This window comes from Vibrio galatheae (assembly GCF_000967545.1).
Classification (GTDB): domain Bacteria; phylum Pseudomonadota; class Gammaproteobacteria; order Enterobacterales; family Vibrionaceae; genus Vibrio; species Vibrio galatheae.
In genome coordinates, this window is the sequence record NZ_JXXV01000007.1 from 115344 (window position 1) to 171883 (window position 56540).

The window sequence follows — 56540 nt, forward strand, 5'->3', positions numbered from 1 at the left end:
TCAACCTCGAATCGGCAGGCCTACTACTGATTTCAGGGATCGCGATGGGCAGCGGTTATGCGCTATGGAACTACGCCATTATCGGCGGCAATATGGTGCTACTTGCCACCTTGTCTTATTTCACCCCAGTGCTTTCGACGGTGATTTCATCCGTCATTCTTGGTTTAGTATTGAGTCAAAGCTTTTTACAAGGTGTGATCATGGTAACGCTGGGATCTTTATTGTGCTGGTGGGTAACAAGAGAGCACGGCAACAGTTAGCTGTCTAATATTACAAAACTATTACTACCAAACTATGTCAATTGGGGTACCTGGTGAAACAAGTTTAAGCAGTTCATCCATCTCGCGATTGCTAATTGCAATACAACCATTCGTCCAGTCAAAGCTTTGTACATAACTGGCTGGGCGCGTTTCTCCGTTCTTTAGACCGTGAATTTTAATGTCTCCCCCAGGGTCCAAATTAAGTGAACGAGAATAGGCAATATCTCTGGCGTTTGGATAGCTGATATGAATTGAGCGGTAAAACTCAGAATCTTCTATTACAAAGTCTAGATAGTATCGCCCTTCCGGTGTACGTTGGTCACCCTCATAGAGCTTATGTCCTTTAGGTCGCTTACCAAGTGCGATGCGGAACTCCTTGATAATGCTGTCATTCTCAATCAAGTACATGCGCCGTTTGGACTTATCCACTTTTATTACGTCGACATCAGCCCAAGCAGGAAAACACAACACTGCAGCAAGCAAGTACAAGCCTTTCATTAAGGTTACTCTTCCTAGTTCGTTTCTATAGAAGTGTACTGTATTCAACCCAGACAGGGAGTATTATTACGTCAAACTATTTTGTGAAATTTGAACTGCAACAATAATGAAATTAATGGAAACAAGGTCATGGAAAAAATGCAGTAGGTATCATATATGGACACATTGTTTTAGTCTGTTTGCGAGTCACTTAACAACCGTTTGCGAATCTCATTGCTTGCCAATTGATAGCTGATTACGTTTTAAGCCGTATAGCGATAATTTTTATGGTTTAGGCTAGGCGTATGCTTTCACGAGTACTTCTTAAGGATATTCTTTCCGCCAGAAATCAGCGATTTTTGGCTAATGCTCTATTTCAGTATCTTGATGAATTAGCCGAGCCTGAAAACATGGCGGTGTTTGTAGAAATCAAACGAGGACAAGTCGGGGAGTTCTTGTTCCAGCATGGCAGTCCTGCCGCGATTTCTTTGTATCCTGAAACTTTCTGGACTTGGGTGTCTCAGTTTGACACTTCTGATGGTTTAATTCCTTTAGCCATCAATACTTGTCAGTGGCAATACACGCAGGTTATGGGGACAGACAGCTATGTTTTTATGCTGGACAATCATCCTGATGTTCGCACCTATCTGATTATTGAAAATTTCCAGCTAGACAAGCTTGAGCAAACAAATCAGACCCATTATTTAGATACTCTTCAAGTGATTGCTGCTCGTTGGCAATGTGTGCGAGCAGAAACCGAAGCCGCCAAAGAGTTTAAACAGCGAGATATTAAAGAAGCCAAATATCTGGATGTGATTAAACAGCGCGAACTGTTTATCGATAATATGAAGTTGGTGCAAGAGGTGGCGGTCGAGATATCTAACCCTACTAGTCTTGATGAACTGTATCGTATCGTTGTTGAAGTTATTCGTGACAAATTGGGTTTCGACCGCGCGACATTCATGCTGCTCGATATCAAAAAACGTTGTTTTAATGGTACTTATGGTACCAATCAACAAGGCCAGACAGTCAGCGAGCACCACACCCAGTATGACCTTCATCAACTAGAAGAAACCTACATTAACGCGCTGTTTGAAGGTAAAGAAAACCTGGTCATCGTTGAAGAAGCGCCACTTTATATGGCGGGCAAAGTGATCGGTCAGGGTTGGAATGGCATGCTGATCTTACGCGACGACAATGAAATTATCGGTTGGATTGCGATGGACAACTACATAAATCGCACCCCAATCACCTCTTATCAGCGCCAAATGTTGGAATCCTTTGGTTCACTTTTATCTCAGATCTATATTCGTAAGCGGCAAGAGCAAAACGTGCGTATGCTTCATGCGAGCATGGTTGAACTATCGCGCTGTATGACAGTCAGTGAGGTATGTAAATCTGCGGTCACATTTGCGATTAATCGCTTAGGGATTGACCGTTTTGCCGTATTCCTGACAGATAAAGATTGTACCCATATGCAAGGCACTTGGGGAACCGACATCCAAGGCAATGTCGTGGATGAGTCTTACTATCGCTCAGACACTGTCGATCGTGCCATTGTTCAGGCAGCGCAAACCAACCCTAATGACGTTGTATTTGAAGAATCCGTCCCAATTTATCACGACTTTCATATTGTTGGTTTTGGCTGGACGGCAATGACCATGCTGGTTAGCAACAGTGGCGAGCCGATCGCGTTTATCGCCGCCGACAATCTCATCAAACGCTCACCACTGACGCACCAACTGCGCGAAGTCATTCGTATGTTTGCATCGAATCTGACCGAAGTGCTATTGCGAACTCGTGCTCAGCAGGCAATCCATGAACTGAATGACAACCTAGAGAAAGAGGTAAAAGCACGTACCCGAGAGCTACAAAAAGCCAATGAGCAATTGGAAACCATGGCTAAGCTTGACCCTCTTACTCGCTTGGGTAACCGGAGAATGCTCGAATCACTTCTCGAACAGCTCTGTTTTGAAGGGGACGATAGCCCAAATTGTTACGGTTTAATCCTGGTGGATATTGACCACTTTGGCTTATACAACAATTGTTACGGTCATATGCAAGGGGATATCGCGTTGATGAGAATTGGCAGTATCTTGCAAAAATATACTCAAGCCGAGCGAGAAGTGTTTTGCCGTATTGGCGGAGAAGAGTTTGCACTTTTGGTTTCAAGCCAAAATGCTGAGCAAGTCGCTAGCTTGGCTGAAAGCATTCGTGAAAGGATCGAAAAAGAAAATATCCTCCACGAAGAGAACAGCATCCACAACTCACTGACTGTATCGGTCGGCTTTTCGGTGATGGAACTGAACCAAAGTCAATTCAGCTTTGATAAGCTCTATAGATCCGCCGACAAGTCTCTCTATAAAGCCAAAAATAAAGGTCGTAACCAAGTCATCGGCACCGTCTCTTTGCTTGAAGGGGTGTGATGAGGTGCTGACCTAGCTTTTCCTGCAGACCATTTTACGCTCAGAGAAATAGCTCAACTTAACAATTGACGCTCTAAGTACAGCATATAGTGTGTACTTAACGCTATGAACAGACATAATATTTCCTTTCGTTTACACCACTCTATTTACGTGGTGTAATGTTATTTATCAGTGTTTGCCAGTCAACGATTTGAGATAAACCACAATGACGGGCGCAACTTTATGCTCGTGGGCAAATCTGTAGCGCCCGCGCCCACGAGAATTTTTTAGTTCGTTATACTATTAGATAGAAGCTATGCGTTAATTCGATAGGAAGTAAGTAATGGCATTTGAAGAAAAAGCCGCACTAACAGCGGTTAAACCATTGACTGGTTTTGTTGAAGCTGCGTTTGGTCCTCGGATAAGAAAAGTCACTCAATGGGCAGAAAAAAAGGCACTTAAAGAGCAGTTAGAACCAGAAAAATTGGCTTCTACACTTGCTAATTATCTAGAAAGGTTGTCTGACAGAGTCTCAAAAATGTCCTGCATTTGTTTTCCTCAGGCTCAATTAGAAATTGCTCAAGCTTATGAACCATTGTTCCTACAAAATAATGTACAGAGAAATAATGATGTAAAGACAATTGAAGAGGTTATTCAAAACCTAGAGCAGTCATTTCTAATTATTGATAATGCGGGAATGGGGAAGAGTACATTTTCGAAGTATTTGGTACATAGAGTATTAGAGTCTACAGAATATATTCCGATTTTATTTGAATTGAGACGCTCTAAATCTGATATTGATTTGATTGAATGTATTGCTCAGGAATTGGATTTGCTTGGAAAAAATTTTTCTCGCGAACTGTTTTATGAGCTTATAAATGATGGCAAGTTCATACTAGTTTTGGACGGATTTGATGAGGTGGAAATTGACCGTCAAGAAGAAATCGCTGATCAAATAAAAACGATATCCGAAAAAGGGAAAGGAAATACGTTAGTCTTAACTTCAAGAAAGCAGGAGCTTATTCCTGAGGTTTTTGATTCGGATTCGTACCAATTTTCAAGTTTTACTGTCGAGCAGGCTAAAAGTTTGATTAACAGACTTGATGATTATTCTGGTGCAGATATAGGTACTCGTCTAATTAAAGAGTTTGATAGTGTTCCTAGTAAATTTTTAGAAAATCCACTGCTTGTTTCTTTACTATATACGACGTTTGGTGCGAACAATTCGATCGCAGATAGAATTAGTACGTTCTATAGAGAAGTATATGATGCCTTATTTAAAGGGCATGATTTAAAGAATAAAAACGGATTCAAGCGAGAGAAACTATCAAAGTTAGATATTGAACAGTTCAAAACACTACTTCGAGCATTGTGCTTTCAGATGGTAGCTAAAAGGAGAATGACGTTTTCATCAAGTAGTGATGCTATCGAACTTATTAACAAGGCAATAAGTATCTCTGGTACAATGCCTGAATCACCTAATGCATTTTTGCAAGATTTGCAAAACGCAGTTCCACTGTTATTGAAAGAGGGACACGAATATAAATTTCTTCATGCGACTATAGTTGAATTTTTTGCTGCTGAATATATTGTTTATGACAGTAATAATAGAGATCTCTTGCTAGAAAAAATGTTTGTAGGTCAAATGTCTCAATCATTTTCTAAGGTTTTTGAATTTGTTCATGATATATCACCTTCTTTATACGATAAGGTGATTACAAAGTCTTATGCCGATAAACTAGATTCAGAATCTATAGATTTATCTAGTACTGAGAGAGCGGTTATCTCTACCATAAGTCATCTGTATCATTTCAACTTTCTCCTATTGCCATTAAAAGAGTACTCTGTGGATGGTAAGACTCCAGATGGAGCTCGTATAGGAAATAAATTTCCAGAGTTTTACGAAGACGTATATATGTTCACGTGGAGAAAATTTGAATATGAAGGAGATGTTTATTTTCTTGTTCTTCTATCTGATAACTCGGCGTACAACATTCATCAATGTGCTTTGGAAAAATTATCAGTTGACTCTCCACACCATGGACTGCCTAAAGATTTCCAACAGATGGAATTCTCCAGCATTGTTGAATCTTTTGGTGAAGAGGTTTGGTACAAAGTAGATGAGACGACTTTAGATTCTATATGTAAGTTTCCTACTCTTATCGATTTTCTATCAGAACAGTGTCCAAGAGTTAACTATTCGAATCGAATTTTTTCAAGCAATAAAATTAAACTGTTCTTGGAAACATTAAAAACACAGTCAGAACTGGATAGTGAGTTGGAAGATTTATTTTAGAATGTAAAAAGGAGCCAGTTGACTCCTTAGTTTGTTTAGATTTTAAAGATTCTTATAGCAATTTGGAGCTATATCCTTGACGATTTTTCGCATCTTTAAGTTTTGACCTTCAATGGTTTTAATTGCAGCGCCATTTAACTCTGTGAGTTCTTCTTTAGAGAGCGAGTTGAGAAATTCTAATTGAAACATTGGAATTTTGTCTTTTGGGGGTGTAAGAGACGTGTTTGCATACAATTGAATTAGTTGCGCTGTAGCCAATTTGACTTCCACTAAGTGAGCATCAACATAGTCGATGTACAGTTGATTTGCGAAGGTTTGGTCTTGTTCAATTTTAACTATGGTTGTTTTGTGCTTTTTAGCCATTTTCGGGCTTAGCATATTCGTTGTATCTATTAAACAATCCATAAACTCAATTCGGCTCGCCGGCTTGGCGTTTTCAGAACTATTTAGGTCTGAATTTGCATATGCTTGGGTGCTGAAAACTGTGCAAGTTAAAAGAGCAATAATATGTTTTCTTAAAGTTATGTTAGTCATTCTCCAATATTCCTATCCGACCTCATAAAGCAGCATTGTACAATGATTTTGACTGCAACTTATTGTTTTACAGGTTTTCATTGTGTGAGTTATGTGGGAATAGCTGTGTAAATACTTACCGAAGCGTATTCAAATTGCCATGCCAAGAAAAGAAGGGCAGGTGTTGCCTTTTATTTTGATGAAAAGGGCCTAGCTTTTGGCTAGGCCCTTTCTTTATGGAAGAATTGCTCCCACCCTAACTTGCGGATTTGAAATCAATCGTTGTCAGAATACGCCATTTTCATTTTCGATGTCTCCACCACTAATCAGAGAGTACACGCGCATTGAAAAATCGAGGGCTTGAATTGAATCCCAGTGCTCGACGATTCGACCATCTTCGATACGCCACGTGTCAATAATGTTCATCCCTTTTTGATCGTTCCCTCGGTCTTCCTTGTTTAACGTGGCGTGAGAATGAAAGATGACAAAATTACCATCCGCGTATATATGCTTCACATCATAGGTGTAGTCTGGGTATTCCTCGACGAACTCGGCTAGAAAACCCACTAAGCCAGTGATCTTGTCTGGCAGATTGCGATTGTGTTGCACGTAAGCACTGTCGTTGTAGTTTTCGAGTACATAGCTAAAGTTATGATTGTTCATCAAGTTTTGTACAAAATCTGTAATCAATTTTGCGTTAGCTAGTTCTTGTTCCGTCCAAGTTGGTTTTTGCAAGCTTTGGAGATCAATGATCAACTTGTCTGATGCGTTTGCATGCATTGTGGTACTAAATAGCAAAAGAAATAATGAAACCATTGCTTTTAACATAGGGTGCTCCTGTTAATGGTATCTAGGTTAGGTATACGTTGTGCATTATAGTAATTAATAGTAACCTACATAACAAGAAGGTACTAAAAGGTGAGGAAGGCACTTTTAGGTAACCTATGAGCATTTATCATCGGAATAGTGGAGGGGAAGATGACCGACAACGTTCAATCACAACGCAGGGTGTTCTACAACAATGAGGAATGCGCGGTTCGCAATGTGGTTGCCCAAATTGGCGATAAATGGTCGCTACTTATTCTGTTTGCCCTTGTTGATGGAACAGAGCGATTTAACGCGCTGAAATCAAGAATCGAAGGGATATCGCAGCGAATGTTGACTCAGACACTGAGAGATCTGGAGCGCGAAGGTTACGTCACGAGAACCGTTTATCCTGAAGTGCCAGTAAAGGTGGAGTACTGTCTTACCGAGATGGGGCAAGATCTCGTAGAACCTTTGTATCAATTAGTTTGCTGGGCAGACGCTCATAGAGCGCAGATTGAACAGGCGCGTAAAACCTACGACGAGAAAAGCTGAGATAGTAGATACAAAGATAAATATTTATGTCACAAGTAGCCTAGCTATTTTAGCTAGGCTCTTTCGTACCTGTGAAGGCAAATTCTTATAGATGAGCGAGATCTTCGGCTTTTTGCTTGCGAGAGGAGTGCTGTTTTACTCCCTGTTTGACGAGTGAGATCAGCTCCTTCGCCTGCCAACTATTTACATCAGTCGAATACTGGCTCTGATTCATGCTAAATGCTTGCTCAGCTATCTTTTGTTTAAGTTGTTCATCTAGGTCTGGATTTTCATTAAGCCATGTTGTAAGCAAAAAGTTGGCTCTGACCTTATCATCCGCTTTCAATGCTGCTATTAACTGCTCGGTTGTTGAGTTGGCTAACTCGGGCTGAAGTAGTTGAGGTGTCAGTTTTCTACCTTTCAACCATAGCGTTAGTGTGACTAGCCAAAGCGTGGCGAACAGAGCGGTAAGGTAAGGCCAGAAACCCGCTTGATACTCAACGACGGTCTGAATGCTTTGCGCAGAAGAAACCGCTGGCTGGAGAGGTTCATTACTGAGCCCCGAAGCTGGTGCAACATCGAGCTGAAAACCTTGTAAATGTGCGGTTTGGGCAGATTTATTGTCGCTGTCCCACCAGTTAAGGTTAACCTCAGTGAGGTGTATGGTGCCTGGCCGCTGAGCAATGAGTACTTGTTTGATGGTCATGCGTGTTTTGCCATCGCCTAGGTCTTCAAATTGTGGCTTTTCTTGATACACGCGCAGTGACTCTGGGTAGTCAATTTTCAGCTCAGGAAAGCGCTCGCTTGCCAGACCTTGGATGTCCAAATTGATCTCACGCGTAATCGACTCACCAACTTGAGTTTTGTACGTGTTAGACGCAGTAATGTCATCGCCGCTCGAATCCGTCCATTGTTGGGTGAGATTGAGTGACGCGGCAGGAAGCCAGGCTCCTTGGTAATTATCTGGGATTGCCTCAACTACAATCTGGAATGTCTCCGCTGGTGTATCGGCAGACACCAACTTAGTTGTGCTGGTGCGGTTATCGCCATAAACCACGCTGCCTTTAAAGCCAATGCCATTTAATGTGAATTCACCAGCCGTATCTGCTGTGACTCGGTAACTTTGGTCAACCACTGTCACCTCTACACCTTCAAGCACACTTTGATACTGCTTAGGCTCGCCTAATGGAGTCAGAGAAACGCCATTGGCTTTCGGTGGGATAATGTTCGGGTTTTGTAATCTCCTTGGATCGGCTTTAACAATCAGTCGAGTGCTGAGAATTGCGCTCTCATTAGGGTAGAGTTGGGTTTTACTGAGCTTGCTTTGCACCTCAATTAAATCAGAGGCCTTGGGCTCATTGGTATCCATCGCAACTTGAATCGCAATTGGCTGAGAAGATGCGCCGTCAATGCTAAACACAGGGATCGTCGCAACTCCCAAGCGTTGCGCGGCAAGTGTGATGTTCCATTCGCTGCGAGTTGAACGATCGCCATTGATGATATTGATTGAACTACCAAAACTTGGTCGACCGACGTAAAAATCGCTGTCGAGAACGCTAAGATCGAGCGCATCGGATGACACTTTCTTATCGACCACAATACGCAGTTGGAAGACTTCATTTTTGACCACTTTATTTTTACTCACGGTCGCCATCACGCTAGTGGCGAAGGCAAAGGGGCTGGTCAGTGTTAACAATAGGGCCAATAGGCTCGCAATATACACAGGGTATTGTTTTTTCATCACCATTTCTTACCTGTATCTTGTGGCGGTTGCTTTTGCTGTGCTTGAAGAATCATTTGCGCCCTCAATAAGCGGCTAGGATCGCGTGCACTTTCTACCTGTTGTAGTTTGCGCAGCTCAGGTTCAATGTTTTGTTGATTGTTTGACTCGTTGAGCTGACCGTCAGACAAGGGTGCTGATTCGGACCGCTGCTGTGCGACCTCAGAGTTAGATGCGTTGTCTGGCTGTGTTTGGTCGTTTTCAGAAGCAGGTTGTTGCGTATCTTTTTCTCTGGGCTGACTTTGTTGTTGCCCCGTTTGAGGCTGATCTTGCTGTTGGTTTGCTGATGATTGCTCTTCATCGCCTTGCTTGTTGTTTGGTGACTCTTGCCCTTGTTCAGATCCATTTTGTGATTGACTCTGATCTGCCCCAGAATCATCCTGTTGCTGTTGCTGTTGCTGTTGCTGTTGCTGTTGCTGTTGCTGTTGCTGTTGCTGCTGAGCTTGGCGCACAACGTCAAGGTTATGTCGTGCATCCTGATGATCGGGTTGTTGCTTGAGTATCGACTGGTATAGCTGAGCGGCTTGATCCAGTTGGCCATTTTGTGCGTAGGCATTGGCAAGGTTGTAGCGCCCATCGAGTGTTTGAATTTCTTTTAATGACTCAATCGCGCTGCTAAAGTCCTGATCGTGATATTGCGCCAGTCCTTTCCACTGCTTATCGGTAAACAGCTGCGCCGCTTTATCATACTCTTGGCTTTCGAAATACCTCATTGCTTGTTGATCTTCGGTTAGCCAAGGGCTCGCTTGAGCGGGGTGATTTAGTGACAGGGGAATCATTACTAACATCGCACTAAAAAACAGTCCACGACGGAACATCAATAGTGCAGGGACCAGCAACAGAGGTAGCAGCCAATAACCTTGGTTAATCTGCTCAGTGATGGACTGACCGTTGTTAAGTTTCTCTGCTGAATCAAGCTGAGAAGTGAGCTGGCTAATGCGCTCAACATCACTGCTTGTGACTTGAATAGGTACAAAGTAACCGCCGACTGACGAGGCGAGTTCTTTCATATTGTCGAAGTTTGATTTAGCGATGACGGGTTGCCTATTATCTTTGGTCATCAGCGAGCCGTCACTGAGTTGGATCGGCGCACCTGAGCGCGAGCCAAGACCTAAGATGCTTAGCCGCCAAGATGTGCCACTTAACTCGTTTTCGATATCATGGCGTTCACTGTCGTCTATGTCATCGGCAATTAGGACAATATCACCTTTGGCAAGACCAATGTTGGTCATCATTTCTATCGCCAGTTTTACCCCAGCAGCTGCATTAGCGCCCGGATAAGGCATCAGCTCAGGCGATAAGTTCGGTACTAGATTTGCGATGGTTTGTGAGTCCGACGTCATTGGGCTAATTCGATAGGCATCACCCGCGTATGCGACTAATCCTGTCGTACCGTCTTGCCAGTTGGCGAGCAAATCTGCAACCTTATATTTGGCTTGGGTAAGTCGATTGGGTTTCACGTCAGTGGCATACATCGACATCGACATATCCATCACCACAACACGTGCGCTGGCATTTGAAAAGCTTGGGACGTCTTGTTTGCTAAAGCTCGGCCCGGCTAGTGCCGTAATAGAAACCAAGCCACTGATTGCAATCACACTCAATGCTTTCCTACTTAGTTGTGTCGCTTGAATGCCCATCGCTTGAGCTAAATGTGGTGCGATCAGCGTTTGGCGACGATCACGCCGTGAAAGCCAATAGATAAGTCCAGCCCAAGGCACAAGCGCGAGTAACCACATCGGGTAGAGGAAAAGAAAGCTAGACATGATTCCTCCTTAAAATAAGTAGCAAGATAAAAGCCAGCAAAGCGATAGTAAGCGGCAGTCCGAACCATTCGCTCTGAGGTCGCCAAGTCTGTGTGGCATTGGATACCGGCTCTAAACTGTTGATGGTGTCGTAGATGGTGGCGAGTTCGTTGGCATTGCGGGCACGAAAGTACTGACCTCCTGTGACGCTAGCGATCTCCATCAGCGTCTTCTCATCGAGATCTTGAGCGGTATTGACTTTACGCGTCATAAAGAACTCTTTGACCATCATTTCTCCGGCTCCGACACCAATGGTGTAGATGGTCGCGTGGTATTTTTTTGCGATGTTGGCCGCTTCGATCGGATCAAGTACACCCGAGTTATTACTGCCATCGCTGAGTAGTACCATGACGCGTTGAGGTGCGTCGCTGTCGATAAAGGTTTTGGTCGCCAAGCCTATGCCTTCACCCAGTGCGGTTTTGTCACCAATCAGCTTTAAAACCAAAGAATTAACTTGCTCAGAAATGGTGTTTCTATCAAGGGTCAATGGTGTTTGTAGATAGGCGTGATCGGCAAATAGCACCAGCCCAAGACGGTCGCCTTGTCGCCGCTGAGCAAAATCACTCACTACCTTTTTGACTGCAGTTAGGCGGTCAACATAGCCTTGTTGCTCATCGTTCATATCCTCTTGACTCATCGAGTAAGACAGATCGAGCACGAGCATCAAGTCGCGATGTTTCGGCGAGCTTGTCACCGGTTCACCATACCAAACTGGTCTAGCGACAGCGGTAACAAGAGCCAGCCATATAAAGGTACAAAGTAGCTTAGCAAGGGTATTGCTGGGAGCTTTACTGCCTTGAGATTCAGGCAAGTAAGGTAAGTGAATTGCTGCCGCCGATTTCTTCGGCGGCGCAAAAAAGTAGATCAACAGCGAGATGGGCAACAGGAACACTGCCCACCACCAAACGAAGCTAATATTAGCCACGTGTTTTGCTCCTTCTTTTTTTCGGTGGCAATGCTTGATTTATCCATTCGCTACAGTCTTGGATCAGGGCCTGTGCATTAGGTATTGGCTGTTTGCTGTACAAAGCTTGTTGCCAAAGTTCATAGTTTTCACTAAAGCGAGGGCTGGATAGCTGACTATCCAAAAATACATACCACTCTTTACCCGTCAGTTGGGCGATTTGTTCGCGCGGGAAATAACACAGCGCCGCTTGTCTGACGAGCTCGATCGCCTCGGAGGGTTTTTGATCGAGAGCGAGTAAGCGCAGAGCGGTTTTTTTCGGCGCTAATCTTTTTTTGTTCCAGCGTAAAAGGAGCCAAGTGGTGAGCAAAAGTGCTAGTAAGCCGCCAATCAGTGCCCACCAACCCCAAGCGAGCGGTAACCACGCTGGTGGCTCAGGTAAATGCATTGGGTTCAAAGGTAAAAGTGAAGTTTGAGTCTCTGAGCTCATAATGAAAATCCATGTAATTGTTGAGTCAAGGCAGCGCCGCTAGAGAGCGATGAAAAACTAACCCCCATCCTTAAGGCCATGTTTTGAAGTTGAGTTTGCTGCTGCTTGAACGCCTGTTCAATACCAAGACGCGTTTTATTAGAAGAAAAATCCAGCCAACGGGTTTGCTGATGGTTGGTGACTTGCTCTGTTCCGCGAAAGGCGGTGTGTCCCTGCTCTAGAGGGTCGCTGATTTGAATCATTCGAACTCGATTGTGCTGACTAAGGCGACTGAGTTTAGACTCATGAGCGCTGGAGAAGCGAGAAAAATCGCTCAGGAGAATAATGTCACTCCCTTTTGGACAAACGCGAGCCAGCGCTTGCAATGCATGATTTACGTCATAACTAAGTTCAGATTGCGAAGAGAGCTGTTGTTTGTGCAGATTAACCAAAGATTGAAGTAACGCCAGTGCCCCTTTATTACGTGATGTTGGTTTGAGCTCAATCAGTTGATTCCCAGTATCGATAACAGCACCGATCCGGTCTTGCTGCGCGACACTTAGCCAAGCGAGCAAGCTCGCCATGTGCGCCATTTGCACCGACTTTAGCATTAACGTAGAACCAAACAGCATCGATTGCGAGAGATCGAGATAGAGCACGATCGGCTTTTCTCGTTCTTCACTGAATAACTTAGTGTGTGGCTTGCCAGTGCGAGCTGTGACGCGCCAGTCAATTGAGCGAATATCATCGCCTGCCTGATACTGGCGAACCTCGCTAAAATCCATACCTCGACCAAGTTGACGGCTTTGATGCTGGCCCAGCATCTGTGACCATAAACTCTTGGCAGGGGGTAACCATTTTATGCATTGCTGTTTGTAATCGAGCAGTTCCTCAAGGGTTAGGTTGACTCCGTCACTGTATGGAGGCAATGTGTTTTCCATCCCTTTTTACCTAGGCACTGCCGACTAAAGATAACAGTTTGCTGATCACTTGATTTGGATGAATGCCTTCCGCTTGCGCTTGATAGCTGAGCAGAAGGCGGTGACGCAATACCGGGAACACCATCGCTTGAACATCTTCAGGTGAGACGAAATCGCGACCATTTAACCAAGCATGAGCACGAGCACAGCGATCAAGCGCTATGGTTGCACGCGGGCTGACCCCCATCTCTAGCCATTGCTGGAGCGTATCGTCGTATTTCGCTGGCTCACGGGTCGCCATCACTAAACGAATAATGTACTGCTCGATAGATTCAGCCATATGAATGTCTAACACTGACTGACGTGCAGCAAAAATATCAGCTTGCGACAAAGTCGGTGGTGTGAAGCCGTTCTCTCCCTTGGCTTCGCCTCTATTTAAGCGCAGAATTTCAAGTTCACTCGTGGCGTCAGGATATTTCACATCTAGGTGAATCAAAAAGCGATCCAGTTGCGCTTCAGGTAAAGGGTAAGTGCCTTCTTGCTCGATGGGGTTCTGCGTTGCCATCACGAGAAACAATTCGGGTAATTTGTAGGTGTTTCGCCCTGCGGTGATTTGTTTTTCAGCCATTGCTTCTAACATGGCAGCTTGTACTTTGGCCGGGGCACGGTTAATTTCGTCGGCTAAGATAAGTGAGTTAAAAATCGGCCCAGCCTGAAAAGTAAACTCTCCGGTTTCAGGACGAAAAATGTCGGTGCCCGTTAAATCTGCGGGTAGCAAATCTGGTGTAAATTGGATGCGGTGAAAATCACCTTCAATACAATCAGCCAATGATTTGACTGCGCGAGTTTTAGCAAGCCCTGGTGGACCTTCGACCAAAATATGTCCGTCGGCAAGGAGTGCAACGAGCAGCTGATTCACCAGTTCGCTCTGACCAATGATTTGGCTGTTTAGATATTCGCGCAGTTGTTGTAGAGCGTGTGAATTCATGATCTTATTTCTCCCATTTTTCACTTAGTAGCTCGCAAACGAAAAAAGTTCCACTCACAATAAAAGAGCAACTTAGAGTGATGAAATTATCACCACTTTGACATTTGGCGGGTGCTGAACAAGTGCAACTATTTCAGGTAGTTAAAATATGGGGACTAAAATCGCAAATCCAACTTGGTAAATTTGAATTCTTGCGGCAAAAGGTCTTTGTTTATAGAGGTAACTTAGAAGATATTTATCTGATGATTGATTAGTAAAGAAAATTGTCATTAAGTCGATATATTAGTCTGATTGTATGTGTCGACACCTAAACTGGCACACTAAAACTATTCCATGTGTCAGGGATCAAACATATAAACATTAATCGCTTCTTAAGGCTGGTAAAATGAAATTAAACTCAATAAGCATAAAACAGAAAGTGGTCGCGGGGATCACCTTTGCTGTTTTAGCCTCAACGATTATCGTCGGAGTCATGGCACAGCGCCAAGCAAGAGTGGTGCTGGAACATAGGTTGATTGATATCGAGCTTCCTTCGATGCTCGAACAGATCAGTAGCCAAATTGATACCGAAGTTAGCCAGTTATTGCTCGCAGCAGAGCAACTTGCCAACAATGAATTTGTTAAACAAGCTATCAATACAACCAGTATTTCTCCTGATGTCGAAGCAAAATTAGTAAAGCAACTGAACAATTTACGCTCGCAATATAAGCTTAATGATGCTTCTGTAGCTAACCGAGATACCGCTTACTATTGGAACCAGAATGGTTTTTTGCGTCAATTAAACCAACAGCAAGATGGCTGGTTCTTTGGCTTTAAGCAATCAGGACATGCAAAGTCAGTCAGCATCTTCCAAGAAGCCACCGGTGAAGTGAAAATGTTTACTAACTACCAGGTGCTTGATGGTATGTCGATGTCTGGTTTATCTAAATCGATGGATGACATGGTCGCGCTGCTGAATGGATTTAAAATTGAAGACACTGGCTTTGTTTTTCTTGCCGATTCGGCAGGTAAGGTGCAAATTCATCGCGATAGCAGTAAAGCGAAATCAACTATAAGCCAACTGTTTGGTGGCGACTCCTCTTCATTGTTAGATAAATCTGGCTTCAATCTAATTGAAACGGAATATCAAGGTGAGCACGTGTTTGTTGCCAGTACTTATGTGGCTGCGATGGACTGGTTTGTTGTTGGTGTGGTACCTGTCGCTGAAGTATTTGCCGACCTAAATGCCGTTGCCCATCAAATGATGTTAACCACAATCGTGGTTGCTGGTCTGTTTATCTTCATGGGCATATTCCTTGCCAACAGTATTGCGCGTCCGATTCGTGAAATATCAGCCCGCTTTGCCGATCTAGGTAAGGGCGATGGCGATCTCTCTCAGCGCATTGAAATTAAAGGCAGCGATGAAATAGGTCAGCTATCGGAAGGTTTCAACGGCTTTATTGAGAAAATCCACGACTCGATGAAAGAAGTGGCTTCTACCAGCCATGCGTTGCAATCCGCTGCTGATGGGGTATCCAGTAAAGCCAATACGACTCACGACAACAGCCAGATTCAACGCGATCAAACTATTCAAGTGGTGACGGCAATCAATCAGATGGGAGCCACCATCAGTGAAATAGCCAGTAATGCGGCGACGGCGGCGGAGACGGCGAATCAGGCGTCAGATAATACCGAAGTTGGGCAAAACGTTGTCAATCAGGCCAAAGATGCGATTAGCCGTTTGGCGCTCGATATTGAGAATACAGGGCAAGTGGTCGAGCAACTGGCTTCTACCACCCAAGAAATTGGTTCAATTCTCGATGTGATCCGTGATATTTCAGAGCAAACGAATTTACTGGCGTTAAACGCGGCAATAGAAGCGGCTCGTGCGGGTGAGCAAGGCCGTGGTTTTGCTGTCGTGGCAGACGAAGTGCGCAATTTAGCAAGTCGCACTGCAGACTCGACAGAAGAGATCCAGAAGATGATTAATCAACTTCAAAGTGATGCTAAAGATGCGGTTTCAGCAATGGAAGCGGGCAAGAGTGTGACAGGTGAAGGGGTGTCAGCATCGGACGAAGCGGTAGATGTGTTGGTCAGTATTTCTGAGCGAATTCATGACATTTCAGACCGCAATACCCAAGTTGCCACAGCGACAGAAGAACAGTCGACCGTGGTTCACACCATCAACCAGAATATTGAAGAGATCAATGCGATAAATGAGGTGACCACAAGTACAGCAGAAGAGCTCGCCGCAGCAAGTGCTGAGCTTAAGGAGCTGTCTGCTCGTTTGGACACTATGGTAGGTAGCTTCAAGCTGTAAAGTCTTTACGATACTGGAATAACTGGGTCTAAGTGGGTAAACTTAGACTCAGTTTTTATTTATGGGGTAAGTGAGATCATGAGTGATTTCGAAAAAGATCTAGAGCAGATGTCGCAAGAGATGAGCAATGAGCCAGAAGTGGCACTGCCGTCAATTGAAGAGCAAAAAGCCATCGCTGCCGAGTTGAAACAGTTAGAAGCAGAAGGCAAACTAACGCCAGAAGTGCTTGAGCAGTATTTTGGTAAGTTCTACGCCAAATCGGATGCACCTGTTCATTAAGGTTCAACAGACCCAAAGTGTTTAAGCCGCAGTATGCGGCTTTTTTAATGCCCACTCATATAGGAATAGCCATGTTTATTCTCTATCGATTAATTAAACTCGCGATTATCTGCGTTGTGTTTTTCACCCTCTATGACTTGATCGCGTTTGGTGAAATTGCTTGGCTAGGACGATTAATAACTTCGCTTGGTTTATAGCAACGCGGCAGAAATGAATCGTTATGACGGCGTGTAACGTTCGGGCTTTAGTAGAAGAATTAGTCGTTATTCTAAGAAAACGCAATTAAGCACTATAAACCATTATGTATCTGAAAATAAGGCAATAAAAATAGTCTTTTACTCATGTTGAACAATGTAAATTAATTGTTTAATACATGAGCGGAGTGATGTGTTGATCAGTGTTTGAATTGCATAATTATTCTGTGTATTGTCGTTTTAATTGAGGTTTATTGGCTAGTTAATCAATAAATAGTGGTTTTTTATTCCCTAATGAGGTATAAGAAATCTTTAACAAACGATAAAGGAATATCTATGAAAAAGTTGCTTTGCGCTGCTGCATTGTCTGTCGCTGTCTCTACTCCTGCTCTTGCGGACCCAATTTTAGATGACATCAAAAACAGCGGTGAGCTAAAAGTTTGTTTTGATTCTGGCTACATGCCTTTTGAAATGACGGCAAAAAATGGTCAATACATAGGTTTTGATATTGATCTCGGCAAGCAAATGGCACGCGCGATTGGCGTGAAGTATGTGCCAGTTAATACAGCATGGGATGGCATTATTCCTACACTGCTAACAGGCAAGTGTCATATGATCATGGGCGGTATGACTATTACCCCAATGCGTAATATTCAAGTTAACTTCGCTGACCCGTACGTCATCATTGGTCAGTCTATTCTGCTTAACCCTAAACATGACGGTAAGGTTCAAAACTACCGTGATCTCAATAGTGAAGAGTTCGTTGTCGCAACGAAATTGGGCACAACAGGTGAGCAAGCAATTAAGCGTTACCTGCCAAAAGCGAAAGTTAATCTATACGAAACACAGTCTGAAGCGGTGCTTGAAGTCGCTAACGGTAAAGTGGACGCGTTTATCTATGATTTACCTTTCAACGCTATTTACAACGCCGAGAACAAAGGTCAGCTCGTTCACCTTGCTGAACCATTCACTTATGAGCCATTAGGTTGGGCGGTTCCGCAAGGTAACCCAGATACACTTAACTTCCTCAATGGTTATCTGCGTCAGATCAAGGGTGACGGCACTTATGATCGCATCTACGACAAGTGGTTCAACGACGACAAATGGTTAACGCAAGTTAAATAATCGTCCCCACCATTTAGGCTAATGTGAACGGGTTTCAGGCGATATGCTGAAACCCGTTATGTGACGCCTCATTTTGCGTTTCGTACTAAATCTCACCCAATTATACCCTCGGAATAACATGCAAAATAATCTTAAATCCCTGTTTTGGAACGCAGTTTTTGTTCTTGTATTGGTTTCAATTGGCGGTCTGGTTTATCTATCAGGCAAGCGAATCGATTACAACTGGAACTGGGAACGTGTCGTTCCGTATATTGCCTCCAACGCGGCTGCTTCTATTACAGCCCCTGAAGATGGCAATATCGTTTTGACCAAAAACAATCACCTTGCTTTAGAAAACCTAAGCGGAGAAGTGATTGTAGACTTGAGCGGTTATGACACGATTCAAGTGTATCAAGGAGACCTGATCTTCGAAGGCGATACATTGGCTTACCAGGAAGAGTGGCGAATCGGCCCTATCTTAGAGGGGGTCATTGTTACTATCAAAATTTCGCTTTGGTCGCTGATGATTGCTCTTGCTCTAGGGCTTATTATCGGTTTAATGCGGATATCGAGTAATCCGGCGTTAAAGAAGTTGTCGATTGTTTACATTGAGATCATCCGTGGCACGCCGTTACTGGTTCAAATTTTCATCGTTTACTTCTTCATTGGCACTGTATTGGACTTAGAACGTTTTACTGCAGGTGTGATTGCGCTGTCGGTATTTACCGCGGCTTACGTGGCAGAAATCGTCCGATCTGGCATTCAATCGATTCCAAAAGGCCAAATGGAAGCGGCGCGTTCTTTGGGTATGAGTTACCCTAAAGCAATGATTTACGTTATTTTACCGCAAGCATTTAAGCAAACGTTGCCACCGCTTGCAGGTCAGTTTATCAACTTAATTAAAGACTCTTCACTGGTTTCGGTTATCTCGATTACGGATTTGACCAAAGCAGGTAGAGAAGTCGTGAGTGGTAGTTTTGCGCCATTTGAAGTGTGGTTTACCGTTGCAGCACTCTACTTGATTTTGACCAGTGGACTCTCTTGGGCAATCCAGACCTTAGAAAAGAAACTTGCAGCCAGTGATTAAGTAGGAAGAGATCATGGAACATATTATTCAGGCCGAAAAGGTCAATAAAATCTACCCAAATGGCTGTCACGCGTTGAAAGACGTTACTGTCAATGTCGATAAAGGAGAGGTGATCGTGATTGTTGGGCCTTCTGGCTCAGGTAAGTCGACCTTTCTGCGCACCATCAATCAGTTAGAAACAATCAACAGTGGTTCTATCATTGTTGATGGCATCGACATGTACGCCAAGTCAACCGACATAAATAAATTGCGCGCCGATGTGGGCATGGTATTCCAAGGCTTTAACCTATTTCCGCATAAAACGGCGCTGGGCAATGTGATGTTGGCACCGCTCAAAGTATCAAAACGTGACACTAAGGAAATTGAACTGGAAGCCAAAGACTTACTCTACAAAGTGGGTCTGGCGGAAAGAATGGACAATTACCCGAATCATCTTTCCGGCGGTCAGCAGCAGCGCGTGGCGATTGCGCGTGCGTTAGCCATGAAACCTAACATTATGCTGTTCGATGAGCCGACGTCAGCACTCGATCCAGAAATGGTGGGAGAGGTGCTGGATGTAATGAAAGATCTTGCCAAAGAAGGCATGACGATGGTTGTGGTGACACATGAGATGGGTTTTGCCAAAGAAGTGGCGGATCGCGTTTTGTTTATGGAAGATGGTGAGTTGCTCGTATCGGACACGCCAGAGCGATTTTTTGACAATCCTACCAATCCAAGATTAAAGCAGTTCTTATCCAAAGTTCTGTAACTTAAGGGTAGGCTTGGCTCGAAACTGCCAACCAATATAAAATACAAAACCCCGCCAGCGGCTAACGTTGGCGGGGTTTTTGTTTATTAGCTCAGTTTATTTTACTTCACTGTCCACTGAATCTCTTCACCCGCACGGATTGGTACAACAACGTCACCACCAAAAGGCATGGTTTCCGCGACTGGCCATGATGACTTGGTCAAAGTGACCGTGTCTTGGTTACGTGGGATACCATAAAAGTCTGGGCCGTTGTGGCTAGCAAAGGCTTCAAGATTCTCTAGCTTACCTTCTTGTTCAAACACTTCAGCATACAATTCTAGCGCTGCGTGTGCTGTGTACGAACCCGCGCAGCCGCAAGCGGCTTCTTTCATGCCTTTGGCATGTGGTGCTGAGTCTGTACCTAAGAAGAACTTCTTACTACCGCTTGTCGCCGCTTCAATTAGCGCTTGCTGGTGGGTGCTGCGCTTTAAGATTGGTAGGCAGTAGAAATGTGGTTTAATGCCACCAACTAGCATGTGGTTGCGGTTGTAGAGCAAGTGGTGGGCAGTAATCGTCGCAGCCACGTTGTCGTTGGCATTGCTAACGAAAGAGGCGGCATCAGCAGTCGTGATGTGCTCAAGTACAATTTTCAAATTCGGGAAATCGTTGACAATCGGCGCTAAGACTGTGTCTAAAAACTCTTTCTCACGGTCAAAAATATCGACAGCATGATGCGTCACTTCGCCGTGAACCAGCAGCAACATGCCCACTTCCTGCATGGTTTCAAGAACGTGATAAATGTTCTTTGCCGAGGTGACACCAGAATCTGAGTTGGTGGTTGCTCCTGCAGGGTAAAGCTTAGCTGCAACCACTGCGCCTGACTCTTTAGCTTTGCGAATCTCTTCAGAAGTCGTGTTGTCAGTGAGGTAAAGCGCCATTAGTGGTTCAAACTGCTCACTCGGCTTTTGAGCCATAATGCGTTCGCGGTAGGCCAGCGCCATTTCTGTGTTGGTAATCGGTGGGACAGTGTTCGGCATAATTAGCGCGCGTCCGTTGTAGCGGCTAATATCTCGCACGGTATCCTGTAGAACGTCGCCATCGCGTAGATGAACATGCCAGTCGTCAGGACGTGTGATCGTAAGTGTTGTCATTGTAGCTCCCACCGTATTGAAGTTTGTCTGATTGGAGCCTAAACGGAGCGAAAACTGAGAAAGCAAACGCTTACGCTTAGGCGACAGGATGATAGAGCAATCAGCTCCGTATTTCATCCCCTTTTTTAGTGGGCGACTTTAAAGTCTGTGTGAAAGTACTAACGAACGGTAAGCCACAGTGCGTGAATTGAACCCGGGACAAAGAAAAAAATCGTTAAAACAAGGTTGATGATGAAATCCTTGCCGATGCCTTTGTCCAAAAAGACCGCAACGGGTGGAAGAAAAATACATAAGAGGATCATGATAAATTTGTTCATGGTGCAAGTGACTCCTGTATAGATAAGATGAGTTTCAGCATTGAGACCCAGACCTTGGCTCAGCGACAGCTATTTGCTTCCCATTTCTCTGCTTCAGTGTTGCGCAAATTAGTGAATCAAATCAAACGAGTGTTAGTATATTACCAAGATTATAACTCGAACTTAGGATACGCAATGTCAGCGCCGTTTCTCTCTCAAATTAATGTTTATCCCGTTAAATCTCTCGCTGGAATCTCTTTGTCTTCAGCTTGGGTTGAACAACAAGGTTTAATGTTCGATCGCCGCTTTATGCTCGCGCTTTCTGATGGCTCTATGGTGACCGCGCGAAAATACCCGCAAATGGTGACGGTGAAAACCAGCCTGACTGCAGACGGTGTTATTTTCACGGCCCAAGGATATCAATCGTTAAGAGTGCGTTACTCGCAATTTAAAATGCAACAGGCACCTGCTCAGGTTTGGAACGACAATTTTGTTGCGTACACCACTACCGATGAGGCAGATGACTGGTTTAGTGAGGTGTTGGGGCAGAGGGTAGAACTGCTGTATTGCGGTGAGCAATCCAATCGCGTGCGAGAAAAACTTGGTCACAACGTCAGTTTCGCCGATGGCTATCCGCTACTTATTATTAGTGAGGCTTCGCTGGCAGAGTTAAATCGCCGCAGCCCTGAATATCACTCTATGGATCAATTTCGCACCAACCTTGTTGTATCGGGAACTGAAGCTTTTGCGGAAGATGGTTGGAAGCGTATTCGGATCGGAGAGGTTGAGTTCGAGGCAGTAAAACCGTGTGAACGTTGTATTTTAACCACAGTAGATGTTGAAAAAGGACAATTTAGACCCAGTAAAGAGCCGCTTAACACCCTGTCACAGTTTCGCGCCAATGAGCGTGGTGGCGTCTTTTTTGGCCAGAACCTAGTGGCTAAAAATGAAGGTGTGATTGAGCATGGAGCGACAATCGAGGTGCTGGAGTATAAAGAGAAGGAATTCTACCCAGACAATAGCCCAGAGCAGTTGCTGATGACATGCGTTGAACGTGAGGAAATTGCGCGTGATTTCGTCACGTTCTGGCTTGAGCCGCAACATGGCGACGTGCCAGTTTATCAACCTGGTCAACACCTGCCGATTTCAGTCGAAATCGACGGTGAAAATGTTGCTCGTCGTTATACTTTATCTTCTAGCCCGTCCAGACCTGGGCGTTTGGCGATCTCCGTAAAGCGCATTGATGGTGGCCGTGTGTCAAATTGGCTCAATGACAATCTCAGTATTGGTGACACGCTAACTTGTGAACAACCAGACGGTAGCTTCCACTTGGGTGAGAAGCACAGTTCACCATTATTACTGCTCTCGGCAGGCAGCGGCGTCACACCTATGTTGTCGATGCTTCGCTACCTAGCTGATCACGATAAAGTCGATGATGTGGTGTTTTATCACCAATGTAGCGCTATCGAAGATATACCTTGCAAAGCTGAGTTGGATGAGTTGCGACGTAAACATGCGGGCCTAACGGTGCTGTTTTCTCTTTCACAACCTTCAAGCGACTGGTTCGGTTTAAAAGGGCGTTTAACTCTGGCGCACTTAAAGCAAGTTCGTGATGTTGAACAGAGACAAGTATTTGTATGTGGCCCGGATGGTTTTATGCAAAAAGCGAAAAACTTACTGCTTAAAAAAGGTCTGCCGGAAGAAAACTACCACCAAGAAGCGTTTGGTGTCAGTCAAACGTCTCAGCAGCCGCTTAAAGAGTTGAATTTGAGCGTCAACGGTTATGTGTTTAAAGGCAATAACCAAAAAACCTTACTTGAGCAAGCTGAGGATGCGGGCGTGCCGATTGCCAACAGTTGCCGAGCTGGTTTATGCGGCGCATGTAAAGTCAATGTAGAATCGGGGCAAGTACATCAGCCGGATGTGCCGGCTCTTCAAGATCATGAGCGTAATATGGGCATCGCACTCGCGTGCTGCTGTATTCCAGAAACGGATGTTGAAGTCGTTAACTAAGCATTATTGTCGCAATATTCAGCCCTTATTCAGGGCTGAATTTATTGTAGAACACTCTGGTTTCTTCCTAAATGCTTGGCTTTATACAAGGCGCCATCTGCGCGGCGGTACAAATCGAGACACTCTTGATCATCTGGCGATAGCTGTGTGACGCCACAACTTAACGAAAATGGGTCACTGGATAAATTAAGCGGAGAATTGAGAAACTGATAGCGAATTCGCTCCGCAATTTCTAACGCATGCACTCCACTCATGTTATCCAACACAATCAAAAACTCTTCACCTCCGATACGCCCACAGTGATCATTGTCGGTTAGATTGTCATTAATGGTTTTGGCAAGTTCTATCAGCACATTATCTCCAAAGTCATGTCCAAATGTGTCGTTGACTTGTTTGAAATGGTCTATGTCAATGATGATACAAGATAGGTGGGAGTGATCTTGTTGAGAACGCTGATAGGCCGAGTCGAAACATTGCCAGATCTTGCGACGATTATAGAGCTTGGTCAGTTCGTCGGTATAGGCTTGCAGGGCGAGTTGCTCTCTCATCTCTACCATGTCTGTGATATCGGTAGAAACACCAATCAGGCCAATGACTTGCTTTGTGGTTGAGTGAAAAATCGGTTTTTTTATCGCGCGATAGATGCGCACTTTGCCATCTGGGATAGCTTGAGTTCGCTCTTCGTTAATGACAGTTTGACCAGAGGTGAACACCATTTCGTCGCTTTTGAGAATATCTTCTAATAGCTCAGGTTGGAAAAAACTGTGGTCAGTTTTGCCCTTTAAACTTTGGAGAGTTGTATCGAACAGCTCTAAGGTCAGTTGATTGGCGTACAGGTATTCACCTTGGCGATTCTTTACGAAAACGTAAGAGCCAATCTCATTCAGTACGACTTCATGCAAAGTAAAATTGTCGTGACTGTATATCTCATCAATATGTTCTAATTCGATCATTTGACCTCCGGCTGAATCGAGGTCTAGCCATTTATGACGTGTAATAAATATAATTTTTATAGTGTAGACTTGTTATCTAATGGCAAGATATGCAAGTTATCTTATACAAACATATAACGATTTTGTGCAACTTACCTATACCTGTTTAACATTTTCCAATCTTTTTCCAACCTGACGCTTCAATTTTAGCTGAGAAAGCACTACACCAGAGACAACCAATAGCCCGCCTGCGATGTGATAATCGTGGATGGTCTCGCCTAGTAAGCTTGATGCCAAGGCAATCGAGACCACGGGCATAAGGTTCATAAACATGGCACTTGAGTCTGCACCGATCAAATCGATCGCTTTTACCCACATCCAAGGGGCGGCAATAGACGCCGCGAGCCCAGCATAGGCGATTAACGGCAGTGCGTGTTGAGTTGGGATTAGAGCGTCACTGGTCAGCCAAAGAGGCGTTAACATGATCAGCGCAAGCAAGCCCTGCATGTAAACCATGGTCCAGTTGGATAAGGGCATTTTCCAGCGCTTGAGCAATACGCAATAAGCAGCGTAGCACACAGAAGCAATCACCATGATGCCATCCCCTGGGGTGATATCTTGTTGGAAAAAGAACCCGACATCGCCTTTGCCAAGCATAAAAGTGAGCCCAAACAAGGCAATGACGCCACCAACAATACTCAGTAGTGAAATTGGCTTTGATAAAATAGGTACGCTGATAAAGATAGCGATAAGGGGAACCAAGGAGGTAATCAGCGCCATGTTTGACGCGCTGGTCGTTAATCCGGCGTAGTACGATAGGGACTGGTTTAAGACCATACCAAGCAAAGCCAGAAACGTCAGCTTAGCCAAATGGGGGCGTATGGTAGACCAACGTGCTATCACCTTAGGTAGACAGAAAGGGGTGAGCACAACGACGGCAAGGAACCAGCGATAAAAACTCATGGCGCTAGGTTCAATGGTGCTAGCGGCCATCTTGTTTACGATAGCGTTGCCGCCCCAGATAAAAACAGTAAACAGAGGTAGTAAGTAGACCATGTGCGTGCCATCGTATCATTATCGGTAGAAGATAGTCTGACAGGTCTATATAATTATATATATCTGTAAAACGACATTGTGAGTCATAGGAAGACAAGTTTGAGAAAGCCAGCGAAACATCTTCATCCTTCTTTATCATTTGAGACGGCACCATCCGATGTGTTTATGAATTTCGAGGCGTTTCTCTCCAATACTGAAACCCGAATGCACAGCCATCCTTGGGGGCAGGTGCAACTGATCAGTGGTGGTATTTTAGAGATGGAAGCCGAAGGCACACGGTTTCTAGCGCCACCGCATCTGGCGATATGGGTGCCTGCTGGCGTTCGACACACGAGTTTTAACCGTAAACCACTCTCATATTGCTCGCTCAATATTGCTCAAGCGTATACCAAGAATTTTCCTGACCGTACCAGTCTTATTAAGGTCACACCCATAGTGTCAGCCATTGTTGATGATTTTCGTCAGCGAAGCGTTAATGTTGCCCAAACCGAGCAGGACAAACGTCTTGTCCAGGTACTGCTTGACCAAATAGCCACCCGTGATACCCAACATCATTTCTTGCCTTCAACGGATAACAAATACTTAGCGAAGATTTTGGCCGCGGTGGAGGAAAACCCGATTGATAACACCAGTTTGTCAGTGTGGGCAGAGCGCGTACATACGACCGAGCGTACACTTGCAAGGCACTGTCAGGCCGAGTTGGGGATGAGTTTTACTGAATGGAGATTGAGAGTTCGTTACCTATATTCAATGGAGCTATTGCGTAAAGGACACTCGGTTAAAGAAGTCGCCCTGACATTAGGTTACAACCAGGCAAGTCCATTCATTGCGATGTTCAAAAAATACTCCGGGCAAACCCCGGAGCAATATAAAAGCCGCTTACTTTAGCTGGGTAAGAACATAGTTTAAACCGCCAACAATCGCCGCGACTTGCGCGTCATTGCACTCTTGGTCGGTTACTTTTGGACTGTCAGGGTACACTTCAGTGGTGGTGCCAAACGTGCAATTGGTGACGCCGCCGCACAGTCCTAGCTTGACCATCGGGTAGTTGATTACACCATGCTGTACAACCGGCGAGCCGATAATCTCGCCTTTTTCATCAGCAGGGGCGATGTGAGTCACTTTACTGACAGACTCAATCACGGCTGCCTGAAACTCTGGTTGAGGGTTTTCGCTATCACCGACAGTGTAAAACCCGTCAGGAATCATACCTTCGATGTACTCAATGCCATCGCGGGCTGCAAGCGCTGGGCGGAACTCGGATTCATCGGTGTCTGTGGTTTCGTGCAAATCGATGTGGACTAACACGTCGCGTCCGATTGATGCGACTAATTTAATGAGGTTAGCGGATTCTTCGGCAGGTGAGTTGGCGTAAAAAGAGCGGTTTGGATCCAAGGCGAGCGGGTTCCAGCGGTTAATGGTCTCGTAACCCCAAGGACTGACACATGGTGCAATCACGAGGTTGAAGTGCTCGCTATATTTTTCCATCTCTTCAGCGGCAAATTGCAGTGCGCCGTGTACTCCACTGGTCTCGTAACCATGTACGCCACCTGTGATTAACACCACAGGTTTTGTTGGTTGCCAGCTTTTCGATTTAATACAAAAAAGCGGAAATCGCTGTGGGTCGTATGACAATGCGCCATATTGCTCAACGTCAAATCGTTGCTCAAGGGCTTTTATTTTGGGTACAACTTCGTGCTGATATTCACGCTTGATCGTCGTTTGTTCACGCCAAGCGGTTCGCTCAGAATCACCCCATTTTTGTCCTGGGGTACCAATTGGATAAGTGTAAGAACTGCGCATTACCTTGCCTTTATCGTTATCTATACAAAACGTCAGTCAGGATAGTGTGACTATTTGGGCGGCGCAAATACTATCACGCAAAAACGTAAAGATTGACCAAGGGCTGACAAGGTAATGGTATGTGGATTTCGCTATTCTGAAGTTTCGGTTTGGCTAATTTGTTTGATGGCAGAGATCAAAAGTTCAGTCGTTTGCGCACCAGAAATCAAATGTTTGCGATTGATGATAATGGCAGGCACCGCATTGATCCCTGCTTCAAGCCATTGCTGCTCTGTTGATGCAACCGCGTCAGCCCAACTGGAATCATTGAGTACACTGGCGACAACATCGCTATCCAATCCCATCTTTGTGGCACATTCAATTAAAACGTCGACATCACTGATATCTTTACCTTGAGTAAAGTAAGTGTGGAACAGTGCTAGTTCTAGATCGAACTGCTTCCCTTCGCTTTGAGCCCACATCAGAAGCTGATGAGCTTTACGAGTGTTGTAAATTCGGGTGTTATCATTGAAGTTGAATTCAAAACCAACTTCTTTGCCGAGGTTAGTTAAGGTTTCGCGTGCCGCAATGCTTGCTTCAGTCGTGGTACCGTATTTTTCCGCCAAGTGTTCACGCAGATTTTGCCCTTCGCTGCCCATCGCAGGGTTTAGTTCGAAAGGATGCCATTGGATATCTGCTTCCACTTCAGCCTCCAACGTGGTTAGGGCACGCTCCAAGCGTTTATAGCCGATAATGCACCACGGGCAAACAACGTCGGAAACAATATCAATTCGAATCTTCTTCATCTTTCCATCCTCGTAGCGTCTTTAACAAGTATAGCGGCGTCAATGCCCAGATCTTACTAAATACTTCATTATTTCTGCAATCTACGCCCAACCACTACTACGGCAAAAACTGCACTAAGGGGGAACAGTTTAGCTTGATTGCTTTGCTAGGATAAGCAACAGTTATCAATATCGATATTCAAATGATTGGGATTGGACGCTCAAATCGCATTAAAACCAGTGATGTTATTTACTTGAGCCTCCTTGTCGTTTCATGAATTTTGTTAAGGAAATCGTGATGAACACTCACGCGACCGATGTTATTTTGCATGCTTTTGATTGGCCATATGAGATGGTTGAACAGCGTGCAGAGCAGATACATCAAGCGGGCTACAAATATGTCCTTGTTTCACCACCAATGAAATCATTAAAAAGGGAAACAGGTACACAGTGGTGGCAGCGCTATCAACCTCAAGATTATCGAGTCATAGATAATCAACTCGGCAACACAGAAACATTTAAAAGCATGTTAGAGGCGCTTTCGTCCTTCGGTGTGGGCGTGTATGCCGACGTCGTATTTAACCATATGGCTAATGAGTCATCGTTAAGGTCGGATCTTGTCTATCCTAACGCATCTGATTTGTTGGCTTACCAGAAGCAATTTGAATACTACCAAAAGCAACGCCTGTTTGGAGATCTCAGCCAGCCGCTGTTTGATCACGAAAACTTCGTCGAAGCCTTCGGTATTGAAGATTGGGAAGACCGTTGGCAAGTTCAAAATGGACGTATCACAGGTGGGCCATCTGATCCGGGCTTACCGACGCTTAGGGTATGCGATCACGTTGTCGAACAGCAGCAGGCGTATTTGAAAGCGCTTAAAGCGTTGGGCGTCAAAGGCTTTCGTATTGACGCAGCTAAACATATGACACTTGAGCATCTTAAGCGAGTGTGGAGTGAAGAAATTTGCCAGGGTATTCATATCTTTGGTGAAATCATTACCAGTGGTGGGGCAACTCAACCTGAATATGAGCTGTTTTTACAACCTTATTTGGCCGAAACTCGCTTAGGCGCTTACGATTTTCCGCTGTTTCAAACTCTGTACGATGCCCTGCAGGGAGAAGGGAGCTTAAAGGCTCTGGTTGACCCGTATTGTTTTGGTCAGGCGTTATCTGAGTCTAGGGCGATAACCTTCACTATAACTCACGATATTCCCAACAATGATGTATTTGCCAATTTAGTCATGAGCGAAACGCAAGAGTGGCTCGGCTATTGTTACTTACTGGGGCGTGATGGTGGAGTGCCACTCATTTACACAGATCTTGATACCAGTGGCATTACCAATCAGAACAAGCAACCTCGTTGGCGAGACGCTTGGAAAGATAAAAAACTATTAGCGGCGATTGAGTTCCATAACCGTATGCATGGTAGCGCGATGAAAATCGTTGAGGCATCTGATGACTTGCTGGTATTTAGCCGCGGTAATGAAGGCATGGTGATAATCAACAAGTCTAAGCGTTCTCAGACGGTTGAATTCAAAGCGAACTGTGAGTGGGTGGATTTACTGACGAATACCAACTTATTGCCAAGTAAAGGCCAATGTCTGACCGTGGTGGATCCCAATACAGCGATGATGTTAGTCTCGGGCTAATCCGCTAAGCTGGCGTGCTAAGCAGCGCGCCAGTTTTCTTGTGGCTATAGCGTGATTGTTTAGCGTCCTAGGATGGCACTTTCTAAGTTGCTAAACAGATCATCATTGCCATCAAACAAATCATCCACAACGACAGTACGCTGCTTACCCGATTGCATCTGCTTGGTGGCCTCTCTGACGCGTAAAACTAATTTGAGCTCGCTACCAAGTTTAGACTCGCCCTTAGCTTGCCACTGGTTAATCTGCTTTGTGTATTGAGTCTCTTTCAGCTCTGGCTTAAGAGTAGTTAACTCGCTCTGAACAACGTTAAGTAGGTCAATCTGCTGATCACGCTGATCACCTAATCCTTCCAAGCGAATCAGTAATGCGGTCAGTAATTCATTGAACTGAACGTATCCTCCCTGCTTAGGAAAGCGGGCGCTAACGCGTGAAGATACCTCGACAGTATTCGTCAGCGTATCTGGCGTATAAGTGAGAGAAGTCAAGGTATCAAATGGCAGCCAAAACGACTGTCCCGCTTGCACGGCATACTCAATTTTACCCAATTTCACTAACACCAAGCCTTGTTTTACATTGATAAGTTTATGTTTTAACGACTTCTTTCGTGGCGTACACACAAGAAATTGGTGATTTTGTGACTGAAAAGAAATGGCGTGATGCATGAAACTGTTCTCTGGTTTTCGGGGCGCTAAGATTAACGTTTATTAGAAAAAAAGCCAACTTTGTGCAAGGTATGGCGCAAATTCCGATAAATAGTCTGGTCTGACCTTTACAGTTCTGAGAGAACTATAGCTGCTAAGAACCGTTTCTATGCGTAGAATAGTCCCGCTTTTTACCTAATGTATTAAATAATGACGACAAACACCGACCCATTTATTGAAATTCGTCCATACAATGATGACGAAATTCCGGCGGCAATTGACCGCTTAGTAAACGATGAAGAGTTCATCAGTGCCATTTTACAGCACCGTTTTTCTAACCGCTCCGGCTGGTTTAAAACCCTTATGTCTCCAGTGGTTAAGATTTACCTTAAAATGAAGTGGTCAAAACTGAACTCAGTTGAAACCATCCAATTAGAAGTAAAGAAGTATCTTGATCAAACGCTGAAGTCAACGACACAAGGTGTCACCTATAGCGGCTTAGAGAAACTAGATCCACAGCAAGCTTACTTATTCGTTTCTAACCACCGCGATATTGCTATGGATCCTGCGCTGGTTAACTACGGTTTGTTCCAAAGTGGCCATAAAACTGTACGTATCGCAATTGGTGATAACTTATTGAAAAAACCATGTGCGACAGAATTAATGAAGCTCAATAAAAGCTTTATCGTTAAACGTTCGGCTAAAGGGCCACGTGAGATGATGAAAGCGTTGGGAACGCTGTCTGGTTATATTAAACACTCGCTCGATACTGGTCACTCGATCTGGATTGCGCAAAAGGAAGGCCGTGCGAAAGATGGCAATGACTTTACTGATCCTGCGATTTTGAAGATGTTCCATGTTGAAGGGCGCAAACAGAAGCTCGCTTTTCCTGACTACATCAAATCTTTGAGAATTGTTCCCGTCGCTATTTCTTATGAGAATGACCCTTGTGATATCGCCAAAGCACTAGAACTGCATGCCAAACAATCGCATGGAAGTTACGAGAAAGGTGAGTTTGAAGATATTGAAAGTATTATCCAAGGGATCGTTGGCGAGAAAGGTCGTGTTCACGTTGCTTTTGGCGATGTTATTGAGCAAGACTTTGAAACACCAGAAGCGTTAGCGCAAGAGATCGACCGTCAAGTACATGCCAACTACAAGTTATTTCCAATTAACGAGTTAGCGGCGGGTAATGAACAGGTATCTGATGAGGTAAAAGCGGTACTGGCTGCGAAGTTGAACTCGTTGCCGCAAGACGCTCAACCGTATTTAGTTGCCAGTTACGCAAATCCGGTTAGAAATCGCCCTTAACTAAAGCCAATACTGAAATAGCCTCTCAAATGAGAGGCTATTTTGTTTTGACGTTAGTCGTAAATTGTTGGAATAGGTTGGCGCTTATGCTGCGTTACATTGTAAATGTGAACTAAGCGATCGGTTACTTCTGCAGAGACAGGTTTGCCTTCTAAAAAATCGTCGATTTGATCGTAAGTCAGGTTGAGTGCGTCTTCGTCGGCTTTTTGCGGTGTCAGCTCTTCTAAGTCAGCGGTTGGAACTTTCTTCACCAGTAATTCTGGCGCACCTAAGGTTGCTGCCACTTCACGAACCTGACGTTTACTTAGTCCAAATAGTGGTGCCAAGTCGCAAGCGCCATCACCAAATTTGGTGTAGAAACCAGTAATGTTTTCTGCTGAGTGATCAGTACCAATGACTAAACCGCCAACGTAGCCTGCGATTTCGTATTGTGCGACCATGCGAGCGCGAGCTTTGACATTGCCTTTAACAAAGTCGATTTTTGCCTTATCGTCTGGGCGCAGAGCTGTTCCTTCAAGTGCAACATTGGTCGCTGCATGAAGGCCATCAACGCCCGCTTTAATGTTGACAGAAACTGAGTGCGACGGCTGAATAAATTGCAGAGCGATTTGTGCTTCGTCTTCATCTTTCTGCTCACCGTATGGCAGTCGTACGGCGATAAACTGATAGCCACCGCCAAATTCTTCGTTGAGCTGGTCAACAGCAAGTTGGGCCAAACGACCACAAGTAGTGGAGTCCACGCCACCACTAATGCCAAGAATCAAAGACTTACATCCTGCTTCTTGAAGTTTTCGCTTAATAAAGTCGACACGACGGCTAATCTCAAAATGAGGGTCGATTGACGGCAGAACGCGCATTTCATCGCGAATCAACTGTTCCATTGTATTTCCTTCCTGCAAGCAATGTAGTTTAAAATTGGGCAATATAATTGGTAGCCTTAACAGGTCTCCCTCAGCAGGCATATTTATGCTGAAGTGAACGTGTTAAAGTCACGTGCCTATATCATACCGCAATCAAGGAATTAGAAAACTGCGATCACAGTTTTCAATAAAGAGTGAATGAAGAAAATGAGCAAAATTGCCGTATTTGGAAGTGCATTTAACCCACCAAGTGTAGGCCATCAAAGTGTGATTGAGTCTTTGGCACATTTTGATCGGGTCTTGCTGCTGCCAAGTATTGCTCATGCGTGGGGCAAGCAGATGCTTGAATACAGTGATAGATGCCAACTGGTCGATCTCTTTATTCAAGACTTGCAAGCGAACAATGTCGAGCGCTCAACGATTGAAGAGAATTTACTTCGCCCTGAAGGGAGCGTGACAACGTTCGCAGTGCTTGAAGCATTGGAAAAACTCTATCCCGACAGCGAGCTGACCTTTGTTATTGGGCCAGATAATCTGCTTAATTTTTCCAAGTTCTATAAAGCAGATGAAATTGTCAGTCGTTGGTCTGTGTTGTGTTGTCCAGAAAAGGTTCAGGTTCGAAGTACTAATATTCGTGATGCACTTCAAAATCGAAAGGATATTTCTCATTTTGTTACGCAAAAAGTGTGTCGTATGTTGCTCGAAAAGGAGTATTATTAATCAGGATTTCATACTATATATAGCGAGCGTGAATGTTTAGATGCAAAACAATAGGTGCGGTGGTGTTGTGCTTCTCTTCATTTTCCAATGCCTGTTATTGGAATCAAAAAGAAACATCGGCGCTCTCTTTAATGTTAATCGACTCTGATACATCCTGTTTCTCGGTTTTTGACCTAGAATCGACCACCAGTCTTAGCGACCAAGCTTTTGGCGATTTGCATCAAGCTGAGAGAGAAGATTACTCCTCTTACTGGCTCGATTGGCTGTTTGGTACGGATTCAAATCCGCTTATTTCCAACCGTGCTTCATCTAACTATTTTGGCTTGGGAGTTTGGGTTCCAAGTGAACTTGAGAAGCAGATGAAGGCGATGGATATCGAAGACTGGATTAAAAGTCACGGTGTGCAATTTAGTGTTGGATTCGGTGATGTGCAGTCAGGCAAACCCCGCGTGCGCATTGATTATCGCTGGCATGATCAATATGACGGCGACGTTATGATGCAGGTAGAAGTCCCATTTTGATAAGCCTTCCACTTACGCAGTCAACAGCGATCCGTTAGCCGTTCGACACCCGCTGATCTTGACTCGCCCCTTGTAATCTTTGCGAAACGATATTTTGGGGCGTATCTGGTTTAGAAAAATAGTAACCTTGAATCTGGTTACAACCCATCCGATAAAGCTTCTCTAGTGCTTCTTGCTCTTCCACTCCCTCAGCAACTAACGATACTTCCAGTTGTTTTGCCAATTGAACAATCAACCACACCACGCGTTCTGCTGTCTCGTTGCTTAGCATATTGCGGATGAAAGTCGCATCGATTTTAATACAGTCGATGGGGTAGCTATGAATATAATTAAGACTTGAGTAGCCAGTTCCGAAGTCATCCAGTGCCACTTTAAAGCCAAGAAAGCGTAATTTGTTGAGAATTTTCTTCACTTCTTCGGTCTGAGTCAATAACACCGTTTCTGTCAATTCAATGGTAAACTGATCGGGTTTGAAACCGTAATTTTTGATGGTAGAAAGTAGATGTTGAAGATAGCGCGATGAGTTATTGAGTTCATGAGCCGAGCAGTTCAGACTTAGGTTAACACTGTATCCCAGTCCTTTTTCTAGAGCGACTTTTGCTTTGCATGACAATTCAACAATATGTTCACCGAGCTCAACAATAAGGCCAGATTGCTCCGCTGCTTCGATAAACTCAAGCGGAGAAATGGTGCCTAATGCATGGCTTTCCCAGCGTGCGAGTACCTCAAAATAATCCCAACGATCTGTTGTGCGGTCAACAATAGGCTGGACAACAACATAGATTTCACTATCTCCAATGCACTCCTTGGCTAATTCTGTGCGCAAAGCATCGATCACCAGTGTTCGCCGATAGTATTGTGCACTTAAATGAGTGTCGTAGCACTGAACTTGTAGGTGTCGCGATTTTTTGCACTCTTTTAGCGCCAAGCTAGCGTTTAGGATAATTTGATCAGCAGACAAACTTTGTCCATTGTTCTTTGCTAGGCCAATGCTGGCAGTAAATTTAATTTTGTGTGAAGGATCTTGATAGCCCTTTTCTAGGTTCTGGATAATGGTGTAGCAAATTTTGAATGGATCACCGGATTGAGTAATAAAGGCAAATTCGTCACCTGCGATTCTAAACGCGAATTTCTCATCAACGATGGTTTCTTTTATCGTCTTGGCGACAAACTTTATGATTTGATCACCGATGTAGTTCCCATATAAATCATTGATTGACTTAAAATTATCAATATCTAGGTAGGCTAGAGTAAAAGGAATGTTTTGTGTTTCACTCAATAGTTCCAGCTTATCTGACAGGTAGCTTCTATTGAGCAATCCAGTAAGGTTGTCATGGGAAACTTCAAAGCTAAGTTGATCGACCAGTGTTTCGGAGCGCGCTGTTAACCATTTAGACTTAAGATTGTGTGTCACGATATTGGCAAACAGTTTATGGACATAGACAAGATCTTGTTTCTTGTCTGCCCGCATTGGTGTGGCGTAGGTTGAAAGCAATATACCAAGTATTTCGCCATTACTGGTTTTTAACGGAATCGCCAAGTAGGATTCAATATTATGCTCGGTCAGATAGCGCTCGTTAGGGTGTAAGCTTTTTGCATCCGCTTCGCAGACAATAAAATCACGATTCGACTTGGTGACGAGAATACAGGCGTTGTGAGTCAGTGGCGCGAGATTGTTGTCACAACTAACTTGTGTGCCGCTAGATGAAGCGAGCAATGTTGAGCGATTGGTAAACTGATCAAGTTCGATTATAGATGTGCAAAACGAGTCAGAGAAGTTTTGCAGTTCTGATGTCGCCTTGTTGAGTAAGGCCTGTCCATCCAAACTTAAAGTGTCGTTAATGGTCTCGATGTTTAACGAGCTCTTTACTGACGTTGTCCTAACCATACCGGTAACTCACCTTTATTGTGATTTATCTCACTTAATTGTTGATCTGGTTACTCAATAAATATGGTACGTGTCTCATATTAAAGCAAACGGTAATAAGCGGTTTTTCTCCTAGGACTTCTTATTGTTGATTCGAGAGGCGCTCTTTTAGGTAATCTAAAAAGAGTTTGGTACGGGTGTGTTGATAATCAAGCTTTGGATAGTAGGCATACACTGTCGCTTCATCGGCGGTGATATCCGGAAGAATCCGCTGTAGTGCGCCTAACTTAAGATCTTCTTTGATCATTACATCATTGGTCAGTAATACTCCCATTCCACTTTTGGCTGCGTAGAATAGTGCTTCAGGGTTAGTGGTCGCGAAATTGCCGCTGAGGTGTAATTTGTGCCCGTTTGTCAATGTGAGCTCTTTTTGTGTACGTTCGCCCCAGACGAGCATGTTGTGCTGGGGAAGTTCGCGAAAGTCTTTTGGCTCGCCAAATTGGGCAATGTAGCCAGGGGAAGCATAGAAGCCAGCTCTATGCTCAAATAGCGCGGTGGCTTTAAAGCTCAATGAGTTCAGTTGCTCAATTTCTCGGCTGATAAACAGATCTAAACTGAGTGTTGGCAGTTGACCAGGCGTGGTGGTAATAAGCTGGATACGAATGTCGGGGTACATTTGCAAAAAGTCATGCAGGTGCTGGACGAGGAACTTAGATCCGACCGCCAAGGTTGCGCCGATTTTTAGTAGGCCTGCGGGGTTTTGAGATACCGAACGTGTCTCATCTACAATAGACTGCCAACCGTCGAGTTGAACTTTGGCGCGTTCGTAAAAAAGTGCGCCCGCTTCGGTTTGCAGCACCGAGCGAGTCGTGCGTTTTAGTAACTGCACACCAATTCGCTCTTCTAACCAGTGAATGCGTTTACTGATTGCTGAGCTTGTAGTGTTGAGCGTGCGAGCTGCGCCGTTAAAGCTGCCCTCATCGACTACCCGAATATAACTTTGTACACTCTGAATCCAATCCATATTTTCGCCTTATTGTTTCTTATTTGGCACTAATCTCTTTCCATTTCGATATATTATCATTCAGTAGTAGGTAATTTAAACTGCCGGAATTGTAGTTCAGTGGAGAACCTGCTGTGAAAAAAACACCTATCTTGCTCGCAATGATGATTATTGCCACTGGTCAAGTCGGTGTTAGCATCTATCTTCCATCTCTCCCTTTGATCAGCCAGTCACTTGATGCAAGCCAAGCTGATGTTCAGTTGCTCGTGACCTTGTTTTTGGTCGGTTTTGGTGTATCACAACTGTTCTACGGCCCCCTATCTGATGCGATAGGTCGGCGTCCTGTGTTTATCTTGGGTCAGGGTATTTACCTACTCGGTACAGTGATCTGTCTGGTTTTCTCTCAACACATTCACATTCTAATTATCGGCCGCCTATTGCAAGGTTTAGGTGCAGGCAGCGCATCGGTTCTCGGCCGAAGTGTTCTCAGAGACAGTTATGAGGGCGCTCAGCTCACCAAAGCTTTGTCGTATATTTCGATCACCGCATCAATCTTACCGATTGCAGCGCCTGTATTAGGTGGTTGGATCGCTTTCTACTTAGGTTGGCAAGCGGTTTTCACCTTTGTACTTATTTATCTCATTGCGATTTTCACTTTAGGCTACTGCATCTTGCCTGAAACCATGACCTATGGAAAAACGCATTTTAGTATCGCAGGGGTGGTGAGAAACTACGGTGCTTTACTGACCAATAGCCAAGTGATCAGCAGTGCTAGCTACAACTGGATTAGCTACCTCGCGAGCTTAGTTTCGTTGTCTGTAATGCCATTTATAATGCAGCACGAGCTCGGCTTAACCAGTGCACAGTATGGCTCTGTAATGATCATTCCTTCCGCAGGATTAATGATCGGCAGTATTAGCTTAAATATACTTAATCGCTATTTAGAGACTCGGCAATTGTTGGCGGTGGCGATTAGCATCATGTTAATGGCAGGGTGTTGGCTGTTGGTGACGGACGTTAGTTTAGTGAATCTGATTGTCGCATTTACCTTACTCACCATTGCGCAAGGCATGTCATTCCCACTTTCTATCAGCATGCTACTGGCACCTCATAAGCGTCAAGCGGGCTCTGTTTCGGCGCTTTCTGGCTCTATTCAAATGTGCTTGGCTGGCTTGTTTGGCGGTTACTTGGTTGAGTTTTGGATAGATAGCCAATTTGCGATGGGACTGTTTTATCTCCTGTCGGCAACGGTGATGGGCGCGGTTTTGCTTTCGTCGCGCAAACATCTGCACGTTCAGCGAGAGTTTGCTTGATTTCATATAGGGTATACAATGCCCGCAAATTTATATGTTGAGAACTGTTCGATGGAACTAAAAGAATTTGAAGCATTGGTCACTGCGTTGTGCGAAAAAGAAAACCTACCACAAGCGTTGGAACACTTGAAAACAAGTGATGACACTGAAGTCGCAGAGGCCGCGCAATCTTTGGCCGGACAATTTGCGTTGGCAGAGGTGGAGGGGGCAAAACGTATTTACCATGTGACACTGCAAACTAATGAACAAGGTGAAGAGCAAGAGTTTGTCGAGCATGTTATGGACGAAGGCGATGACGTGATCCGCTTTGTGGCCTGGTTTTTTGACGTCATGTTTGATGTCAAGCGTAAAGATACCTATCAAGCAGCAGGTAAAACCTACCAACAGCCAAAACGTAGCTAACTGGTCAACAAAATATGTGATTTATATCTTGTTTTTAATTTATTTGTGATTAAAATCACATTTAATGTTTTGAGGAGATAATCATGAATCACGAATTAGGCAATGCATATCTAGGTCAGATGATCGCTAAACAAGCTATGCAAAATGCACTTTACGGTAAGCCTAAAGCTCAAAAAGCTTCTTTCATCAAACGCATGATGAAAAAAGTCGTCAGCGCTTAAATAAAACGGATTTTAAGTTGAGTGAGACGAGATAGCTTGTACTGACTCATTGTTATAAAGCCCCTCAATTGTTGCGGGGCTTTGTTGTTTTAGTTACAGGGAAACGACATTGTTTGGCACCGAACTTAGGCCTTTTTCTTCAATCCAAGCAGACAAATTGTCCGCGCCACCAATGTAATGGCCATCTAGCCAGATTTGTGGAACCGTAACTGGTGTTTTTTCACCAATTATCGCTTTAACTTCTGGAATCATACGATACAAGGCAGCGCTGTCTTTTACCACGTCATAATAGTGGTACTCAATGCCTGCATCGTCGAGTAACTTTTTCGCTTTTACGCAGTAAGGACAGGTCGCTTTGCCATAAACAAGGTTGCCTTTTAATGTATCTCGCTTGGTCCATTCTTGAATGACAGATTGAACCAAAACACCGCGATTGAGAGCCTCTCCCTGACTGACCACTTTACCTTCGACCAAAAGAATCGGCGCGTGCCACGCTCCGGCTTTAAGTGGTTCCCACCAATGCGAGAGCCAGTCTTTAACTTCTAGCTCGACTGGAACGCCTGCGAGTTCATTTTCAAAGGTGTCTTTGAGAATGTCTTTTGTCAGCGTGCATTCTCCACAAGGGATGTTGACCTTAAAAGGTCCCCAGCTACCTGCCCAACGATAAAGTGTTAATTTGATGGCTTGTGTCATAAAGCGCTCTCCGTTCAAAGCTATGAATGAGTAGAACGAGTCAGTGAGCTATTTCTTTCAATCGCTGGCTTTTTTTGTTTTCCCACTGAGTAATAAAAGCCACAGACGCGATAATGATGGCAGCGCCAAGCCATAGTCTTCCAGGCGGAACCCAGCCAAAAACCATCCAACCAGCAAGAACGTTAAGCGGTAGCTTGGCGTGATCGAAAGGCTGAACAAAAGACGCATCAGCCACCGAATAGGCTTTAACGATAGCCCATTGAGCCAAAGCCGTCATAACACCAGCTGCGATAAGAATAAGCCACAGTGAACCACCAGTAGGAATTTGCCATTCTGGTAGAGCTAGCAATAGGTTAAATGGGGTAATCAAAATTAAAAGATACACCACCATGGTTGAAGGTGAATCTTGAGAAGAGAGTTTTTTGACCATTAAGGCATAGCATGCCCAAAAAAATGCGGCGCCGACCGGAAGCAACGTCGCCCAACTAAAATTGTCGGCCCAAGGCTCTAGAATGATCATTGCGCCAATAAAACCAGTGACGGTAGCGCCCCATCGAGCAGGACTGACTTGCTCTTTCAAAAACAGACCCGATCCCACAGTGGCGAAAAGTGGCGAAGTCATTAGCAGCGCAATGCCCTGCCAAATAGGCACCGGATATGCCAACGCCCATAACCAAAGTTGGATGCCAATCACAGCGAGAAATACACGCAGCACGTGCATACCAAGATGTTGCGTGCGTAAGGATTGACGAATCCCCAACGTTTTCAAATAGGGCAGAATGACAACAAGAGCGATACCATATTGCACTAAGGCAACGGTAGTTGAAGAAAGACCATATTTGATACTTGCGACTTGAGCTAGGCTGTTCACAATGGCAAAAGCGAGCCCTGCGCTTAGCATCCAACTGGCACCTTGCAACGGGAAATGTTTTTGGCGGGTCATAATATAAGTGTCTGAAAAATTAATAGGCTGAATCATACGATCTTCTCTAGCTCAGGTCATCTTAGGAATTTGAGCTTGTTGCACAAACATTTAGAATGATTCAGGCGATATATCAATCAGATCGGCCAGCATTAAACCTATGTGGCTATTTTCTGTTCAAGGTATATACAGAAAGCACCACCAAGATAAGACCAATGGCATGCCAAGCAGTAAAGACTTCATCAAGCACGATCACAGCTACACCGGCGGTGATCGCCGGGCCAATGTTACTGGTGAGGCTAAGCGTCGTAGGCGTTAGCCTCGCCATCGCAGCGGCGACCAAATAAGACGGCAATACGGTACAAAAAATACCCAGCACAATTCCCGTAGTGACCAGTTGCTGGCTCCAAGTTGAAATGTCGCTTTCGCTAAGTGATAGATGAACTAAAATTGCTAGCCCGGCGCTCCCCATACCAATGCTGGTGAAAAGTGAGCTGCCTAATTGGCCTATCAGCGGTTTGCTCCACACTAAGTAAAAAGCGAAGACCAGCGCAGAGCTGACGGCAAGCAAGCTACCGACAAAGACGGATTGGCCGAATGTATTGACGTCGTGGACGACTATAAAACTGATACCCAGATAACCAATGAGCGCGGAGACTAAGACACTTCGGGTAGGTTTTTGCCCGTATAGCACCCAACTGATCAGCACGACAAATGTTGGAAACAGGAAAATCAGAAGTCGTTCTAGTTGAGCGGTAATAAATGCCAATGACGCAATGTCGAGAAAGCTCGCTAAGTAATAGCCCATCACCCCGATAGTGGCGGCTTTAAGGCCAAATTTTTTGACCTTACTGCGGTTTTCTCTGTGTCTGCATAAGTAAAGTAGCATTAATAGGTAGAGTGGCAGAGAGCTGAAGGCGCGTAGCGTCATGATCGATGTCGCATCACCACCATATTGATAGGCGATTTTAATCAGGACGGGTTTGACAGAAAATAAAATACAGCCTGCCAAGGCCAGCAATATACCAACTTGAGTGATGGAAGAAGCGTTCGTCGGCGAGGCTTGAGTGTCTTCAGTCATATTTCTCGTATCCTTACTAAGAGGGGGGGCTACGAGAAAGGTGAGGTTCTGGCTACTTTTCTCGTAGCCAGACAGGCGAATACCTACCGGCTACAGATATTGATGAGAAGCAGCCAAAGGTAGGTAAATGCAAATTTCATAATGGTTCCTATGTGATGAAATTTTAGACTATCGATATATGAGTGAGATTGCAAACGTCAAATCATGCTGATTGCAATTTAGTCTCGATCTGACCGAGCGCTTTCTGATACATGCTCCAAGCGCTAATGCCCGCTAAAATATTGCCACCGAACGCACCCCAGAATAGACCTTGAATACCTCCCAACTGCGCACCGAGCCACAAGCAAGGTAAGAAAAAAGCAAACAGGCGCAGTGCTGAGATGGTCAATGCGGTATATGACTTACCTAAAGCGTTGGATATCGACACCATCAACATACACACTCCTAACGGCCCGAGACTGAGGGGGACAACCATCAGGTGGTAGTTGAGTATCGCTTCAACCTCTGCCTCACTGGTCATCAAGTCAGAGAGTAGGCTAGAGCTAAAAAACGTAATAGCAGCGATAAGCACTTGAAAGCCAAGGACGAATTTAGTCGCGATGACAACCAGTTTACGAATGTCCGCTAAATTGTTTCCTCCCAACAATTTTCCTACCATAGGCGGCATGGACATTGTCAGTGCGAGTACCGACACAATCGCAAAAAATTCGAAGCGCGAGCCGAGCGCCCATGCAGCGACAGCGGCAGTACCATAACTGGCAAGGAGCTTGGTCGCTAACATTGAAGAGATAGGAGGGAGTAACTGACTGATCATCGCAGGCCCCATAATGTGGCCTATGGATTGTACGCTTTTGGTGACGTTTAAATCGCTCCAATCAAAGCTCATCCACTGTTTATTCGCCACTCTAGGTGCGACGATCAAGACCCCAATACCAAATGCGAGAATTGTTGCCATCGCTGCGCCATTGATGCCCATGTCCAACGTAAAAATAAAAATGGGGTCGAGAATCAGGTTAAGCAGACTGGTGACCATCATCATGGTGCCGGGGAGCATTGTATTGCCGTTGGCTCGACATAGACTGTAAAAGAAGTACAACACAGCGCCTACCCAAGCGCTGACTGCCCAAAATATCCAGTAACTGTCTATAATCGGCAACACGCTGTCCGGTGCGCTGAGTAGCGCCAGAATGGGTTTACGTAATAGGTAAATTAACGCAGCGAATAGCGCCACGCCAATACTGCCTATAGTAATGACCAGACCGCCGAGTTGTTTCGCATAGCGTGCTTGGTTGGCGCCAATTGCTTTGGCAATTACCGCTGTCGTCGCAATGCCCAAACCGACTTGAATGCCGATAATGACCATTTGAATAGGCAGCGTAAATCCTTGAGCCGCAAGAGGAAGAATGCCTAGTTGACCAATAAATGCACTGTCAACAAGCTGAAAGCTCATCAGTGAAAGAACGCCAAACAGCATAGGCCAAGTCATCTTGAACAGTTGTTGCCCTAGTGAAGGGGTTTTGTCTTGATTCGTTGCAGTCATAAGCCAACTTAGGTTGAGTAAAGTTTGCAATATAAACCGAGGTAAATGACCTCGGTTAATTATTCGTGTTACAGATACATCGTTGCTGCGCGTCGATAATTCAAGTCTTGAGTGGCAAAAATACTCACTCTTGTTTGAATTCGTCGGCATAACCTTTTGGTGGCGGTGTCCAGCCGCGTTCGTGATTATCATTTTGGTCTGCTTGAATGGCGAGTTTAATTTTTCTCATTTGAGGCTATAAGTGACGCTGAGATAATGTGTGCTCCAAATCATGCAAATGTTCAACCACCAGCGAGGCAAAGGGGGCGAAATTGCTCGGTTTACCATGTGTCACCAGACAAGAAGGCATATCAGCGTTGAAAGCGGCTTGTAAATCATACAAGAAATCACCGACATAGAGGATTTGGTGGGGGGCTAAATTCCACTCATCGGCCAATGAAAGTAAAGAATCTGGTGCAGGTTTAGGCGGAAAATGTTCTCTAGTTATGATACGTGAAATGCGCAGTTGGTTGTGAGCAATTTTTTGTTCAGCCGCTTGGGCGCAATTACGGGTAATAATGGCCGTAAGCAATTGATTGGAATGGATGAAGTCAATCAGAGAGAGGCAACCGGGCATCGGATGTGAAGCGCTCGCATCGTCGAGTTCATGTTGTAGGATCAGCTCATTCGCTTGTTGAGTTTGGTCGTGACACTCTAGCTGGTCGACGTAAGAGAGCAAATCTTGATCGAGTGGGCAACCGATTTGCTCTCTCAGCCAACGAAAGTCCATATCAGAGCTAACCAGTGTATTGTCGAGGTCAAATACAACCGCTTTGATCTCACGAATATTCAATGGTACGTGTGACATAGACTCTCCTTGACGGTTAGGCGAACTCTTTCTCCAAGTACGCAACAATATCGGATGACTCATACATCCATTGTACAGCGCCATCTTTTTCAATTCTTAGGCAAGGTACCTTGACTCGACCACCACCCGCTTCCAATTCAGCGCGATGCGTTTGATCGTTCTTTGCGTCACGCAGATCAAACTTGACCGACTGACGCTTCATTGCGCGACGAACCTTGACGCAAAAAGGGCATGCTTCAAATTGATAAAGAGCATGTGATTGCGCTTTTGCATCAACTTGTTGTTGCGCTTCGTCAGAGCGTTTAACGCCCTTAGGTGAAAATACAAAGTTGAGCAGTAGGATAACTCGACCTAAAAACCAGCGGATAAACTTCATAACAATCCTATGTGTATAATTCTATTTAGAGATGACATTTCGGTTACGCATTGTAACTGAGATGTGATCAATCTTGAATCATAAAACTTAACCAACCTTGACTTGATGTTGCTTCGTCACTTCTATACCGAGCCGCTTGGCAAGACGGGTCAGGTTTGCACGGTCAGTTTTTAACATTCGCGCGGATTTAGCCCAGTTAAATTCGGCGGCCGTCAACGCCTCCACAATCATTTGGCGTTGATATGCTTCAGTCGCCTCACGCAGGCCGAGCGCAATATCGACCTCACTTTCGTTAGTTGCGCAACGCTTGGGTGATTCAAAATCGGTTACGACTGAGTGCAAATCACCGATATCTTCGACCGAGACGATGATTAATTTGCTACTGTGATTTCGAGCGCGAGCTTTGAGCGCAGCTCGGTTTATCACGTGTTCTAGTTCGCGGACATTTCCCGGCCAGTTATAACGTGACAAGACAAGTTGTGCATCCTTGCCCAATTTGATTTGTACGATCCCAAGTTTACGCCTTGCTTGTTCTAAGAAGTAACCTGCGAGCAGGACAATATCGCCATTTCTCTCGCGAAGCGCAGGAACGGTGATAGGGTAGACACTTAGTCTGTGAAAAAGATCAGAGCGGAAACGGCCTTGTGTGACTTCCTGTTTTAGATCTCGATTGGTCGCCGCGAGTACTCGGACATCAATGGTTTCGACTTTATCCTGTCCGACAGGTTGGATCTCATTGTTTTGTAGTGCGCGTAGAATTTTACTTTGCGCGGCAAGTGGCAGTTCGCCAATTTCGTCGAGAAACAGCGTCCCACCATCGGCAAGGGCGAACTTACCCATGCGGTTTTTATCCGCGCCAGTGAATGCCCCTTTAACGTGACCAAACAGTTCACTCTCAACCAGATTTTCTGGAATTGCCGCGCAGTTTACATAAACCAAAGGTTGCTTTTTACGTGGTGAAAGGTGATGTAGGCTGCGCGCAACCAACTCTTTGCCCACTCCGGTTTCGCCATGGATTAAGATATTAAAATTGGATGGCGCGACCACGTCAATATCGGCTTTAAGCGCTTGCATGATAGGGCTGTCACCGATGATCTCGCCACCATCTCGATCCCATGCATCTTCGTTAAGTTCTTCAAAGCGCTGCTGAGTTTGTTTTGCTTGCTGCTCTAGCTGACTCACGGTTAACGCAACTTTAAGGCTTGATGCAGCAATGGCTGACAGAGCATCTAAGCTGCGAGACGGAAATTGATCAAACGCTCCGGGTGTTAAGCTATCGAGCGTGAGTACGCCCAGTAGTTTGTCGGCATAAAACAAGGGTAAACCCATGCAAGAGTGCATCGGCAGATCGCCATCGTAGTCAAGCAACAGATTGTCGAACGGATCGGGTAGATTGCAGTCGGCATCAAATCTTACAGCCGTTTTAGACGCGCAAATTCGGGCAAATCTTGGATGTTCGTCTATCTTAAAACGACGACCAAACGTATCTCTAGTCAACCCCTGCATTGCCAGTGGCACCAATGTTTCACCTTGCAGTGACAGCAGAGCGACACAGTCGCATTGAATCGATTTGCGGATAGCGTCAAGGAGATTGCTAAATCTGTCTTGATCATTGTCACCGCGTGCGAGTCCGATTGTCATATCAATCAGCGTAGAAACAGAGATGTCTTGCATAAAATTTCCACCAGCAGTGTTGGGCTGGGCCTAGACGTATGGGTATGCTGCCCAATTAATCATAGCCAATGTTTGAATGCAACCCATCAGTGTCAAAATGACATGTTTTTTATAGGTCTTAATGACATAGGTGTGAATGAAAAGGCTAAGAAAACTAATGATTTAGGCTGGTGCTAAGTTGGCACGTTAAATGCTCTTAGGGGATATAAAAAATTTATTATAACAACTGAGGAGAAAGTCCGAATGCTTAACAACCAACATATTGAAGTCGTTAAAAGCACAATTCCACTGCTTGAATCTGCAGGTCCAGCGTTAACAGAGCACTTTTACCATCGAATGTTTAGCTACAACCCCGAGTTAAAAGATATCTTCAATATGACTCACCAGAAAACTGGCCGTCAAAGCGTAGCACTGTTTGAGGCTGTTGCGGCATATGCGAAGAATATTGAAAACCTCGATGCGCTGACATCGGCGGTGGAGCGTATTGCCCATAAACACACCAGCTTCAATATTCAGCCTGATCACTATCAAATTGTGGGTCATCATCTTATTGAAACGCTGCGCGAACTCGCGACAGAGGCCTTTACTCCAGAAGTGGAAGAGGCGTGGACGGAGGCATACTTATTTTTGGCTCAGGTATTTATTGATCGCGAAGGTGAGCTTTACTTACAACGTAAACAGGCCGTCGGTGGCTGGAAGAATGCCCGCCGATTTGTTGTTGCTTCTAAGCAACCAGAGTCGGAGTTTGTCACCAGTTTTGTGCTGAAACCTGAAGATGGCGCAAAGGTGCTTGATTACCAACCGGGTCAGTATATTGGTATTGAGCTTAAGCCGAGTCAAGGCGAGTATAATGAGATTCGTCAATATTCGTTGTCGCAAAAACCAAACGGCAGTGATTACCGTATCTCGGTTAAGCGCGAAGCTGGAGAACACAAAGGTTTAGTGTCTAGTTTCTTGCACGATGACGTAAAAGAGGGCGATGTTGTCAGCCTTTATCCGCCAGCAGGGGATTTCTATTACCAAGAGAAACAACAACCCGTTGTTTTGATCTCAGCAGGTGTAGGTGCAACTCCTATCCAATCTATGATGCAAACTCTGGCTTCACAGGGTAAAAAAGAGGTTAGCGTGCTTTATGCGTGTAATGGTCACAAGCAACACACGTTTAAGGCTGAAACCGAGCAGCTCACCCAACAACAAAACTGGAAGCGTTTCACTTGGTATCTCAATGAAACGAGCGCAGACTTTTCGGGGCAGCTTGACCTTAATTTAGTTGCCAAGGAGTTACCACTCGACAGTGCCGATTTCTATTTGTGTGGCCCGGTTGGTTTCATGGAGTTGGTGGTGCGTCAGCTCGAAGCGTTGGATGTAGGTCGCGATCGGATTCATTATGAGGTATTTGGCCCGCATACCTATCTATAAACTCCATCTATACATATGGCCCAATTTATGGGCCATTTTACGCTTCGAACTTGCTGTAAAAAGCTAGCTTTGAGCAAATCGCTTTTTTAGCCAAATCATGAGTTTTGACGCTTGGTTTGTTTCCACAGGCGACCGCTCAGTGGCGGTGTAGTAGCTCGCTAAAAACTGTGTTCTGAGCATTTGTACATCTTGTTGGGTGATGGCTGAAATAAGCTCGGCAGAGTTAAGAGCATGGTCATTGGCGAGGCTAAAGTCGAGCTTTAGATACCCTTGCAGGTAAAGCCAAAGGTGTGTACTTAGCGCCAACTGCTCTAACCCTTGTTGGGTAAACTTGTCAGCATGCTCACTACCGAGGTAGTCGCTAAAAGTCCGATACATCTCTTGGATTGAAGTGAGGTTAGATTGCAACTCGCTAGTGGCTTGTATATGTGCTTTGGTCAAAATCCCCAGCAAGTGATGGGTGACTGGGCTCTCAGGCTTATTTATCAGGGCGCGTTCAAATAACGGCGAATGTTGTTGGCAAAATAGCGCCCAAGCTTTGCTGTTTGACTCTACTGTCGGCAACGTATTCGCCCCGATGGTAGAAAGCTGCTGCTCTAACTCAGTCATTCGACTGCAACGTGGTAAGTGCTATTTCGAATGAGCCTTTATCTGAATCGACAAACAGGCTTTCACCCGTGATCATGACCGATAAATCCATGCTGCGTTCCACCACTTCAGAAAGAGCTTCTAGGCTGTTCCAGTCGAAGCGATAGATGTTGGCATTATATTGGTGGGCTTTGTTTTTACTTTGTTCCCACCAAACGTCAGACTTGCTATTAAACGAGAACACATCCACTTTTTTCGCCAGACGACATGCTTTCTTGATTCGATCTAACGACGGTTCCCCAAGATCGACCCATAGCTGAATTTGGTCATCGAGAGACTTCACCCAAAGATCTGGCTCTTCAGTGGTCGACAAGCCTTTGGTGAGCGCGAGATCCGGTTGCCACTTAACACAGAAAGCGAGAACACGCGCCATCATTCTCGGCACCGTTTCTGAAGGGTGCTGGGCAACGGTAAGCTGAGTCGAGTCGTATAGGTCGCGGTTGGTATCGGAAAGAGAAATTCGGAATTTATAGATAGTTGGTTTAAGTGCCATGTGCCTTACTTATTTATGCAAAAAGCGCTACGCAAAAAAATAGCCAGCGCGATGCTGGCCATTGTAATTCTTTAAAGCTTAAAAATTAAAGTACTTTAATTTGTTCAGCTTGTGGGCCTTTTTGACCTTGAGATACAACGAACTCAACTTTTTGACCTTCAACTAGAGTACGGAAACCGTCGCCAGTGATTGCAGAGAAGTGTGCAAAAACGTCTGGACCGTTTTCTTGTTGGATGAAGCCGAAACCTTTAGTTTCGTTGAACCATTTAACTGTACCAGTAACAGTGTTAGACATAATGTATATCCTTGATAAATCTTTCAAAAGCCATACGGCACCGATAGCGTGGAAAAGGAGATTGCTATAGCGTACGACGTTGCGGCAGATATACATGTAATCCAACGAAACGGCGAAATTAAACAAAGAACCGTTTTCTAGCTGCGATCCAGTCTAAAGCGAAGTGCAACTAAGTCAATAAAAATGAGGTATGATGTCGCGCTTAATATGGTGTTTTCACTAGAAATTTGCGCTAGGTATGGTTTCGAAAATAATACTGATTAGCGTATAAATAGTGTAACATTCGTTTGACCAGTGATTTGTGCTATCTAAGTATGTGCTGGTTAAAATTTAATCATTTATTATGGAGGCCGTATGGCGAAACGAAAATCGAATATCGATGTCGATGAGGTCATTCTCAGCAATGATGTCGAGTTAGGGCGAGGTCAGGTGCGAGACAACGCACTCAAGGCGATGGTCACGAGTAAGTTGTATAAAGCAAGGGTAGAAAAAGCGAAAAAAGGCAAAGGCAGTTTCCAACGTAACATCAAGCACAAAGGGAAAGAGCCCTATTCAAAAGCCGCTTAGTCAGCGAAGTTTGAATAGGGCTCTTTCTATTGACGTTATCTTTCTATTTTAGGTGAATAGATGGAATAGGCAGTAATTTGGCCTGCAACAATCGCCGAGAACATAAACAGAGCTGAAAGCCCAATACTTGGAATTGGTAAAATTGACTGCTCAAATACTGACTGGCTGGCACTAACTAACACTCGGCTCCCTGGAACCAGTATGATGATTCCCTGCACTATGTAGATTGAGCCAGTGAGATCCATTTTCTTCGCCAGCCAAGTTCCATATAAGGTAATCAATACCGTGGTAACCCAGGTACCCACCACCCAGCCACTCTCAAAACCAAGATAAAACGGCCCCCACATTCCTAGAGCAGCAACGGGTAGACCGAGTAAAACATCCATCGGTCGAGCGTTAAAAATGATTCCTAGCGAGATCGAAATTAGAAACAGGCCAAAGATATGCAGCCAAATCGGAACTTCGTTAATGTACTTCGATGCTTCCGCCTGTCCCCATATTGCTTCACCGATATTGAGCCCCATAACAATACCAACGAATAGCTTTATCAAGGTGAGTGCACTTTGACCGAGCAAGCTGGTGCCTGATACCAAATCGTTAAACGCAAGACACTCCAATGAGTTGGCAATGGAAAGACCGGGAACAAACAGTACTATCGCAGCGATACATAGCGCCCATACGGGGACAGCAGCGTCGGTACTGGCGAACAGGGCGACCAATATTCCGGTTAGGAGCGCGGCAATAAACTCAGCGGCAATAGCACGACGTGCACGGCATACTTGTTGAGTGCACCAGACTATGAAACCTAAGAACACCGAGATAAATATCGCATCCATAGTACTACCAACCAGCATGAGGTAGGCTGGCGGGATGCCCATATTGGCCAAGGCAATCACCCATTTAGGATAGCCAATTGGCTCAGGAACGGGTTCACTGCTCGGCTGGTTGATACGAATGATGGTATTAGCCAGCAAGCTCAGGTTGATCGAAGCTGGCTGAAGGCGCTTCATCACAACCGCATTGTTGTCATCAGGAAACTGATAATTGACTGTGGTTGGCGTCGCTTGAATCATAACATCCACATTGTGTTTACGTGCATAAAACTGGGTGTATTTTTCCAGTTTGTATGGCGCGCAACCACTGCGATGAAGGGTATCGCCAATCTCAACAATCTTGTTAATTCGGTACTCGGAAGGCATGGTAAATGAGCAGGTAAAAAAGTGTGGCGCAAAGGTATCAGAGCCCCTTATTTGAGACGAGTTACAAATGAGTGAATAGTGGTTAAGGTCACATAAAATCAGCCCTCATAATTCATCCTCATCTGCCGTTTTTTGAAATCTAAGATTTTGAGTGCAATTTTTGGTCAATAAGTTGTGCAAATCAGCGATTTTTATCACGAATTGCAAAATATTTTAAAGTGTGACAATTGTTATTTATATGTAACCTTGGAAAGTGGTGGTTTTCTATTTTTCGCTGCAGCAAGGGTCTCGACGAAGTCTTTTAAAATAAGGCATTAACAAATTATTTACATGGTTATTATTTGAACGCTTGCTACAACAACTAGCTGAAAATAGCGCTTGAATTTTGTTCTGGATGGGTGAAAATATGCGCAAAATGAGATTTCAAAAATGAAAGGAAGCTTTTTCGAGTTTTAAAAGCGAGGCAAACAATGAAACTATTTATTCTCTTTATGATTTCTATTTCCGCGGGTGTGGCGTCCGCCGAACATTTCCATTCATTTTTGCTTGGTCTTTACGTCTCAACTATGGCGGTTGGTAGCTGCTATTGGTTTGCGTTTCGTAGCAGTCGCTTCCCGCAGCTCGCTTTATTGCTACTGATTTGTGGCTTGTTTTCAAAAATCACTATTACGGTAGCTGGCGTCAGTTGGGGCATGTCTCAAGACTTGATCAGTTCGCCGCTGGTATTCGCGCTGTCTTACTTATTCTTCTCTATTGTGGCAACCTATGTCTGGTTTGCGCACAGAGAACGCAAAATGGCGAAGCAGCAATCACTTGCCGCGGTGTAAACAAAGTTGATCCAACAAGCCAGTGCCAACGCACTGGTTTTTTTCTATCTAAATTTGAGGCTTAGGTAAGAATTGCGTCAAATCCGTCTCAATAGTAACGATTGATTTCAAAGTTACTGATTCTATAGCAGGGTTGTCTATACTGATGTCGATAGCTAACCCAACAAAGTGAGACGTCGTTTATCATGATCACGCGTTTTCTAAAGACATCAGTGCTCCTTTCATCCATCCCTGTTTCATTTGCGGCACTAGCGGCACCGACCATTGTTCCCGATCCTCCAGCATTAGGCGCTAAGGGTTATGTGTTGATTGATTACCACACAGGTACGGTGCTGGTGGAAAAAAATGCCGATAAGAAACTCAATCCAGCAAGTCTAACTAAGTTAATGACCGCTTATGTGGCTGGGCAAGAAGTAAAAAGTGGTAACGTCTCTTTAGATGACCAAGTCCGTATTAGCCGTAATGCGTGGGCGAAAAACTTTCCCGACTCTTCCAAAATGTTTATCGAGGTAGGCACCGATGTGTCATTGATTGACCTGTATCGAGGTCTTATTGTTCAGTCAGGTAACGATGCCAGTGTCGCTATAGCGGAACATGTGGCGGGTAGTGAAGGGGCATTTGTTAGTTTGATGAATAGTTGGGCAAACAAGCTTGAGCTTGAGAATACCAATTACACTAACCCGCATGGGCTCGATAGTGATGACCTGTATTCAACGCCTTATGATATTGCGTTATTAAGCCAAGCCATTATTCGCGATTTACCCGATATTTACCCTTTATATAGTGAAACCGCCTATACCTACAATGGGATCACTCAGTACAACAGAAACGGTCTGTTGAGGGATCGCAGCTTAAATGTTGATGGTATGAAAACAGGTTACACCAGCGGGGCGGGGTATAGTTTGGCGACATCGGCAACCAGCGGTGACATGCGTTTAATTTCCGTTGTGATGGGATCAAGTAGTACCAAAAGCCGTGAATCAGAGAGCAAGCAGCTATTAAGCTACGGTTTTAGATTTTACGACACTGTGTCACCGACTAAAACGACAGACACCTTAGCACAAGCCAAGGTTTGGATGGGGCAGCAGGATTCGGTTGCGGTAGGTGTTGCTAAACAAGTGCTGATTACCCTGCCTAAGGGCGACGCCAGCAAACTCACTGCGGAAATCGAGTACGCAGGAGAACTGACCGCCCCTATTCGCCAAGGTGATGCGGTAGGCCAAGTTATTTACAGTGTCGATGGTGAAGAAGTGGCCAGCGCGACCTTGATTGCTCAACAAGAGGTCGAAGAAGGTAGTCTGTTTAAGAAGCTTTTCGATTGGATTAAGCGCTTCGTTCTAAGTTGGTTTTAAGGTCGAAGATAAAAAAGAGGATGCCGCTGGCATCCTCTTATCGTATGTCACTCAATTAATTCAGTTTGCCCCAAGCTGATTGCCAATGCGAGCCTACTGCGGGTTCATAGTGGGTGGCAGAAGGTGACCACTGTACACAGTAACCAGAATATGGGAATGGCTTACATTGATAGATACTGCCATCACTTGCCAACACCTTGGTGCCTGCCGTGTAGCTGCTTAAACCTTCAGGGAAGACGAAATCGTAATCGCCCACAGGCGGAGGTGTTTGCGCATCAATCAATTGGAAATCTAACGTAGATTGATCAAGCACATTGCCTTGTTTATCTTTTGTCACCACAACCAACATGTGATGGCCCGCTTCAGACTTAGATAACGTCATTGTCGTGTGTTCAACATCGCCATCTTGCAGATCTTGGGCGTAGGATGCCAATGGCTCGCGATGGTGATTGTAAACCGTCAATTCCGCACTGAGATCGCCCGTGGCGACTAAGGTAAGATCAAGCTCTGTTGGTGAAATACCAATGGTGTATTCAGATTCAAGCCCCGTTACCTCAAGATCGTAGACAGGTACTGGAGTGTCGATTTTGTAGCCAATTTCTACACTGTTTAGCCCAGATCCTGATTTAAGGTAAATAGGGTTGGTGCCATAGACAGGGGTAAACTCTCCTTGGTCATTAAGTTGACCAGATCGAATCTGACTTTGCTGTTGATTGATCTTGCTTGCCAGCGAGTATGACCAATTGTTGGCTTTCCCTTGCGCGTCGCTCTCAATAACGAGCTCAGTACTGTACGATGGGTTTTCGCCATTAGCGTCGAACACTCGGGTGTAGACAGTATCACCCACATTAAGATCCATCGCTGGGTTAAGTTGGCCACCTTGGCTCCACTCAGGAATAATAGGGCCGTCACCATCAAACATCACATCGATCACGTTATAGAAAGCTGCGGCAGTATCACCGACATCCCATACGGCAAGAATAACTTGGTAACCTTCGCGTGCTGGAACATCACACAAATGATTGACACGTTTTGGCGGTTGAACCATGCCACCGTCGACAACACAGAAAGGGGTAAGGTCAAATGAACTGCGTGCTAGCGGTTGGTTTGGGTTCCAATCAGGTTTGGTAATGTAATACTTCCAATCTTTGGTGACGTGGTTTGCCGTGAATGTCCACTCGAAATATTGAGAACCAGATTGAATTGGGCGCTTAACCCAGCGATTGGCTGTTTGCTCATTGAGTGCTGCTGCTAAAGACGTTTGTGCACTGGCGATTTGACCGTCATTAGGCCCGGCAACCGGGAAACCGTCTGGGCCTTCAACACTTTGTGGTTCATATTGGATTGCACCACAGTTGGTGTTTTTCTCATTGGTGTCATGGGTAGGGAACTTACACAATGCTGCGCGACCAGCCGCAACACCGTTTTCGTAAGCTGAAACATAACCATGACCAAAGCTAGCAGAACTCACACTCAGCAGGGCTAAAGCAATCAGTGACTTGTTTGGGAGTTTGTTCATCATTTGTCCTTAATTATGAATAACAAAAAAGATGACACTCCGGCATACGAAACATTTAGCGCTCGGTACTAAATGGCAGCCCCGCTATCATAGACAACACGTGTCGACAGACCGGAGGCTTTGCGTCTTAACCTTTCGGCTAGTTTGCCAGAAGTGAAGAGCTCTTGCCCTAAAACACTTAATGTGGTGAGTAGAGCAAAAGCAGGCGAAATGTAGCGAACGAAGTCTAGAAAAGCTAAGCCCTTGATAAAATGTGGAATGATAATCTCGCTCTGAAATTCTTGACACAAATTAACTTGCTAATTACAAAATTATTCAAATTTTAATTTATCGAAATAATAACCTTATAGTTTTGATTTAATTGATTTTATCAATGTTTTTATAGGTGGTATTTACCTTGCTGTTGACCTTTAGCTTGCGCTTGGCGGACAAACCTTTGACTTTCACTAACCAAGTTCTGACAACCAAAGAGGAGAAAATGACGACAATCCATGCAAAATGTTATATGAGGACCTCCCATGGAATTTACTGACGCAGACAGAGAAGCGCTTTATCAGATTTGGATGTCGAAAAAGTCAAAGATGCGTTTGACGCAAATGGAGTTCGCCAAAAAACTAGGAATGAATCAGCTCAGTTTTTCTCGTGTGCTTAGAGGGGAAACGCCACTCACTATGTCGTTTGTTAGTCACTTTTGTCGCTTGCTTCATCTTGAGCCAAAATCTATAGTCCCGAGTTTAAAAGTGACCAATGACAACGGGCCTAAAGTTGTCTATTTGCAAAGTCGTATGAGTGTTGATGGCGAAATCCAAAACGCCTATATCGAAGGTAATCAGGTCATTGTTGAGTACGCACACACGGTAAATCCAACGGAGTAAACAAAACTCCGTTTTCGGCAGTATTGTTGTGCGCCCTTGAGTGCTATTCTACACGGCAACAACAACGATAAATTCAATCCTAATGCTTGAAAAAGAAAACCTACTCAAATTGGCGCGGATGCAAATGCCGTTTGGTAAATACGCAGGGCGCGTGTTAATCGATCTTCCAGAAGAATATTTGCTTTGGTTCGATAAGAAGGGGTTCCCTGATGGGGAGTTAGGTCAGCTGCTTCAACTGTGCTTGGCGCTAAAAATCGAAGGGTTAGATAGTGTGGTTAAACCCTTAAAGCGAATGTGACCAGCAATAGCACCTAAGACTTCCGCGACGCTATGTGTTTTTATTCAAAAGAGCCAGACCGTCAGGCTGACTATTTTTTTCCCCTTTCTTTGTTAAAGTAATTACTCTGTGGTCAACAGTACTAGTTTGCTACCAATATCCAAATAATGCTATTTAGGTATACATTGTAAATGATAATTATATTCAATTGCAGTTCACAATCATTCTGCATTCAAATATGATTGAGACGATAAAATCCAGAATACTCTAAAATCCATGCTTCCCCTGACTCATAAAGACTATTTTAAAGTCGCGTTTCCTTTCATCGTTTCTACTGTTACCCAGCCATTATTGGGGGCGGTGGATACCGTGGTGATCGGTAAACTCGGCGTAGCTGAGATTATTGGGGGGGTGGCGATCGGTACCGTCATCATGAACACTTTGTATTGGCTATTTGGTTTCTTCCGTGTCAGTACAACAGGGCAAAGTGCAATTGCATTAGGTAAAAATCGCCCAGAGGATCAAGCGAGCAGCTTATTCCGTCCTTCCGTGCTTTCTCTCTGCCTTGGCTTGATGTTGATTGCGTTGCAGTCCGTGATTTGGATAGGGGCAGAACTGATTATCTCCCCAGATGCTGTCGTGGCAGAAAACGCTAAGATTTACTTCGATATTATGATCTTTGGTGCACCGTTTGTACTGCTGAACTACACCTTGATTGGTTGGTTGATGGGGCAGGCGAAAGCCAAAGAAACCATGTCCACACAAGTGTTTGGTAACGTGCTGAACATCGTGTTAGATATCGTATTCGTGTTGTACTTTGATATGGGTATCTCTGGCGTAGCGGTGGCGACACTTATCGCGCAAATCTCGACATTTGTTATTGGTGCTGCTCTGGTTTTAAAAACATGTCGCTTCTCGCTGTTTGGCTACATTCAGACCGCAAAAATAACGCCTAAAAATCTCAAAGTCATTGTGTCTTCCAATATGGATTTGCTGTTGCGTACAGTGTGTCTATTGGTGTTCTTCAACATGATGGCGCGTGTGGGATCTCAGCTAGGTTCTGATGTGCTCGCTGCGAACGCAATCTTGATGCAGGTGACGTTTATCGTCAGTTACATGTTCGATGGTGTGGCTAATGCGTCGAGTGTTTTTGCAGGTAAAGCGGTAGGGCAGAAAAATCCGACATTGCTCGATAACGTAATTAAGCTGAACACGCAGTGGACGGCGGCGTTTGTTGTGGTATTGACCTTGCTGTTGGTGCTGTTCAAACAGCAAGTGGTGAAGATGTTTACCACTTTACCCAATCTCATTGATTTGTTTCTCGATATGAGTCCTTGGCTGGTCGCATTCCCTTTGGTCGCGGGATTCGGTTTAACATTCTACGGCGTCTTTACGGGTACAGGTACTACGCGACCAGTTCGAAACTCGACCTTCCAGACCATGGTAGTGTTCTTAGTAGTTCAGTTCATAGCGGTTCAATATTGGGGCAATCACGGCTTGTGGCTGGCATTTACTTTGTTCTATCTTGGGCGCTTTGTCTTATTGTACCCATACTTAGAACAAGTAAAG

56 protein-coding genes and 1 riboswitch (2 of these 57 cut by a window edge) are annotated in these 56540 nt (G+C 44.7%); of the genes, 25 read left to right on the plus strand and 31 right to left on the minus strand.

Features of this window, described 5'->3' with window-relative positions:
* A protein-coding gene (gene yddG, locus TW81_RS03250; protein ID WP_045954301.1) for an aromatic amino acid DMT transporter YddG crosses the window boundary here: on the plus strand, window positions 1–260 show its end. The gene continues 637 nt to the left of window position 1, outside the view; the window shows 260 of its 897 coding nt (coding positions 638–897); its start codon lies off the left edge, out of view; its stop codon occupies window positions 258–260.
* 24 nt (window positions 261–284) lie between these two features.
* Here yddG and TW81_RS03255 read toward each other — a convergent pair whose 3' ends face one another.
* Complete coding sequence (locus TW81_RS03255; protein ID WP_045954302.1) at window positions 285–758, minus strand: L,D-transpeptidase family protein; 474 nt, start codon at window positions 756–758, stop codon at window positions 285–287.
* A 284-nt stretch (window positions 759–1042) separates the two neighbouring features.
* Here TW81_RS03255 and TW81_RS03260 point away from each other — a divergent pair, with 284 nt between their 5' ends.
* Both TW81_RS03260 and TW81_RS03265 read left to right on the plus strand, forming a co-directional pair.
* Window positions 1043–3163: a sensor domain-containing diguanylate cyclase gene (locus TW81_RS03260; protein ID WP_045954303.1), complete on the plus strand. Its 2121-nt coding sequence runs from the start codon at window positions 1043–1045 to the stop codon at window positions 3161–3163.
* Between the two features lie 322 nt (window positions 3164–3485).
* Window positions 3486–5438, plus strand: coding sequence for an NACHT domain-containing protein (locus TW81_RS03265; protein WP_045954304.1), 1953 nt, complete (start codon window positions 3486–3488; stop codon window positions 5436–5438).
* A gap of 42 nt (window positions 5439–5480) precedes the next feature.
* On the opposite strand, the gene TW81_RS03270 is transcribed toward TW81_RS03265, so the two are convergent.
* Entirely contained in the window at window positions 5481–5972 is a 492-nt protein-coding gene (locus TW81_RS03270) for a hypothetical protein (protein ID WP_045954305.1), read from the minus strand.
* Between the two features lie 264 nt (window positions 5973–6236).
* Window positions 6237–6779, minus strand: a complete 543-nt coding sequence (locus TW81_RS03275) for a nuclear transport factor 2 family protein (RefSeq protein WP_045954306.1) — start codon at window positions 6777–6779, stop codon at window positions 6237–6239.
* A gap of 150 nt (window positions 6780–6929) precedes the next feature.
* Here TW81_RS03275 and TW81_RS03280 point away from each other — a divergent pair, with 150 nt between their 5' ends.
* Complete coding sequence (locus tag TW81_RS03280; RefSeq protein WP_045954307.1) at window positions 6930–7310, plus strand: winged helix-turn-helix transcriptional regulator; 381 nt, start codon at window positions 6930–6932, stop codon at window positions 7308–7310.
* A gap of 85 nt (window positions 7311–7395) precedes the next feature.
* Here the strand turns inward: TW81_RS03280 and TW81_RS03285 are convergent, their stop codons facing one another.
* From TW81_RS03285 to TW81_RS03310, 6 genes are read right to left on the minus strand one after another with little or no spacing between them, the layout of a single operon-like run.
* Window positions 7396–9030, minus strand: coding sequence for a BatD family protein (locus TW81_RS03285; protein ID WP_052706133.1), 1635 nt, complete (start codon window positions 9028–9030; stop codon window positions 7396–7398).
* A complete protein-coding gene (locus tag TW81_RS03290) occupies window positions 9030–10835 on the minus strand; it encodes a vWA domain-containing protein (protein ID WP_045954309.1) in 1806 nt (601 codons plus the stop codon). Before TW81_RS03290 ends, TW81_RS03285 begins: the two co-directional genes overlap by 1 nt.
* Entirely contained in the window at window positions 10828–11799 is a 972-nt protein-coding gene (locus tag TW81_RS03295; protein ID WP_045954310.1) for a vWA domain-containing protein, read from the minus strand. The genes TW81_RS03290 and TW81_RS03295 overlap by 8 nt, the downstream gene beginning before the upstream one ends.
* Window positions 11792–12268, minus strand: a complete 477-nt coding sequence (locus TW81_RS03300; RefSeq protein ID WP_045954311.1) for a DUF4381 domain-containing protein — start codon at window positions 12266–12268, stop codon at window positions 11792–11794. Before TW81_RS03300 ends, TW81_RS03295 begins: the two co-directional genes overlap by 8 nt.
* Complete coding sequence (locus tag TW81_RS03305) at window positions 12265–13188, minus strand: DUF58 domain-containing protein (protein WP_045954312.1); 924 nt, start codon at window positions 13186–13188, stop codon at window positions 12265–12267. Before TW81_RS03305 ends, TW81_RS03300 begins: the two co-directional genes overlap by 4 nt.
* A 10-nt stretch (window positions 13189–13198) precedes the next feature.
* Window positions 13199–14155: an AAA family ATPase gene (locus tag TW81_RS03310; RefSeq protein WP_045954313.1), complete on the minus strand. Its 957-nt coding sequence runs from the start codon at window positions 14153–14155 to the stop codon at window positions 13199–13201.
* 385 nt (window positions 14156–14540) lie between these two features.
* Here TW81_RS03310 and TW81_RS03315 point away from each other — a divergent pair, with 385 nt between their 5' ends.
* The 5 genes from TW81_RS03315 (at window position 14541) to TW81_RS03340 (ending at window position 19866) form a co-directional block, all read left to right on the plus strand.
* Window positions 14541–16454, plus strand: a complete 1914-nt coding sequence (locus tag TW81_RS03315; RefSeq protein ID WP_045954314.1) for a methyl-accepting chemotaxis protein — start codon at window positions 14541–14543, stop codon at window positions 16452–16454.
* Window positions 16455–16532: 78 nt separating this feature from the next.
* Window positions 16533–16733: a restriction endonuclease subunit S domain-containing protein gene (locus TW81_RS03320; RefSeq protein WP_045954315.1), complete on the plus strand. Its 201-nt coding sequence runs from the start codon at window positions 16533–16535 to the stop codon at window positions 16731–16733.
* Window positions 16734–17263: 530 nt separating this feature from the next.
* On the plus strand, window positions 17264–18052 hold the full coding sequence (locus TW81_RS03330) for a transporter substrate-binding domain-containing protein (protein ID WP_045954317.1): 789 nt from the start codon (window positions 17264–17266) through the stop codon (window positions 18050–18052).
* Between the two features lie 118 nt (window positions 18053–18170).
* Window positions 18171–19118, plus strand: coding sequence for an amino acid ABC transporter permease (locus TW81_RS03335; protein ID WP_045954318.1), 948 nt, complete (start codon window positions 18171–18173; stop codon window positions 19116–19118).
* 13 nt (window positions 19119–19131) lie between these two features.
* Complete coding sequence (locus TW81_RS03340; protein WP_204243976.1) at window positions 19132–19866, plus strand: amino acid ABC transporter ATP-binding protein; 735 nt, start codon at window positions 19132–19134, stop codon at window positions 19864–19866.
* A 101-nt stretch (window positions 19867–19967) separates the two neighbouring features.
* Here TW81_RS03340 and pyrC read toward each other — a convergent pair whose 3' ends face one another.
* Together pyrC and TW81_RS18920 are read right to left on the minus strand one after the other, a co-directional pair.
* Entirely contained in the window at window positions 19968–20996 is a 1029-nt protein-coding gene (gene pyrC, locus TW81_RS03345) for a dihydroorotase (protein ID WP_045954319.1), read from the minus strand.
* Between the two features lie 158 nt (window positions 20997–21154).
* Window positions 21155–21313 carry a YqaE/Pmp3 family membrane protein gene (locus TW81_RS18920; RefSeq protein ID WP_045954320.1) on the minus strand — a complete coding sequence of 53 codons (159 nt, stop codon included), beginning with the start codon at window positions 21311–21313 and terminating at the stop codon, window positions 21155–21157.
* A 174-nt stretch (window positions 21314–21487) separates the two neighbouring features.
* Between TW81_RS18920 and TW81_RS03355 the strand changes: the two genes are divergently transcribed.
* On the plus strand, window positions 21488–23305 hold the full coding sequence (locus TW81_RS03355; RefSeq protein WP_045954434.1) for a hybrid-cluster NAD(P)-dependent oxidoreductase: 1818 nt from the start codon (window positions 21488–21490) through the stop codon (window positions 23303–23305).
* Window positions 23306–23346: 41 nt separating this feature from the next.
* Here TW81_RS03355 and TW81_RS03360 read toward each other — a convergent pair whose 3' ends face one another.
* Both TW81_RS03360 and TW81_RS03365 read right to left on the minus strand, forming a co-directional pair.
* Window positions 23347–24258, minus strand: coding sequence for a sensor domain-containing diguanylate cyclase (locus tag TW81_RS03360; protein ID WP_045954321.1), 912 nt, complete (start codon window positions 24256–24258; stop codon window positions 23347–23349).
* Window positions 24259–24393: 135 nt separating this feature from the next.
* On the minus strand, window positions 24394–25293 hold the full coding sequence (locus TW81_RS03365) for a DMT family transporter (protein WP_045954322.1): 900 nt from the start codon (window positions 25291–25293) through the stop codon (window positions 24394–24396).
* Between the two features lie 165 nt (window positions 25294–25458).
* On the opposite strand from TW81_RS03365, the gene TW81_RS03370 reads away from it, so the two are divergent.
* Window positions 25459–26181 (plus strand): AraC family transcriptional regulator, encoded by a 723-nt coding sequence (locus TW81_RS03370; RefSeq protein WP_420835055.1) that lies wholly within the window; start codon window positions 25459–25461, stop codon window positions 26179–26181.
* On the opposite strand, the gene TW81_RS03375 is transcribed toward TW81_RS03370, so the two are convergent.
* Window positions 26173–27096 (minus strand): M14 family metallopeptidase, encoded by a 924-nt coding sequence (locus tag TW81_RS03375; RefSeq protein ID WP_045954324.1) that lies wholly within the window; start codon window positions 27094–27096, stop codon window positions 26173–26175. The two genes, TW81_RS03370 and TW81_RS03375, sit on opposite strands and share 9 nt — an antisense overlap.
* Window positions 27097–27227: 131 nt before the next feature.
* Window positions 27228–27881 (minus strand): DsbA family oxidoreductase, encoded by a 654-nt coding sequence (locus tag TW81_RS03380; protein WP_045954325.1) that lies wholly within the window; start codon window positions 27879–27881, stop codon window positions 27228–27230.
* 277 nt (window positions 27882–28158) lie between these two features.
* Between TW81_RS03380 and TW81_RS03385 the strand changes: the two genes are divergently transcribed.
* Window positions 28159–29508, plus strand: coding sequence for an alpha-amylase family protein (locus TW81_RS03385; protein WP_045954326.1), 1350 nt, complete (start codon window positions 28159–28161; stop codon window positions 29506–29508).
* Window positions 29509–29567: 59 nt separating this feature from the next.
* Here the strand turns inward: TW81_RS03385 and TW81_RS03390 are convergent, their stop codons facing one another.
* On the minus strand, window positions 29568–30170 hold the full coding sequence (locus TW81_RS03390) for a hypothetical protein (protein WP_045954327.1): 603 nt from the start codon (window positions 30168–30170) through the stop codon (window positions 29568–29570).
* A gap of 189 nt (window positions 30171–30359) precedes the next feature.
* Here TW81_RS03390 and TW81_RS03395 point away from each other — a divergent pair, with 189 nt between their 5' ends.
* Complete coding sequence (locus TW81_RS03395) at window positions 30360–31460, plus strand: 1-acyl-sn-glycerol-3-phosphate acyltransferase (protein ID WP_045954328.1); 1101 nt, start codon at window positions 30360–30362, stop codon at window positions 31458–31460.
* Between the two features lie 53 nt (window positions 31461–31513).
* On the opposite strand, the gene nadE is transcribed toward TW81_RS03395, so the two are convergent.
* Window positions 31514–32341 carry an ammonia-dependent NAD(+) synthetase gene (nadE, locus tag TW81_RS03400; RefSeq protein WP_045954329.1) on the minus strand — a complete coding sequence of 276 codons (828 nt, stop codon included), beginning with the start codon at window positions 32339–32341 and terminating at the stop codon, window positions 31514–31516.
* Window positions 32342–32527: 186 nt separating this feature from the next.
* On the opposite strand from nadE, the gene TW81_RS03405 reads away from it, so the two are divergent.
* On the plus strand, window positions 32528–33040 hold the full coding sequence (locus TW81_RS03405; protein ID WP_045954435.1) for a nicotinate-nicotinamide nucleotide adenylyltransferase: 513 nt from the start codon (window positions 32528–32530) through the stop codon (window positions 33038–33040).
* Between the two features lie 32 nt (window positions 33041–33072).
* On the plus strand, window positions 33073–33561 hold the full coding sequence (locus tag TW81_RS03410; RefSeq protein WP_045954330.1) for a hypothetical protein: 489 nt from the start codon (window positions 33073–33075) through the stop codon (window positions 33559–33561).
* 34 nt (window positions 33562–33595) lie between these two features.
* On the opposite strand, the gene TW81_RS03415 is transcribed toward TW81_RS03410, so the two are convergent.
* Window positions 33596–35449 (minus strand): putative bifunctional diguanylate cyclase/phosphodiesterase, encoded by a 1854-nt coding sequence (locus tag TW81_RS03415; RefSeq protein ID WP_045954331.1) that lies wholly within the window; start codon window positions 35447–35449, stop codon window positions 33596–33598.
* A gap of 121 nt (window positions 35450–35570) precedes the next feature.
* Complete coding sequence (locus tag TW81_RS03420; protein WP_045954332.1) at window positions 35571–36452, minus strand: LysR family transcriptional regulator; 882 nt, start codon at window positions 36450–36452, stop codon at window positions 35571–35573.
* Window positions 36453–36592: 140 nt separating this feature from the next.
* Here TW81_RS03420 and TW81_RS03425 point away from each other — a divergent pair, with 140 nt between their 5' ends.
* The 3 genes from TW81_RS03425 to TW81_RS19390 all read left to right on the plus strand — a co-directional run bounded on the left by TW81_RS03425 (window position 36593) and on the right by TW81_RS19390 (window position 38367).
* On the plus strand, window positions 36593–37744 hold the full coding sequence (locus TW81_RS03425) for a multidrug effflux MFS transporter (RefSeq protein ID WP_204243979.1): 1152 nt from the start codon (window positions 36593–36595) through the stop codon (window positions 37742–37744).
* Between the two features lie 51 nt (window positions 37745–37795).
* The gene (locus TW81_RS03430) at window positions 37796–38146 is read left to right on the plus strand and encodes a hypothetical protein (protein ID WP_045954334.1); all 351 of its coding nucleotides are present in this window, start codon (window positions 37796–37798) and stop codon (window positions 38144–38146) included.
* A gap of 83 nt (window positions 38147–38229) precedes the next feature.
* Window positions 38230–38367, plus strand: coding sequence for a hypothetical protein (locus tag TW81_RS19390; protein WP_204243977.1), 138 nt, complete (start codon window positions 38230–38232; stop codon window positions 38365–38367).
* A 93-nt stretch (window positions 38368–38460) separates the two neighbouring features.
* Here TW81_RS19390 and TW81_RS03435 read toward each other — a convergent pair whose 3' ends face one another.
* The 7 genes from TW81_RS03435 to norR form a co-directional block, all read right to left on the minus strand.
* A complete protein-coding gene (locus TW81_RS03435; RefSeq protein WP_045954335.1) occupies window positions 38461–39060 on the minus strand; it encodes a glutaredoxin domain-containing protein in 600 nt (199 codons plus the stop codon).
* A gap of 40 nt (window positions 39061–39100) precedes the next feature.
* On the minus strand, window positions 39101–40039 hold the full coding sequence (locus tag TW81_RS03440; RefSeq protein ID WP_420835053.1) for a DMT family transporter: 939 nt from the start codon (window positions 40037–40039) through the stop codon (window positions 39101–39103).
* 109 nt (window positions 40040–40148) lie between these two features.
* Window positions 40149–41063 (minus strand): DMT family transporter, encoded by a 915-nt coding sequence (locus TW81_RS03445; RefSeq protein ID WP_045954336.1) that lies wholly within the window; start codon window positions 41061–41063, stop codon window positions 40149–40151.
* A gap of 202 nt (window positions 41064–41265) precedes the next feature.
* Window positions 41266–42603 carry an MATE family efflux transporter gene (locus tag TW81_RS03450; RefSeq protein ID WP_045954337.1) on the minus strand — a complete coding sequence of 446 codons (1338 nt, stop codon included), beginning with the start codon at window positions 42601–42603 and terminating at the stop codon, window positions 41266–41268.
* 235 nt (window positions 42604–42838) lie between these two features.
* Window positions 42839–43450, minus strand: a complete 612-nt coding sequence (locus tag TW81_RS03455; protein ID WP_045954338.1) for an HAD family hydrolase — start codon at window positions 43448–43450, stop codon at window positions 42839–42841.
* Window positions 43451–43466: 16 nt separating this feature from the next.
* A complete protein-coding gene (locus tag TW81_RS03460) occupies window positions 43467–43826 on the minus strand; it encodes a glutaredoxin family protein (RefSeq protein ID WP_045954339.1) in 360 nt (119 codons plus the stop codon).
* Between the two features lie 87 nt (window positions 43827–43913).
* The gene (gene norR / locus TW81_RS03465; protein ID WP_045954340.1) at window positions 43914–45500 is read right to left on the minus strand and encodes a nitric oxide reductase transcriptional regulator NorR; all 1587 of its coding nucleotides are present in this window, start codon (window positions 45498–45500) and stop codon (window positions 43914–43916) included.
* A gap of 243 nt (window positions 45501–45743) precedes the next feature.
* Between norR and hmpA the strand changes: the two genes are divergently transcribed.
* Complete coding sequence (hmpA, locus tag TW81_RS03470) at window positions 45744–46919, plus strand: NO-inducible flavohemoprotein (protein ID WP_045954341.1); 1176 nt, start codon at window positions 45744–45746, stop codon at window positions 46917–46919.
* Between the two features lie 63 nt (window positions 46920–46982).
* Here the strand turns inward: hmpA and TW81_RS03475 are convergent, their stop codons facing one another.
* From TW81_RS03475 to TW81_RS03485, 3 genes are all read right to left on the minus strand, one after another.
* On the minus strand, window positions 46983–47528 hold the full coding sequence (locus TW81_RS03475) for a hypothetical protein (protein WP_045954342.1): 546 nt from the start codon (window positions 47526–47528) through the stop codon (window positions 46983–46985).
* Window positions 47521–48060: a YaeQ family protein gene (locus TW81_RS03480; RefSeq protein WP_045954343.1), complete on the minus strand. Its 540-nt coding sequence runs from the start codon at window positions 48058–48060 to the stop codon at window positions 47521–47523. The genes TW81_RS03475 and TW81_RS03480 overlap by 8 nt, the downstream gene beginning before the upstream one ends.
* Before the next feature lie 85 nt (window positions 48061–48145).
* Window positions 48146–48355 carry a cold-shock protein gene (locus tag TW81_RS03485; protein ID WP_004745419.1) on the minus strand — a complete coding sequence of 70 codons (210 nt, stop codon included), beginning with the start codon at window positions 48353–48355 and terminating at the stop codon, window positions 48146–48148.
* A 354-nt stretch (window positions 48356–48709) separates the two neighbouring features.
* On the opposite strand from TW81_RS03485, the gene TW81_RS03490 reads away from it, so the two are divergent.
* On the plus strand, window positions 48710–48922 hold the full coding sequence (locus tag TW81_RS03490) for an alternative ribosome-rescue factor A (protein WP_045954344.1): 213 nt from the start codon (window positions 48710–48712) through the stop codon (window positions 48920–48922).
* 35 nt (window positions 48923–48957) lie between these two features.
* Here TW81_RS03490 and TW81_RS03495 read toward each other — a convergent pair whose 3' ends face one another.
* Complete coding sequence (locus tag TW81_RS03495) at window positions 48958–50121, minus strand: threonine/serine exporter family protein (protein ID WP_045954345.1); 1164 nt, start codon at window positions 50119–50121, stop codon at window positions 48958–48960.
* 470 nt (window positions 50122–50591) lie between these two features.
* Between TW81_RS03495 and TW81_RS03500 the strand changes: the two genes are divergently transcribed.
* Window positions 50592–50948 carry a hypothetical protein gene (locus tag TW81_RS03500; protein WP_045954346.1) on the plus strand — a complete coding sequence of 119 codons (357 nt, stop codon included), beginning with the start codon at window positions 50592–50594 and terminating at the stop codon, window positions 50946–50948.
* A gap of 185 nt (window positions 50949–51133) precedes the next feature.
* Entirely contained in the window at window positions 51134–52300 is a 1167-nt protein-coding gene (locus TW81_RS03505) for a D-alanyl-D-alanine carboxypeptidase family protein (RefSeq protein WP_045954347.1), read from the plus strand.
* 55 nt (window positions 52301–52355) lie between these two features.
* Here TW81_RS03505 and gbpA read toward each other — a convergent pair whose 3' ends face one another.
* A complete protein-coding gene (gbpA, locus tag TW81_RS03510; RefSeq protein ID WP_045954348.1) occupies window positions 52356–53819 on the minus strand; it encodes an N-acetylglucosamine-binding protein GbpA in 1464 nt (487 codons plus the stop codon).
* Between the two features lie 71 nt (window positions 53820–53890).
* Window positions 53891–53978: riboswitch (cyclic di-GMP riboswitch) on the minus strand.
* A gap of 359 nt (window positions 53979–54337) precedes the next feature.
* On the opposite strand from gbpA, the gene TW81_RS03515 reads away from it, so the two are divergent.
* From TW81_RS03515 to TW81_RS03525, 3 genes are all read left to right on the plus strand, one after another.
* Window positions 54338–54694 (plus strand): helix-turn-helix domain-containing protein, encoded by a 357-nt coding sequence (locus TW81_RS03515; RefSeq protein WP_045954349.1) that lies wholly within the window; start codon window positions 54338–54340, stop codon window positions 54692–54694.
* 82 nt (window positions 54695–54776) lie between these two features.
* On the plus strand, window positions 54777–54992 hold the full coding sequence (locus TW81_RS03520) for a DUF3820 family protein (protein ID WP_045954350.1): 216 nt from the start codon (window positions 54777–54779) through the stop codon (window positions 54990–54992).
* 255 nt (window positions 54993–55247) lie between these two features.
* A protein-coding gene (locus tag TW81_RS03525; RefSeq protein WP_045954351.1) for an MATE family efflux transporter crosses the window boundary here: on the plus strand, window positions 55248–56540 show its 5' portion. The gene runs 15 nt beyond the window's last position; 1293 of the gene's 1308 nt are visible here — the first part of the coding sequence; it begins with the start codon at window positions 55248–55250; its stop codon lies beyond the right edge, outside the window.

What these genes read in the sequence shown, in the direction of transcription:
- TW81_RS03255 (WP_045954302.1), bottom strand. Translation starts at nt 758, where the DNA reads ATGAAAGGCTTGTACTTGCTTGCTGCAGTGTTGTGTTTTCCTGCTTGG.
- TW81_RS03260 (WP_045954303.1), top strand. Translation starts at nt 1,043, where the DNA reads ATGCTTTCACGAGTACTTCTTAAGGATATTCTTTCCGCCAGAAATCAG.
- TW81_RS03265 (WP_045954304.1), top strand. Translation starts at nt 3,486, where the DNA reads ATGGCATTTGAAGAAAAAGCCGCACTAACAGCGGTTAAACCATTGACT.
- TW81_RS03270 (WP_045954305.1), bottom strand. Translation starts at nt 5,972, where the DNA reads ATGACTAACATAACTTTAAGAAAACATATTATTGCTCTTTTAACTTGC.
- TW81_RS03275 (WP_045954306.1), bottom strand. Translation starts at nt 6,779, where the DNA reads ATGTTAAAAGCAATGGTTTCATTATTTCTTTTGCTATTTAGTACCACA.
- TW81_RS03280 (WP_045954307.1), top strand. Translation starts at nt 6,930, where the DNA reads ATGACCGACAACGTTCAATCACAACGCAGGGTGTTCTACAACAATGAG.
- TW81_RS03285 (WP_052706133.1), bottom strand. Translation starts at nt 9,030, where the DNA reads ATGAAAAAACAATACCCTGTGTATATTGCGAGCCTATTGGCCCTATTG.
- TW81_RS03290 (WP_045954309.1), bottom strand. Translation starts at nt 10,835, where the DNA reads ATGTCTAGCTTTCTTTTCCTCTACCCGATGTGGTTACTCGCGCTTGTG.
- TW81_RS03300 (WP_045954311.1), bottom strand. Translation starts at nt 12,268, where the DNA reads ATGAGCTCAGAGACTCAAACTTCACTTTTACCTTTGAACCCAATGCAT.
- TW81_RS03305 (WP_045954312.1), bottom strand. Translation starts at nt 13,188, where the DNA reads ATGGAAAACACATTGCCTCCATACAGTGACGGAGTCAACCTAACCCTT.
- TW81_RS03310 (WP_045954313.1), bottom strand. Translation starts at nt 14,155, where the DNA reads ATGAATTCACACGCTCTACAACAACTGCGCGAATATCTAAACAGCCAA.
- TW81_RS03315 (WP_045954314.1), top strand. Translation starts at nt 14,541, where the DNA reads ATGAAATTAAACTCAATAAGCATAAAACAGAAAGTGGTCGCGGGGATC.
- TW81_RS03320 (WP_045954315.1), top strand. Translation starts at nt 16,533, where the DNA reads ATGAGTGATTTCGAAAAAGATCTAGAGCAGATGTCGCAAGAGATGAGC.
- TW81_RS03330 (WP_045954317.1), top strand. Translation starts at nt 17,264, where the DNA reads ATGAAAAAGTTGCTTTGCGCTGCTGCATTGTCTGTCGCTGTCTCTACT.
- TW81_RS03335 (WP_045954318.1), top strand. Translation starts at nt 18,171, where the DNA reads ATGCAAAATAATCTTAAATCCCTGTTTTGGAACGCAGTTTTTGTTCTT.
- TW81_RS03340 (WP_204243976.1), top strand. Translation starts at nt 19,132, where the DNA reads ATGGAACATATTATTCAGGCCGAAAAGGTCAATAAAATCTACCCAAAT.
- pyrC (WP_045954319.1), bottom strand. Translation starts at nt 20,996, where the DNA reads ATGACAACACTTACGATCACACGTCCTGACGACTGGCATGTTCATCTA.
- TW81_RS18920 (WP_045954320.1), bottom strand. Translation starts at nt 21,313, where the DNA reads ATGAACAAATTTATCATGATCCTCTTATGTATTTTTCTTCCACCCGTT.
- TW81_RS03355 (WP_045954434.1), top strand. Translation starts at nt 21,488, where the DNA reads ATGTCAGCGCCGTTTCTCTCTCAAATTAATGTTTATCCCGTTAAATCT.
- TW81_RS03360 (WP_045954321.1), bottom strand. Translation starts at nt 24,258, where the DNA reads ATGATCGAATTAGAACATATTGATGAGATATACAGTCACGACAATTTT.
- TW81_RS03365 (WP_045954322.1), bottom strand. Translation starts at nt 25,293, where the DNA reads ATGGTCTACTTACTACCTCTGTTTACTGTTTTTATCTGGGGCGGCAAC.
- TW81_RS03370 (WP_420835055.1), top strand. Translation starts at nt 25,459, where the DNA reads ATGAATTTCGAGGCGTTTCTCTCCAATACTGAAACCCGAATGCACAGC.
- TW81_RS03375 (WP_045954324.1), bottom strand. Translation starts at nt 27,096, where the DNA reads ATGCGCAGTTCTTACACTTATCCAATTGGTACCCCAGGACAAAAATGG.
- TW81_RS03380 (WP_045954325.1), bottom strand. Translation starts at nt 27,881, where the DNA reads ATGAAGAAGATTCGAATTGATATTGTTTCCGACGTTGTTTGCCCGTGG.
- TW81_RS03385 (WP_045954326.1), top strand. Translation starts at nt 28,159, where the DNA reads ATGAACACTCACGCGACCGATGTTATTTTGCATGCTTTTGATTGGCCA.
- TW81_RS03390 (WP_045954327.1), bottom strand. Translation starts at nt 30,170, where the DNA reads ATGCATCACGCCATTTCTTTTCAGTCACAAAATCACCAATTTCTTGTG.
- TW81_RS03395 (WP_045954328.1), top strand. Translation starts at nt 30,360, where the DNA reads ATGACGACAAACACCGACCCATTTATTGAAATTCGTCCATACAATGAT.
- nadE (WP_045954329.1), bottom strand. Translation starts at nt 32,341, where the DNA reads ATGGAACAGTTGATTCGCGATGAAATGCGCGTTCTGCCGTCAATCGAC.
- TW81_RS03405 (WP_045954435.1), top strand. Translation starts at nt 32,528, where the DNA reads ATGAGCAAAATTGCCGTATTTGGAAGTGCATTTAACCCACCAAGTGTA.
- TW81_RS03410 (WP_045954330.1), top strand. Translation starts at nt 33,073, where the DNA reads ATGTTTAGATGCAAAACAATAGGTGCGGTGGTGTTGTGCTTCTCTTCA.
- TW81_RS03415 (WP_045954331.1), bottom strand. Translation starts at nt 35,449, where the DNA reads ATGGTTAGGACAACGTCAGTAAAGAGCTCGTTAAACATCGAGACCATT.
- TW81_RS03420 (WP_045954332.1), bottom strand. Translation starts at nt 36,452, where the DNA reads ATGGATTGGATTCAGAGTGTACAAAGTTATATTCGGGTAGTCGATGAG.
- TW81_RS03425 (WP_204243979.1), top strand. Translation starts at nt 36,593, where the DNA reads ATGATGATTATTGCCACTGGTCAAGTCGGTGTTAGCATCTATCTTCCA.
- TW81_RS03430 (WP_045954334.1), top strand. Translation starts at nt 37,796, where the DNA reads ATGGAACTAAAAGAATTTGAAGCATTGGTCACTGCGTTGTGCGAAAAA.
- TW81_RS19390 (WP_204243977.1), top strand. Translation starts at nt 38,230, where the DNA reads ATGAATCACGAATTAGGCAATGCATATCTAGGTCAGATGATCGCTAAA.
- TW81_RS03435 (WP_045954335.1), bottom strand. Translation starts at nt 39,060, where the DNA reads ATGACACAAGCCATCAAATTAACACTTTATCGTTGGGCAGGTAGCTGG.
- TW81_RS03440 (WP_420835053.1), bottom strand. Translation starts at nt 40,039, where the DNA reads ATGATTCAGCCTATTAATTTTTCAGACACTTATATTATGACCCGCCAA.
- TW81_RS03445 (WP_045954336.1), bottom strand. Translation starts at nt 41,063, where the DNA reads ATGACTGAAGACACTCAAGCCTCGCCGACGAACGCTTCTTCCATCACT.
- TW81_RS03450 (WP_045954337.1), bottom strand. Translation starts at nt 42,603, where the DNA reads ATGACTGCAACGAATCAAGACAAAACCCCTTCACTAGGGCAACAACTG.
- TW81_RS03455 (WP_045954338.1), bottom strand. Translation starts at nt 43,450, where the DNA reads ATGTCACACGTACCATTGAATATTCGTGAGATCAAAGCGGTTGTATTT.
- TW81_RS03460 (WP_045954339.1), bottom strand. Translation starts at nt 43,826, where the DNA reads ATGAAGTTTATCCGCTGGTTTTTAGGTCGAGTTATCCTACTGCTCAAC.
- norR (WP_045954340.1), bottom strand. Translation starts at nt 45,500, where the DNA reads ATGCAAGACATCTCTGTTTCTACGCTGATTGATATGACAATCGGACTC.
- hmpA (WP_045954341.1), top strand. Translation starts at nt 45,744, where the DNA reads ATGCTTAACAACCAACATATTGAAGTCGTTAAAAGCACAATTCCACTG.
- TW81_RS03475 (WP_045954342.1), bottom strand. Translation starts at nt 47,528, where the DNA reads ATGACTGAGTTAGAGCAGCAGCTTTCTACCATCGGGGCGAATACGTTG.
- TW81_RS03480 (WP_045954343.1), bottom strand. Translation starts at nt 48,060, where the DNA reads ATGGCACTTAAACCAACTATCTATAAATTCCGAATTTCTCTTTCCGAT.
- TW81_RS03485 (WP_004745419.1), bottom strand. Translation starts at nt 48,355, where the DNA reads ATGTCTAACACTGTTACTGGTACAGTTAAATGGTTCAACGAAACTAAA.
- TW81_RS03490 (WP_045954344.1), top strand. Translation starts at nt 48,710, where the DNA reads ATGGCGAAACGAAAATCGAATATCGATGTCGATGAGGTCATTCTCAGC.
- TW81_RS03495 (WP_045954345.1), bottom strand. Translation starts at nt 50,121, where the DNA reads ATGCCTTCCGAGTACCGAATTAACAAGATTGTTGAGATTGGCGATACC.
- TW81_RS03500 (WP_045954346.1), top strand. Translation starts at nt 50,592, where the DNA reads ATGAAACTATTTATTCTCTTTATGATTTCTATTTCCGCGGGTGTGGCG.
- TW81_RS03505 (WP_045954347.1), top strand. Translation starts at nt 51,134, where the DNA reads ATGATCACGCGTTTTCTAAAGACATCAGTGCTCCTTTCATCCATCCCT.
- gbpA (WP_045954348.1), bottom strand. Translation starts at nt 53,819, where the DNA reads ATGAACAAACTCCCAAACAAGTCACTGATTGCTTTAGCCCTGCTGAGT.
- TW81_RS03515 (WP_045954349.1), top strand. Translation starts at nt 54,338, where the DNA reads ATGGAATTTACTGACGCAGACAGAGAAGCGCTTTATCAGATTTGGATG.
- TW81_RS03520 (WP_045954350.1), top strand. Translation starts at nt 54,777, where the DNA reads ATGCTTGAAAAAGAAAACCTACTCAAATTGGCGCGGATGCAAATGCCG.